At 70.5% G+C, this 40,446-nt stretch carries 40 protein-coding genes; 9 read left to right on the forward strand and 31 right to left on the reverse strand.

Features of this window, described 5'->3' with window-relative positions; all coding sequences use genetic code 11:
* Positions 1 to 419 precede the first annotated feature (419 nt).
* A complete protein-coding gene (locus A9X04_RS18700; RefSeq protein WP_067923628.1) occupies positions 420 to 842 on the forward strand; it encodes a molybdopterin-binding protein in 423 nt (140 codons plus the stop codon).
* 7 nt (positions 843 to 849) lie between these two features.
* Here A9X04_RS18700 and pyrF read toward each other — a convergent pair whose 3' ends face one another.
* The 7 genes from pyrF to pyrR form a co-directional block, all read right to left on the reverse strand.
* Positions 850 to 1,677, reverse strand: coding sequence for an orotidine-5'-phosphate decarboxylase (pyrF, locus tag A9X04_RS18705; RefSeq protein ID WP_067923631.1), 828 nt, complete (start codon positions 1,675 to 1,677; stop codon positions 850 to 852).
* A complete protein-coding gene (gene carB, locus A9X04_RS18710; protein WP_067923634.1) occupies positions 1,674 to 5,042 on the reverse strand; it encodes a carbamoyl-phosphate synthase large subunit in 3,369 nt (1,122 codons plus the stop codon). Before carB ends, pyrF begins: the two co-directional genes overlap by 4 nt.
* Positions 5,043 to 5,127: 85 nt before the next feature.
* Positions 5,128 to 6,258 (reverse strand): glutamine-hydrolyzing carbamoyl-phosphate synthase small subunit, encoded by a 1,131-nt coding sequence (gene carA, locus A9X04_RS18715; RefSeq protein ID WP_067923637.1) that lies wholly within the window; start codon positions 6,256 to 6,258, stop codon positions 5,128 to 5,130.
* The gene (locus A9X04_RS18720; RefSeq protein WP_067923722.1) at positions 6,255 to 6,755 is read right to left on the reverse strand and encodes a transporter; all 501 of its coding nucleotides are present in this window, start codon (positions 6,753 to 6,755) and stop codon (positions 6,255 to 6,257) included. The genes carA and A9X04_RS18720 overlap by 4 nt, the downstream gene beginning before the upstream one ends.
* The gene (locus A9X04_RS18725) at positions 6,752 to 8,044 is read right to left on the reverse strand and encodes a dihydroorotase (RefSeq protein ID WP_067923641.1); all 1,293 of its coding nucleotides are present in this window, start codon (positions 8,042 to 8,044) and stop codon (positions 6,752 to 6,754) included. The genes A9X04_RS18720 and A9X04_RS18725 overlap by 4 nt, the downstream gene beginning before the upstream one ends.
* The gene (locus tag A9X04_RS18730; RefSeq protein WP_067923644.1) at positions 8,041 to 9,000 is read right to left on the reverse strand and encodes an aspartate carbamoyltransferase catalytic subunit; all 960 of its coding nucleotides are present in this window, start codon (positions 8,998 to 9,000) and stop codon (positions 8,041 to 8,043) included. Before A9X04_RS18730 ends, A9X04_RS18725 begins: the two co-directional genes overlap by 4 nt.
* A complete protein-coding gene (gene pyrR / locus A9X04_RS18735) occupies positions 8,997 to 9,566 on the reverse strand; it encodes a bifunctional pyr operon transcriptional regulator/uracil phosphoribosyltransferase PyrR (protein WP_067923647.1) in 570 nt (189 codons plus the stop codon). The genes A9X04_RS18730 and pyrR overlap by 4 nt, the downstream gene beginning before the upstream one ends.
* Positions 9,567 to 9,780: 214 nt before the next feature.
* Between pyrR and A9X04_RS18740 the strand changes: the two genes are divergently transcribed.
* Entirely contained in the window at positions 9,781 to 10,413 is a 633-nt protein-coding gene (locus A9X04_RS18740; protein ID WP_156764419.1) for a class I SAM-dependent methyltransferase, read from the forward strand.
* Here A9X04_RS18740 and A9X04_RS18745 read toward each other — a convergent pair.
* Positions 10,410 to 10,835 carry a cellulose-binding domain-containing protein gene (locus A9X04_RS18745; protein ID WP_067923651.1) on the reverse strand — a complete coding sequence of 142 codons (426 nt, stop codon included), beginning with the start codon at positions 10,833 to 10,835 and terminating at the stop codon, positions 10,410 to 10,412. The genes A9X04_RS18740 and A9X04_RS18745 overlap by 4 nt on opposite strands.
* 173 nt (positions 10,836 to 11,008) lie before the next feature.
* On the opposite strand from A9X04_RS18745, the gene A9X04_RS18750 reads away from it, so the two are divergent.
* Genes A9X04_RS18750 through A9X04_RS18760 form a run of 3 tightly spaced genes read left to right on the forward strand, consistent with a single transcriptional unit; the run spans position 11,009 to position 13,152 of the window.
* Entirely contained in the window at positions 11,009 to 11,359 is a 351-nt protein-coding gene (locus tag A9X04_RS18750; RefSeq protein ID WP_067923654.1) for an STAS domain-containing protein, read from the forward strand.
* Between the two features lie 43 nt (positions 11,360 to 11,402).
* Positions 11,403 to 12,608, forward strand: a complete 1,206-nt coding sequence (locus tag A9X04_RS18755) for a serine hydrolase (RefSeq protein WP_067923725.1) — start codon at positions 11,403 to 11,405, stop codon at positions 12,606 to 12,608.
* 4 nt (positions 12,609 to 12,612) lie between these two features.
* The gene (locus A9X04_RS18760; RefSeq protein WP_067923656.1) at positions 12,613 to 13,152 is read left to right on the forward strand and encodes a GNAT family N-acetyltransferase; all 540 of its coding nucleotides are present in this window, start codon (positions 12,613 to 12,615) and stop codon (positions 13,150 to 13,152) included.
* Positions 13,153 to 13,242: 90 nt separating this feature from the next.
* Here A9X04_RS18760 and A9X04_RS18765 read toward each other — a convergent pair whose 3' ends face one another.
* The 7 genes from A9X04_RS18765 to A9X04_RS18795 form a co-directional block, all read right to left on the reverse strand.
* Positions 13,243 to 15,930 carry a fumarate reductase/succinate dehydrogenase flavoprotein subunit gene (locus A9X04_RS18765; RefSeq protein ID WP_067923659.1) on the reverse strand — a complete coding sequence of 896 codons (2,688 nt, stop codon included), beginning with the start codon at positions 15,928 to 15,930 and terminating at the stop codon, positions 13,243 to 13,245.
* Positions 15,927 to 16,679, reverse strand: a complete 753-nt coding sequence (locus tag A9X04_RS18770; protein WP_067923662.1) for an ABC transporter ATP-binding protein — start codon at positions 16,677 to 16,679, stop codon at positions 15,927 to 15,929. Before A9X04_RS18770 ends, A9X04_RS18765 begins: the two co-directional genes overlap by 4 nt.
* Positions 16,676 to 17,533, reverse strand: coding sequence for an ABC transporter permease (locus tag A9X04_RS18775; RefSeq protein ID WP_067923665.1), 858 nt, complete (start codon positions 17,531 to 17,533; stop codon positions 16,676 to 16,678). The genes A9X04_RS18770 and A9X04_RS18775 overlap by 4 nt, the downstream gene beginning before the upstream one ends.
* Positions 17,530 to 18,918 carry an ABC transporter substrate-binding protein gene (locus tag A9X04_RS18780; protein WP_067923668.1) on the reverse strand — a complete coding sequence of 463 codons (1,389 nt, stop codon included), beginning with the start codon at positions 18,916 to 18,918 and terminating at the stop codon, positions 17,530 to 17,532. Before A9X04_RS18780 ends, A9X04_RS18775 begins: the two co-directional genes overlap by 4 nt.
* A gap of 11 nt (positions 18,919 to 18,929) precedes the next feature.
* On the reverse strand, positions 18,930 to 19,160 hold the full coding sequence (locus tag A9X04_RS18785) for a ferredoxin family protein (protein WP_067923671.1): 231 nt from the start codon (positions 19,158 to 19,160) through the stop codon (positions 18,930 to 18,932).
* Positions 19,157 to 19,891 (reverse strand): GntR family transcriptional regulator, encoded by a 735-nt coding sequence (locus A9X04_RS18790; RefSeq protein WP_067923674.1) that lies wholly within the window; start codon positions 19,889 to 19,891, stop codon positions 19,157 to 19,159. The genes A9X04_RS18785 and A9X04_RS18790 overlap by 4 nt, the downstream gene beginning before the upstream one ends.
* 122 nt (positions 19,892 to 20,013) lie before the next feature.
* Positions 20,014 to 21,276 carry an MFS transporter gene (locus A9X04_RS18795; protein ID WP_082975099.1) on the reverse strand — a complete coding sequence of 421 codons (1,263 nt, stop codon included), beginning with the start codon at positions 21,274 to 21,276 and terminating at the stop codon, positions 20,014 to 20,016.
* 288 nt (positions 21,277 to 21,564) lie between these two features.
* On the opposite strand from A9X04_RS18795, the gene A9X04_RS18800 reads away from it, so the two are divergent.
* The gene (locus tag A9X04_RS18800; RefSeq protein ID WP_067923675.1) at positions 21,565 to 22,341 is read left to right on the forward strand and encodes a hypothetical protein; all 777 of its coding nucleotides are present in this window, start codon (positions 21,565 to 21,567) and stop codon (positions 22,339 to 22,341) included.
* Positions 22,342 to 22,345: 4 nt separating this feature from the next.
* A complete protein-coding gene (locus A9X04_RS18805) occupies positions 22,346 to 23,014 on the forward strand; it encodes a response regulator transcription factor (protein WP_067923728.1) in 669 nt (222 codons plus the stop codon).
* Here the strand turns inward: A9X04_RS18805 and A9X04_RS18810 are convergent.
* A complete protein-coding gene (locus A9X04_RS18810) occupies positions 22,996 to 24,378 on the reverse strand; it encodes a HAMP domain-containing sensor histidine kinase (RefSeq protein WP_156764418.1) in 1,383 nt (460 codons plus the stop codon). The genes A9X04_RS18805 and A9X04_RS18810 overlap by 19 nt on opposite strands.
* Before the next feature lie 131 nt (positions 24,379 to 24,509).
* Here A9X04_RS18810 and A9X04_RS18815 point away from each other — a divergent pair, with 131 nt between their 5' ends.
* A complete protein-coding gene (locus tag A9X04_RS18815; RefSeq protein WP_067923682.1) occupies positions 24,510 to 24,773 on the forward strand; it encodes a hypothetical protein in 264 nt (87 codons plus the stop codon).
* A gap of 2 nt (positions 24,774 to 24,775) precedes the next feature.
* On the opposite strand, the gene A9X04_RS18820 is transcribed toward A9X04_RS18815, so the two are convergent.
* The 6 genes from A9X04_RS18820 to A9X04_RS18845 form a co-directional block, all read right to left on the reverse strand.
* A complete protein-coding gene (locus tag A9X04_RS18820; protein WP_067923684.1) occupies positions 24,776 to 27,640 on the reverse strand; it encodes an aminotransferase class I/II-fold pyridoxal phosphate-dependent enzyme in 2,865 nt (954 codons plus the stop codon).
* A gap of 77 nt (positions 27,641 to 27,717) precedes the next feature.
* Positions 27,718 to 28,107 (reverse strand): antitermination protein NusB, encoded by a 390-nt coding sequence (locus A9X04_RS18825; protein WP_067923687.1) that lies wholly within the window; start codon positions 28,105 to 28,107, stop codon positions 27,718 to 27,720.
* A complete protein-coding gene (gene nusB / locus A9X04_RS18830; RefSeq protein ID WP_067923689.1) occupies positions 28,104 to 28,598 on the reverse strand; it encodes a transcription antitermination factor NusB in 495 nt (164 codons plus the stop codon). Before nusB ends, A9X04_RS18825 begins: the two co-directional genes overlap by 4 nt.
* Entirely contained in the window at positions 28,595 to 29,158 is a 564-nt protein-coding gene (gene efp / locus A9X04_RS18835) for an elongation factor P (protein ID WP_007171952.1), read from the reverse strand. Before efp ends, nusB begins: the two co-directional genes overlap by 4 nt.
* Positions 29,159 to 29,292: 134 nt before the next feature.
* Positions 29,293 to 29,514 (reverse strand): hypothetical protein, encoded by a 222-nt coding sequence (locus A9X04_RS18840; protein ID WP_231980576.1) that lies wholly within the window; start codon positions 29,512 to 29,514, stop codon positions 29,293 to 29,295.
* A 49-nt stretch (positions 29,515 to 29,563) separates the two neighbouring features.
* Entirely contained in the window at positions 29,564 to 30,682 is a 1,119-nt protein-coding gene (locus A9X04_RS18845) for a Xaa-Pro peptidase family protein (RefSeq protein WP_067923692.1), read from the reverse strand.
* A gap of 33 nt (positions 30,683 to 30,715) precedes the next feature.
* Here A9X04_RS18845 and A9X04_RS18850 point away from each other — a divergent pair, with 33 nt between their 5' ends.
* Entirely contained in the window at positions 30,716 to 31,432 is a 717-nt protein-coding gene (locus A9X04_RS18850) for a B-4DMT family transporter (protein ID WP_067923695.1), read from the forward strand.
* Positions 31,433 to 31,441: 9 nt separating this feature from the next.
* Here A9X04_RS18850 and aroQ read toward each other — a convergent pair whose 3' ends face one another.
* The 9 genes from aroQ to alaS all read right to left on the reverse strand — a co-directional run.
* Positions 31,442 to 31,870, reverse strand: a complete 429-nt coding sequence (aroQ, locus tag A9X04_RS18855; RefSeq protein ID WP_102419861.1) for a type II 3-dehydroquinate dehydratase — start codon at positions 31,868 to 31,870, stop codon at positions 31,442 to 31,444.
* Between the two features lie 14 nt (positions 31,871 to 31,884).
* Positions 31,885 to 32,961: a 3-dehydroquinate synthase gene (gene aroB, locus A9X04_RS18860; RefSeq protein ID WP_067923701.1), complete on the reverse strand. Its 1,077-nt coding sequence runs from the start codon at positions 32,959 to 32,961 to the stop codon at positions 31,885 to 31,887.
* On the reverse strand, positions 32,958 to 33,494 hold the full coding sequence (locus A9X04_RS18865) for a shikimate kinase (protein WP_067923704.1): 537 nt from the start codon (positions 33,492 to 33,494) through the stop codon (positions 32,958 to 32,960). The genes aroB and A9X04_RS18865 overlap by 4 nt, the downstream gene beginning before the upstream one ends.
* The gene (gene aroC, locus A9X04_RS18870) at positions 33,494 to 34,708 is read right to left on the reverse strand and encodes a chorismate synthase (RefSeq protein ID WP_067923707.1); all 1,215 of its coding nucleotides are present in this window, start codon (positions 34,706 to 34,708) and stop codon (positions 33,494 to 33,496) included. Before aroC ends, A9X04_RS18865 begins: the two co-directional genes overlap by 1 nt.
* 55 nt (positions 34,709 to 34,763) lie before the next feature.
* Positions 34,764 to 35,198: an A24 family peptidase gene (locus A9X04_RS18875; RefSeq protein WP_067923710.1), complete on the reverse strand. Its 435-nt coding sequence runs from the start codon at positions 35,196 to 35,198 to the stop codon at positions 34,764 to 34,766.
* 11 nt (positions 35,199 to 35,209) lie between these two features.
* Complete coding sequence (locus tag A9X04_RS18880) at positions 35,210 to 36,067, reverse strand: shikimate dehydrogenase (protein ID WP_067923713.1); 858 nt, start codon at positions 36,065 to 36,067, stop codon at positions 35,210 to 35,212.
* Complete coding sequence (mltG, locus tag A9X04_RS18885; protein WP_067923716.1) at positions 36,045 to 37,286, reverse strand: endolytic transglycosylase MltG; 1,242 nt, start codon at positions 37,284 to 37,286, stop codon at positions 36,045 to 36,047. The genes A9X04_RS18880 and mltG overlap by 23 nt, the downstream gene beginning before the upstream one ends.
* Positions 37,279 to 37,788 (reverse strand): Holliday junction resolvase RuvX, encoded by a 510-nt coding sequence (gene ruvX / locus A9X04_RS18890; RefSeq protein ID WP_067923719.1) that lies wholly within the window; start codon positions 37,786 to 37,788, stop codon positions 37,279 to 37,281. Before ruvX ends, mltG begins: the two co-directional genes overlap by 8 nt.
* Positions 37,789 to 40,446, reverse strand: a 2,658-nt coding sequence (alaS, locus tag A9X04_RS18895) for an alanine--tRNA ligase (protein WP_067923734.1), incomplete at its 5' end; no start/stop codon positions are given.

Here is a 40,446-nt window from a genome sequence, read left to right on the forward strand (position 1 = left end):
CTCTGCCGGGTACTTCAGCCAGCGGAGACGACCGTACTCAGGCCTCCTGACGAAATCTAACCCGACCCCCTGGTTAAGGGGACAAAGTCCCAGCATGAGCCCGGCGTGTGGCCCGAAAAAGCAGGCCGTCGGGCATCGTGGGCGCCGGGCGCGCCCCGCGGTGCGGGGGCGGCGGTGTGGCCACCTCGAACCCCCACGCCACCGCTCTGACCTGGGGTTTTAGCGCGACGGACCGCTGCGGGGCCGCTGCGGGGGCGGCTGGAAACGACGCCGGAGGCGCGCCGAAACGCCTCGTGCGGGGGGTCACGCATTTTTCGTCGCGTGTCGCGCGTGTCGCGCCGCGCCGACCGGCCGGGCGCGATCACGCGTGGATTGCTGGTACGACAGCCAGCTAACACTCGCGGAGTTAGGATCTAGCGGTGTCGAACCTGCGGATCCGTCAGGCCGCTGAGCTGCTCGGGGTCAGCGACGACACTGTCCGGCGATGGATCAACCAGGGATCGTTGACGGTCGGGCAGGACGCGGCCGGCCGCAAGGTCATCGCCAGCGAGGACCTGGCCCGGTTCTCCCGGACCAACGCCCCCACCCCGCCGCCCGACCCGCTGAGCATCGGCAGCTCGGCCCGCAACCGCTTCGTCGGGCTGGTCACAAAGGTCACCAGCGACAAGGTGATGACCCAGGTGGAGATGCAGTGCGGCCCGTTCACCGTCGTGTCGCTGATGAGCACCGAGGCGGCCGAGGAGCTGCAGCTGCGGCCCGGCAGTGTGGCGGTCGCGGTCGTCAAGGCCACCACGGTGATCGTGGAGACCGCCCGGCCCAGCTCGGCGGCCGCATCGGACTGACCCGCCTCTACGGCGCTCCCAGATAGGCGACGGCGTCCAGCATCCGCTCGCCGGCCGCCCGCAGTTCGGCCACCCCCGGCCCGGCACGCAGCACCTCGCGGGCCACCGCGGGCAGCAGCTGGCCGGGATCCGCCCCGCCCAGCCCGGCGAGCGCCTCGGGCCGTCCGCCCTGCACACCCAGGCCCGGCACCAGCACCGGCCCGCCCAGCGCGCTCAGATCGGGGGCCTGCAGGACGGTCGCGCCCACCACCACGCCGACATATCCGGGACCGGACGGCGTGGCGGACTTGTTCACCACCGCCGCCTGGTCGACGACCAGCTGGGCCACCGTGCGGCCGTCGAACGCGGCGCGCTGCACGGTCGCGCCCTCGGGGTTGGAAGTGGCGGCCAGCACGAACACGCCCCGATCGTGCGCGGCGGCGGCCTCGAGCAGCGGCCGCAGCGAGCCGAACCCGAGGTATGGCGAGGCGGTCACGGCGTCGGCGGCCAGCGGCGAGTCACCCGCCCAGGCGGCGGCGTACGCCGCCATCGTCGTGCCGATGTCGCCGCGCTTGGCGTCGGCCAGCACCAGCACCCCGACCGAACGCAGCGCCGCGATCGTGCGTTCCAGCACCGCGAACCCGGCGGCGCCGTAGGACTCGAAGAACGCCACCTGCGGCTTGACGACGGCGAAACCGGAGAACGCCTCGACACAGATGTCGCAGAACTTGGCCAGCCCGTCGGCGGCCGCCGGCAAATCCCAGGCGCGTAGCAGCTCGGGGTGCGGGTCGATCCCCACACACAGCGGGCCGCGCTGCGCTTTGGCCTCGGCCAGCCGCCGGCCGAAGCCCGTCACCGGGCGCCTTCGCCGGGCGCGGCGCCCTGCCCCATCAGGCTGTGCAGCTCCTGCAGGGACCGGACGCCGATGTCGCCGCGGATACCGGCCTCGATGCCCTGGATGGCGGCGGACGCGCCCTGCACGGTGGTGACGCAGGGGATGTTGACCGACACCGCGGCCGAACGGATCTCGTAGCCGTCGATACGCGGGCCGGAATTGCCGTACGGCGTGTTGATCACCATGTCGACTTCGCCGGCCTTGATCGCGTCGACGGCGGACACGGCCGGGCGGCCCGGCTGCGGCGGCTCGAAGTGCTTGCGGACCTCGTCGCAGGGAATCCCGTTGCGGCGCAACATCTCCGCGGTGCCCTCGGTGGCCAGCACACGGAAGCCCAGATCGGCCAGGCGCTTGACGGGGAACACCAGCGACCGCTTGTCCCGGTTGGCGACGGAGACGAACACGGTGCCCTCGGCCGGCAGCGAACCGTAGGCGGCGGTCTGGCTCTTGGCGAAGGCGGTGCCGAAGTCGCGGTCGATGCCCATCACCTCACCGGTCGATTTCATCTCCGGGCCGAGCAGGGAATCGATGGCGGCGCCGTCGGCCCGCCGGAAGCGGTGGAACGGCAGCACCGCCTCCTTGACCGCGATCGGGGCGTTCTGGACCGCGTGGGCGCCGTCCCCGGACGCCGCCAGCATGCCCTCGGCGCGGAGCTGGGGAATGGTGGCGCCCAACATGATCCGGGCGCACGCCTTGGCGAGCGGGATCGCGGTGGCCTTGGAGACGAAGGGAACGGTGCGGCTGGCCCTCGGGTTGGCCTCCAGGACGTAGAGCACGTCGTCCTTCAGCGCGTACTGCACGTTGAGCAGGCCGATCACCCCGATGCCGTGCGCGATGGCCTCGGTCGCGCGGCGCACCTTCTCGATGTCGCTGCGGCCCAGCGTGACGGGCGGTAGCGCGCACGCCGAGTCGCCGGAGTGGATGCCGGCCTCCTCGATGTGCTCCATGATGCCGCCGATGTAGACCTCGGTGCCGTCGCACAGGGCGTCGACGTCGATCTCCACCGCGTCCTCGAGGAAGCGATCCACCAGCACCGGGTGTTCGGGCGAGAGCTCGGTGGCGCGGGTGATGTAGCCCTCCAGTGTCTCCTCGTCGTAGACGATCTCCATCCCTCGGCCGCCCAGGACGTACGACGGCCGCACCAGCACCGGGTAGCCGATGTCCTCGGCGATCCGGCGGGCCTGCGCGAAAGTGGTTGCCATGCCGTATTTCGGCGCCGGCAATCCGGCGCCGGTCAGCACGTCACCGAAGGCGCCGCGGTCCTCGGCCAGGTCGATCGCCTCCGGCGGCGTGCCCACGATCGGGACTCCGGCGTCGGCCAGGCGCTGCGCCAACCCGAGCGGGGTCTGGCCGCCCAGCTGCACGATGACGCCGACCACCCCGGGCCCGTCACCCCCCGACTGCTGTTCGGCGTGGAACACCTCCAGGACGTCCTCGAAGGTCAGCGGCTCGAAGTACAGCCGGTCGGCGGTGTCGTAGTCGGTGGACACCGTCTCCGGGTTGCAGTTGACCATGACGGTCTCGAAACCGGCCTGGCTCAACGTGGTTGCCGCGTGCACGCAGCTGTAGTCGAATTCGATGCCCTGGCCGATGCGGTTGGGCCCGGATCCCAGGATCAGCACCTTGGGCCGCTCGGCCTGCGGGGCCACCTCCGTCTCGGCCGCCGGGTCGAGCTCATAGCTGCTGTAGTGATAGGGCGTCTTGGCATCGAACTCCGCCGCGCAGGTGTCCACCGTCTTGTACACCGGGTGGATGCCCAGCCGCTCGCGCAGCGAGCGCACCCCGTTCTCCCCCGCCAATTCGGGCCGCAGGGCGGCGATCTGGCGGTCCGACAGCCCGCTGTGCTTGGCCCGCCGCAGCAGGTCGGTGTCCAGCACCGGGGCGTCGACCAGCTCCGCGCGCAGCGTGCCCAGCTCGCCGATCTGGGCGACGAACCACGGGTCGACGCCGCTGGCCTCGGCGACCTGCTCGATCGAGGCGCCCAGCCGCAGCGCCAGCTCGATGTCGTAGAGCCGGCCCTCGGTCGGGGTCCGTAGCCGGTCGAGCACCTCGCCGACGTTGCAGTCCGGGCCGTCCGGCTTGGTCCAGAACCCGGCGCGGGTGGTCTCCAGAGACCGCATCACCTTGCCGAGCGCCTCGATGAAGTTGCGGCCCAACGACATCGCCTCGCCGACGGACTTCATCGTGGTGGTCAGGGTGGGGTCCGCCCCGGGGAACTTCTCGAACGCGAACCGCGGCGCCTTGACGACGACGTAGTCGAGGGTGGGTTCGAAGCAGGCCGGCGTTTCCTTGGTGATGTCGTTGACGATCTCGTCGAGGGTGTACCCGATGGCCAGCTTGGCGGCGATCTTGGCGATCGGGAAGCCGGTGGCCTTGGAGGCCAGCGCGCTGGACCGCGACACCCGCGGGTTCATCTCGATGACGATCAGCCGGCCGTCGCTCGGGTTGACGGCGAACTGGATGTTGCAGCCGCCGGTGTCGACCCCGACCTCGCGCAGGATCGCGATGCCCAGGTCCCGCATCCGCTGGTATTCCCGGTCGGTCAGCGTCATGGCCGGCGCGACGGTGACCGAGTCGCCGGTGTGCACGCCCATCGGGTCGACGTTCTCGATCGAGCAGACCACGACGACGTTGTCGTTGCCGTCGCGCATCAGCTCGAGCTCGAATTCCTTCCAGCCGTAGATGGATTCCTCGATCAGCACGTTGGCGCTGGGGCTTTCGGCCAGGCCGGCGCCGGCCATCCGGTCGACCTCCTCGACGGATCGCGCCATGCCCGAGCCCAGCCCGCCCATGGTGAAGCTGGGCCGCACCACCACCGGAAGACCGAGTTCCTCGACCGTCTCGCGGACCTCTTCCATGGTGAAACACACTCGGCTGCGGGCGGATTCACCGCCGACCTTGGCGACGATGTCCTTGAACATCTGCCGGTCCTCGCCGCGCTGGATGGCGTCGATGTCGGCCCCGATGAGCTCGACCCCGTGGCGCTCGAGCGCGCCGTTCTGATACAGCGCGACCGCGGTGTTGAGCGCGGTCTGCCCGCCCAGCGTGGCCAGCAGCGCGTCGATCTTGTTGCCGCGCTCGGCCTGTTGCGCGATCACCCGCTCCACGAAGGCCGGGGTGATGGGCTCGACGTAGGTGTGGTCGGCGTACTCGGGGTCGGTCATGATGGTCGCCGGGTTGGAGTTGATCAGGCTGACCTGCAGCCCCTCCGCTCGCAGCACCCGGCAGGCCTGGGTGCCCGAGTAGTCGAATTCGGCCGCCTGGCCGATGACGATCGGCCCCGAGCCGATCACCAGCACGTGGTTGAGATCGCTGCGCCGCGGCACTAGCGCCCTCCTTCTTTCTTGGCGCGAGCGACCGCGTTTGTACACCGTTTACGGCGTGTCGCCGTACAAACACGGTCGCTCGCGGTCATCTCTCACCGGCCATCAGCTCGATGAATTGATCGAACAGGTATTCCGCGTCGTGTGGGCCGGCGGCGGCCTCCGGGTGGTACTGCACCGAGAACGCCCGCCCGTCGGCGAGTTTGACGCCCTCGACCACCCCGTCGTTGGCGCATGTGTGGCTGACGACGGCGGGCCCGAACGGCGTGTCGAAGGATTGACCCGCCTCGCCTTCCAGCGCGAAACCGTGGTTCTGCGCGGTCACCGCCACCCGACCGGTGGCGTGGTCCATGACGGGGATATTGATCCCGCGGTGGCCGAAGACCATCTTGTAGGTGGACAGGCCCAGTGCCCGGCCCAGGATCTGGTTGCCGAAGCAGATGCCGAACAACGGGATTCCGGCGCCCAGCACCTCGCGGGTGAGCGCGACGACGTGGTCGGCGGTGGCGGGGTCACCGGGGCCGTTGGACAAGAACACGCCGTCGGGTGCGATGTCGGCGATCTGTTCGAAGCTCGTCGACGACGGCAGCACGTGGCTGCGGACTCCCCGGCGGGCGAAGTTGCGCGGGGTGTTGGTCTTGATGCCCAGGTCCAGCGCCACCACCGTAAACCGTTGCGCCCCGTCGGGTTCCACGATGTAGGGCTCCGCGGTGCTGACCTCGCCGGCGAGGTCGGCACCCAGCATCGACTGCTGCCCCCGCACCCGCTCCACCAACTCGTCTATGTTCAAAGGGTCGGCCAGCGCCTCGCCGGAGAACACCCCCGCCTTCATGGAGCCGCGGGTGCGCAGGTGGCGCACCACCGCCCGGGTGTCGATGCCGGCGATCCCGACGATGTGCTGGCGCACCAGCTCGTCCTCCAGGGTTCCCGTGGCGCGCCAGTTCGACGCCCGCGGGGACGGGTCGCGCACCGCGTAGCCGGCGACCCAGATCTTGTCGCCGCGACTTTCGGCGTCCTCGGTGTTCCAGCCGGTGTTGCCGATCTGTGGCGCGGTGGCCACCACGATCTGCCGGTGATAACTGGGATCGGTCAGCGTCTCCTGGTAGCCGGACATGCCGGTGGAAAACACGGCCTCGCCGAGGGTTTGGCCGACCTGGCCGAACGGCGTGCCGGTGAAGACGCGCCCGTCCTCGAGTACCAGAACTGCTTTTGTCGTCACGCTACTTCCTCTTTGAGCCAGTCGGTGTATTCGTCGCGGTGGTTGGCCCGAAAGCCGGTGTCGATCTCGACTCCCGACGGCAGCCGCCACCGAATCGCCAGAATCCCGATCCGGGCTACGGCCCGGCCGCCCATCCCGCGCTCCATGCGGATATGCGTGATCGAGTCGCGTGGAATCCAAAGCGGTTGGGCGCGTAGGCGTTCCACCATGATACCGCTCGAATAGCGGGTCAGCACCGCCTTGCTCCGGTACCCCAGATCGCCGACGGCGATCCGCTCGTTCCAGCCCGGGGCCATCATCGACCCGCAATAGTGGCCTTGGGTGGTGATCGTCGCCGCACCCACCTGGTCGGGCACGTCGGGCAGCCGGCCGATCAGTTCGGCCTGCCGCTGCGAGCGGCGCCGCCAGCTGCGCATCATCAGCTGGATCACCACCGCGATCACCACCACCAGCACGGCCGCGAAGATCAGCGACCCCACCAGCGTGCCCGAATTCATGCCGGGCACTTCCCGTCTCGAGCCGTGACCTTCCCGCGCAGCAGGGTCGCCGTGACGGTGGCGGGCAGGGCCATCGACTCGAAGGGCGTGTTGGCCGACCGGCTGGCCAGGTCGGACCCGGCGACGGTCCAGGTGGCGTCGGGGTCCACCACCGTCAGGTTGGCCGGCTCCCCCACCTCCAGCGGGCGGCCGTGATCGGGCAGTCCGACGATGCGCGCCGGGTTTTCGCTCATCACCCGGGCGACGTCCCGCCACGTCAACAGCCCGGGCGCCACCATGGTGTGCACCACGACCGACAGCGCGGTCTGCAGGCCCAGCATGCCGGGACGCGCCGCCGCGAACTCCACGCACTTCTCGTGCTCGGCGTGCGGCGCATGGTCGGTGGCCACACAGTCGATGACGCCGTCGGCCAGGGCCTGGCGCAACGCCACAGCGTCGGCGGCCTCGCGCAGCGGCGGGTTGACGCGATTGCGCCCGTCGTAGCTGGCCAGCCTGCTGTCGTCCAGCAGCAGGTGGTGCGGGGTGACCTCGGCGGTGATCGAGATCCCTTGCCCCTTGGCCCATTTCAGCAGCTCGACGGTTCCCGCGGTGGAGGCGTGGCAGATGTGGACGCGGGCGCCGGCGTCGCGCGCCAGCAACGCATCCCGGGCGACGATGGACTCCTCGGCGGCCCGGGGCCAGCCCGAGAGGCCCAGCCGGGCGGCGGTGGGTCCCTCGTGCGCGACGGCGCCGACGGTCAGCCGGGGCTCCTCGGCGTGCTGGGCGATCAGCACGCCCAGGCCCGTGGCGTATTCCAGCGCGCGGCGCATCACCAGCGGGTCGTGTACGCAGACACCGTCGTCGGAGAACATCCGAACCTGCGCGGCCCCGGCCGCCATCATGCCCATCTCGGTGAGTTCGGTGCCGGCCAATCCGACGGTGACGGCGCCGACGGGGTGCACGTCGACCAAGCCGACCTGCTGGCCGCGGTGCCAGACGTGGTCGGTGACCACCGGGCTGTCGGCGACGGGATTGGTGTTGGCCATCGCGAACACGGCGGTATATCCGCCGAGAGCCGCTGCGGCCGAGCCCGTTTCGATGTCCTCGGCGTATTCTCGGCCCGGCTCGCGCAGGTGGGTGTGCAGGTCGACGAAGCCGGGCAGCAGCACCTGGCCCGTCGCATCGATGACGTCGGCCGTATCCGGGATGGCAAGGCCCGGGCCGATGTCGGCGATCTGGCCGTCATCGACCAGCACGTCGACCCGGTCGCCCTCGCCGTACAACCGGACCCCGCGGATCAGCACGCTCACGCCGCCCCCTCTTTTCCGGCGGATTCCGCACCCACCAGCACGTGGAACAGCACGGCCATCCGCACGTGCACGCCGTTGGAAACCTGTTGCAGCACGGCCGATTGCGACGAATCCGCCACCGACGACGCGATCTCCATGCCGCGCAGCATCGGACCCGGGTGCAGCACCACGGCGTGGCCGGGCAGCATGGCCTGGCGGCGATCGGAAAGCCCGTAGCGGGAGGAGTATTCGCGCACCGACGGGAAGAAGCCGCCGTTCATCCGTTCGGCCTGCACCCGCAGCATCAGCACCGCGTCGGCGGCGGGTAGCTCGGCGTCGAAGTCGCCCGAGACGGTGACCGGCCAGGAGTCGACCCCGGCCGGCAGCAGCGTCGGCGGCGCGACCAGCACCACCTCCGCGCCCAGGGTGTTCAGCAGCATGACGTTGGAGCGGGCGACCCGGCTGTGCAGGATGTCGCCGACGATCACGACGCGCCGGCCCTCGATACCGCCGAGGCGCTGGCGGATGGTGAGCGCGTCCAGCAGCGCCTGCGTCGGGTGCTCGTGCGTGCCGTCGCCGGCGTTGATCACCGAGGGGCCGGAGTCGTTGCCGGCGCACGTCCAGTCGGCCAGCAGGTGGGCGGCACCCGAGGCCGGATGGCGGATGATCAGCGCGTCGGCGCCGGCCGCCCGCAGCGTCAGCGCGGTGTCGCGCAGCGACTCGCCCTTGCCCACCGACGACCCGGCGGCGCTGACGTTGATGACGTCGGCGCTCATCCACTTGCCGGCCACCTCGAACGACACCCGGGTGCGGGTGGAGTTCTCGTAGAACATCGTGATCACGGTGCGGCCGCGCAGGGTCGGCAGCTTCTTCACCTCGCGGCCCACCAGCGCCTCGGCGAACCGGTCCGCGTCGTCGAGGATGGCGATGGCCTCGTCGCGGGTCAGGTCGCCGGCGGCCAGCAGGTGGCGCGTCATCGCGAGATCACCACCCCGTCGCGCCCGTCCTGCTCGCTGAGCAGTACGTGCACGCTCTCGCTGCGGGAGGTGGGGACGTTCTTGCCGACGTAGTCGGCGCGCAGCGGCAGCTCGCGGTGGCCGCGGTCGACCAGCACCGCCAGCTGCACCACCCGCGGGCGGCCGACGTCGCGCAGGGCGTCCAGCGCCGAGCGGACCGAGCGACCGGAGTAGAGCACGTCGTCGATGAGGATGACCAGCGCGTCGTCGATGCCGCCCGCCGGGATCGAGGTGACCTCGAGCGGTCGCGGCGGTTTCTGCATCAGGTCGTCGCGATACAGGGTGATGTCGAGGGCTCCGCAACCGACGTCGACCCCGCTGTATTCGGCGATGTTGGTGGCCAGCCGCCTGGCGAGGATCACGCCGCGGGTCGGGATTCCCAGCAGCACCACCCTGGGCGCGGACCGGCTCGCGTCATCTAACGCGGTCTTCTCGATGATCTGATGCGCGATACGGGAAATGGTGCGACTCACGTCGGCCGCCGACATCAACTCGCGGCCGGTGCCGGTGTCACCCGCTGCACCCATGCGAAACCCTGACCTCCTTCTCCGCCTCGCCGGACGGATCGTTAAAGGATGTCGACTGCCCGGCAGCGTAGCACTTCTTCGAAAGGACGCGGCGCGCGGCACGGGCCGTGACGTGCTCGATCACCCGCTGCGCCACTTGCGCCCCACGTGTCCCGGCTTGAGCGGACGCGGCCGCGCTACCCTGGCGAAAGTGACCGGCTCAGGCTTCTCCAGACTGCAGCAAATGGACTTCGACGCGCTCTATCGCGGCGAGAGCCCCGGCGAGGGCATCCCGCCGATGACGACACCGCCGTGGGACACCAAGGCGCCCAAGGACAACGTCATCGCCTGGCTTGGCGGGGGCTGGGTCCACGGTGACGTCCTGGACATCGGCTGCGGGCTCGGTGACAACGCCATCTACCTGGCGCTGAACGGGTTCCGGGTGACCGGGCTGGACATCTCGCCCACCGCCCTGGTCACCGCCGAGCGCCGGGCCGCCGATGCCGGCGTCGACATCACGTTCGCGGTGGCCGACTCCACCCAGCTGGCGGGCTACACCGACGCGTTCGACACCGTCATCGACAGCGGCATGTTCCACTGCCTCGACGACGACGGCAAGCGCAGCTACGCCGCCGCGGCGCACCGCGCCACCAGGCCGGGCGCCACGCTGTTGATCAGCTGCTTCTCCGACGCGAACGCCCCCGACGAACGGTGGCCCCGGCCGGCGGTGTCCGAGCAGACGCTGCGCGACGTCCTCGGCGGCGCGGGGTGGGACATCGAGTCGCTGGAGCCCGCCACAATGCGCCGCGAGGTGGACGGCGCACAGGTCGAGATGGCGTTCTGGTACGTCCGCGCCCAGCGCCGCTAGCTGCAGGGATACTGGCCGTTGAGCACGCAATTCGACGGCGGCGTGAAGGAACCGGTCACCACGCCTCTCATGCCACCCGTGGCCGAACCACCGGGCGCAATGCTGCGATTCCAATTCGCGGGGGTGAGCACGTAGTGGGTGCCCGATTGGGTGACGGTGCTGTTCCACGTGTGCAGGACGGATTGTCCGGCCGGCATGTCAAAGTCAATCCGCCAATCGGTTAGCGGCACCGTGCTCAGATTGGTGACGGTGAAGTTGGCGATGAAACCGGTCTGCCACGCGTGTTCCACCGACAACGTCGCCGCGGCCGCGGCCGCGTGAGCCACGGGCGCGACGGCGAGCCCCAGGGCAACGACGGATACCGACACCGTGATGTGAAGCGCTGTGCGCCAGCGCTTCACGCAATTGCTCAGTGCGGCCATAGCAACCAACACTAAAGCCGGACACGCGACGTCGGTCCTGGCATCGCGGGTAGCTGCCGTACCTTTGCTCAACCGAAACCGTCATGAAATTTTGGCCTTTGTCGCCGACGGAACGAGCGGGTAACGGCCCGGTTAACCGGCCGTGGTGAGAAGGCGATACGGTTCGGATCGTCATGAGCGAGGAGTTTTGGGTCAACCGCCGCGATGCCGGTGAGGCGGTGATCCTGGAGGTCAGCGGCGTCGTCGACATCATCACCGCGCCCTCGCTCGCCACGCATATCGACATCGCCCTGTCCGGCACGCCTGCGGTGCTCGTCATCGACCTCACCGAGGTCGATTTCCTGTCCTCGGCCGGCATCACCGTGCTGGTCGAGGTGCAGCGCCTGACCCAGGACAGCCCGACCTCGCTGCGGGTGGCGGCCGACGGCTCGGCAACCAGCCGGCCGCTGCGCATCGTGGGCCTCGACGAGTTCATCGAGCTGTATCCCACGGTGGACGAGGCGCTGGAGGGGCGCGAGTCCTAGTGTGACGTTCGCGCTCCCCGGGCACGCCGCTAACGTGATTCGGGTGAATCTCGACGTCAACGCGGGCTCCATCCGCGAAGTGTGCGATGCCGGCATGCTTGCCGGCGCGGTGACGATGGTCTGGCGGCGCGGAGAAGTGCTGCAGGTCAACGAAATCGGTTATCGGGACGTGGACGCGGGCCTGCCGATGCAGCGGGACACGCTGTTCCGGATCGCGTCGATGACCAAGCCGGTGACCGTCGCCGCGGTGATGAGCCTGGTCGACGAGGGCAAGCTGACGCTGAAAGACCCCGTCGTGCGCTGGGCCCCGGAGCTGGCCGACGTGCGGGTGCTCGACGAGCCGCACGGCCCGCTGGACCGGACGCATCCGGTGCAGCGCGCCATCCTGATCGAGGACCTGCTCACCCACACCAGCGGCCTGGCCTACAGCTTCTCGGTGTCCGGGCCGATCGCCAAGGCCTACATGCGGCTGCCGTTCAGTCAGGGTCCCGACACCTGGCTGGCCGAGCTGGCCAAGCTGCCGCTGGTGCATCAGCCCGGTGAGCGGCTCACCTACAGCCATTCCATCGACCTGCTGGGCGTCATCGCGGCGCGCATCGAGGGCAAGCCGTTCCACCAGGTTCTCGACGAGCGGGTGCTGGGCCCGGTGGGCATGCCGGACACCGGGTTCTTCGTCTCCCCCGAGGCGCGCCGCCGCGCCGCGACCATGTACCGGCTCGACGAGCAGGGCCAACTGCACCACGACGTGATGGGGCCGCCGCACATCAAGCCGCCCTCCTTCGCCAACGCGGGCGGGGGCCTGTGGTCCACCGCCGACGACTACCTGCGGTTCGTGCGGATGCTGCTCGGCGAGGGAACGATCGACGGTGTGCGGGTGCTGTCGGCCGAGTCGGCCCGCCTGATGCGGACCGACCGGCTGACCGACGAGCAGAAGCGCCACAACTTCCTGGGGGCGCCGTACTGGGTGGGCCGCGGCTTCGGGCTGAACGTGTCGGTGGTGACCGACCCGACAAGGAGCGCGCCGCTGTTCGGTCCGGGCGGGCTCGGAACCTTCAGCTGGCCGGGCGCCTACGGGACGTGGTGGCAGGCCGACCCGACCGCCGACCTGGTTCTGCTGTATCTGGTGCAGAACCTGCCCGACATGTCCGCCGACGTGGCCGCGGCCGTCGCCGGCAACACCTCGTTGGCGAAACTCCAATCGGTGCAACCGAAATTCGTTCGGCGCACTTATCAGGCGCTCGGCCTCTAGCACCGTGGCCGATTACCCACCCGACCGCATCACCGGTCCCCGGCTGGTGCTGCGCCGGCCCGTGCTCGACGACGCCGGCGCACTGTTTCAGCGCGTGGCCCGCGACCCCGAGGTGACCAAGTATCTGATGTGGGCGCCGCATCCCGACGTGGCGGCGACGCGGCGGGTGATCACCGAGAAACTCAACGCCACCCCCGACGACCGGACCTGGGTCATCGAGTTGCGGCACAGCGGCGAGATCGTCGGGTTGACCAGCTGCCGGCGTCCGGTGCCGCACTCCGTCGAGATCGGTTACTGCCTGGGCCGGCGGTGGTGGGGCAAGGGTTTGATGGCCGAGGTGCTCGACATGCTGCTGACCGCGCTCGACAGCGACCGGGCGGTGTATCGGGTGTGGGCCACGTGCAACGTCGACAACGAACGGTCGGCGCGGCTGCTGGAGCGCGCCGGTTTCGTCCTGGAAGGACGACTCGCCCGCCACGCCGTCTACCCCAACCTGGGCCCCGAGCCGCAGGACAGCCTGCTCTACGCCAGGATCCTGCGCTGAGCTTTTGAGTGTGCTGCCAGGGCGGTCATCGTCGGCGTGTCGCCGCCGTGCACGCACACCGGACGCCGTAAGCGCACACCCGATCGCCGGCTACCCGGCTTGGTCGAGCGCGCGGCGCGCGTAGGCCCGCACGTCGGCGTCGCCGTCCTTGAGCGCGATGCCGAGCGCGTCGCGGGCGGCGGGTTGAGCGGACCAGCGGATCAGGCTGAGCACGGCGGCCTTCCGCACGTCGAGGTGCGCGTCGTTCAACGCCTCGGCCAGCGCCGGCACCGCGACGTCGGCCGGCGCGCCCGACAGCGCCCGCGCCGCACCCTCCCGCACCTGCCACGCCGGCGCCCGCAACGCCGCTGCGACGGCGGCGATATCGCCCGCGCTGCAGCCTATTTCGCCCAACGCGGCCAGCGCGGCGGCGCGCACCAGCGGGTCGGGGTCGCCGAGCAGCGCGCTGACGGCCTCGCCGCCGCCGCGCAGCGTGCCCAGGCCGGCGGCCGCGGCGATCCGGACCTCCCGGTTGTCGTCACCCGTCGCGGTGACCACACCGGCCACGTCGTCGACCGACACCAGCGCCCGCACGGCCTCGATGCGCACCCGGTGGTCGGGATCTTCCAGCGCGCGGCGGTAGTCCCCGGCGTCGCCGACGCGCCGCGCGGCCAGCACGTAGAGGGCGGCGGCACGCACCGCCGTGTCGCCGGAGTCCAGGCGTGACCCGACCTCGGCCGGGGCCGGCAACACCTCGACCAGCTCGCGGATCCCGTCGGCGGCGGTGCGGCGCACCGTGGCGTCGGCGTCATCCAGCGCGGCGACCAGGGCGGTCGCGTAGCCATCGGGAATGTGCTCGGTGAGTGTGGCCACCGCGGTGCGGCGGACCCCGGGGTCGGGGTCGGCCAGGTACGGTCGCAGCCCGGCGATCGTCGGCTCCTCGAGGGCAAGCACCTCGGCGATGCGCGGCGACGGCGGCTCGACTGTGGTTACGGGCGCGCCGATTCGGGACCGTGTGGTGGCGGGGGCCTGACCGCCGACCAGTGGCGGCTGCTCCACCGCCTGCACGGTCTGGTCCACGGGCGGCAGGCCGTCCAGCTCCGGCACCGGCACGAAGTAGGGGGCGACCGGACGCTTGAGGAACACCATCGCGCCGTCGGCGTTCTTGCGCAGGTTGAGGTGATAGCCCCATGCGCTGTCGTCGCGGCCGGGCAGGTCGGCGCGGTCGTGGTAGAGGCCCCACCGCGATTCGGTGCGGGTGAGCGAGGATCGGGCGGCCATCTCGGCGCAGTCCCGGATGAAGGACACCTCGACGGCGCGCATCAGCTCGTGCGGGTTCCGCGCGCCCATCTCGGCGATCTCGCCTTGCATGCGGTCGAAGGTGCGCACGGCGATGGACAGCTTGGCCGCCGTCTTGGGCGGCGCCACATAGTCGTTGACGAACCGGCGCAGCTTGTATTCGACCTGCGGCTGGGGTGGCCCGTCCGGATGCCGCAGTGGGCGGTAGATCAGCTCGTGCGCGGCGCGCAGCTGGTCCTCCGGGAGTCGTTGCGGCGCAGCGGTATCCGCGCAGGATGCGGCCGCGTCCGTGCCGGCGAGGTCGCCGAAGACGAACGCCCCGATCATGTAGTTGTGCGGGACGCAGGCCATGTCCCCGGCGGCGTACAGCCCGGGCACCGTGGTGCGGGCGTGCTCGTCGACCCACACGCCGGACGCGGAATGCCCGCTGCACAAGCCGATTTCGGAGATGTGCATCTCGATGTCGTGGGTGCGATAGTCGTGGCCGCGGTTGGCGTGGAACGTGCCGCGGGTCGGCCGTTCGGTGGTGTGCAGGATGTTCTCCAGCGCGGACAGGGTCTCGTCGGGCAGGTGGGACACCTTGAGGTAGATCGGTCCGCGGGCGGAGTCGATCTCGCTCTTCACCTCGGACATCATCTGACCCGACCAGTAGTCGGAGTCCACGAACCGCTCCCCGTGCGCGTTGACCTGGTAGCCGCCGAACGGGTTGGCGACATAGGCACACGCGGGTCCGTTGTAGTCCTTGATCAACGGATTGACCTGGAAACACTCGATTCCCGACAGTTCCGCGCCGGCGTGATAGGCCATCGCGTACCCGTCGCCGGCGTTCGTCGGGTTCTCGTAGGTGCCGTAGAGGTAACCGGACGCGGGCAGGCCCAGCCGCCCACAGGCGCCGGTGGCCAGGATCACCGCCTTGGCGCCGACGGCCACGAATTCGCCGGTGCGGGTGTGCAACGCGGCGGCCCCCACCGCGCGCCCGTCCTGCACCAGCACCCGCACCGGCATCAGCCGGTTCTCGATGCGGATCTTCGCCCGCATGGACCGCTGCCGCAGCACCCGGTACAGCGCCTTCTTGACGTCCTTGCCCTCCGGCATGGGCAGCACATAGGAGCCCGAGCGGTGCACCCGGCGCACCGCGTACTCGCCGTGTTCGTCCTTCTCGAACTTCACCCCGTAGCGCTCCAGCCGCTGCACCATCGCGAATCCGCGGCTGGCGGTCTGATAGATGGTGCGCTGGTTGACGATTCCGTCGTTGGCGCGGGTGATCTCGGCGACGTAGTCCTCGGGTTCGGCCTTGCCCGGGATGACGGCGTTGTTCACGCCGTCCATGCCCATCGCCAGCGCGCCGGAGTGGCGCACGTGGGCCTTCTCCAGCAGCAGCACCTGGGCGCCGTGCTCGGCGGCCGACAGCGCCGCCATGGTGCCGGCGGTGCCGCCGCCGATGACCAGCACGTCGCAGTCGAGGCGAACGGGGGCGTTGGCGTCGGGGATCTCCATCATGCCGCCACCAAATGGCCAAGGGCGGCAATGATTTCAGCGCGCAACCCGTCCCGGGGCAATTCGGCGCGCGGATCGGGCACGTCGACCGACGCGCGGACAGGCTCGCCGGCACGGCCCAGCACGACGATCCGGTCGCCCAGCGCCAGCGCCTCGTCGACGTCGTGGGTGACGAAGACGATGGTCGTCGGATGGGTGCGCCAGGTGTCGATCAGCAGCCGCTGCATGGCGGCCCGGGTCTGGGTGTCCAGCGCGCCGAACGGCTCGTCCATCATCACCGCGCGGGGCGCCCCCGCCAGGCCGCGGGCCAGCTGGACGCGCTGGCGCATCCCGCCGGACAGGCTCTTCGGCAGGTAGTGGCCGAAACCTGAGAGCCCGAGCTCGTCGATCCAGCGCTCGGCCTGGGCGCGGCGGGTGGCGCGGGGTTCCCCGCGCAGCCGCAGCGCCAGCTCGATGTTGGACCGCACCGTGCGCCACGGCAGCAGCGCGTTGTCCTGGAACACCATGCCGCGATCACCCGAGGTGGTGGTGACCTCCGCGCCGTCGGCCAGCACGCGGCCCTCATCGGGCCGCAGCAGCCCGGCCAGGGCGCGCAGCAGCGTCGACTTGCCGCAGCCCGAGGGCCCGGTCAGCACCAGGATCTCGCCCGGGCGCACCGTGAGGCTCAGCCCGTCGATCACCGGTGTTCTGGTGTAGGACAAGCGGACTGCGTCCAGCTCGAGGCTCATCCCGATTTTCGTCGCGGTGGTCATCGCAAACCTTCCTGTGCGCGGGGCAGCCAGCGAGTCACCCGCCGGCCCACCAGTTCGACGGCCGCCGAGGTGGCGAACCCGAGGACACCGATGGTGATGATGCCGACGAACACCTGGGGGTAGGCCAGCACGGTGTAGTCCTGCCAGGTGCGGTAGCCGACGCCTAGCCGGCCCGAGATCATCTCGGCGGAGATGACACAGATCCAGGCCACCCCCATGCCGACCGACAGCCCCCCGAACACGCCGGGCAGGATGCCCGGCAGCACCACCTGGGTCAGCACCTCCCGCCGACCGCCGCCCAGCGTGCGCACCGAGTCCTCCCACAACGTGGGCAGCGCCCGCACCGCGTGCCGGGTGCTCACCATGATCGGGAAGTAGGCCGCGAGGAAGGTGATGAACACGATGCCGGCCTCGTCGGTCGGGAACAGCAGGATCGCCACCGGCACCATCGCTATCGCCGGGATGGGCCGGGCCAGCTCGGCCAGCGGGCCGAACAGGTCGGCGAACAGTCGCGAGCGGCCCAGCAGCACACCGGTCGCGACACCGATGACGGCGGCCAGGCCGAAGCCGGTGACGATGCGGATCAGCGACTGCGCGAGGTCGAGCCAGTACTCGCCGGCCGCGAGGCGGCGCTGCAGCGCGTGCACGATCTGCGTGACGGTGGGCAGCGTGTCGAATCGCAGCAACAGCCGCACCTTGCCGGCGGTGAGCAACTGCCACAACCCGATTGCGGCCGCGACCGACGCCAACCGCAGCAGCCGCGACCGCCACGGCGCAATCACCCGCCGCGGCCGGGTGAGCGTGGGCCTCGAGACCACGCCAAGAACCTGGTCTGCCACCACATCGGCGGTCATACCGAACCTCCCAGTGCCTGTTGGTAATTCATCGCGACCCCGCCCGGGTGTGCCGCCAGATAGCGCTGCGCCCCGGCCCGGGTGCCGAACGGCAGATACTTCGGGCCGTCCTTGACCCAGACCGCCTTGTCGGCGAACCACCTGGTGCCCAGTTCGGCGTCGGGAACGTAGGCCGCGCGAACCCTGCCCCCGCGGGCGGTCGCGTCGGCGACGGTGCGCAGCAGGCTGGTGGGGTCGGCGACGGTCTGCGTCACATCCGCCCCGTCCAACCACACCTCGCCGGCCAGCGCCGGGTCGCCCGCCAGGACCGACGGATTCGCGGCTCGCGACCGGGCCGCCGGGTAGTCCAGCCCGCGGGCGGCGAACACCGCACGCAACGGCTCGTCCACGGCGAACTTCCCGACGTCGAGGTCGGCGAAGTCACCGATCGACTTCAGGTACGGCACATCGCTTTTCAGGGCGTCGATCAGCGACGGCTTGAGCGTCGGGTCGAACGACGTCCCGCCGGGGCCGTTGTAGAGATACACCACCTCCTGCGGCAGCCCGCTGGCCTGCGCGACGATGCGCGCGGCTTCCAGCGGCTTGCCGTTGAGGAAGTCGGTGGCGTCCAGTTGCGCCTGCAGAAACGCCGCCAGCACCTCGGGGTGCGCCGACGCGTACGAGCGCCGCACGACCACACCGTGCAGGGTGGGCAGGTTCAGCTCGGCCCCGTCGTAGAGCAGCCGCGCCTTGCCCTGGTAGACCAGCAGCCCGGGCCACGCCACGAACTGCGAAAGCCCGTTCACCTGACCGGATTCCAGCGCGGAGGCACCGACCTGCGGCTGCTGGTTGAGCACCTCCACGCCGGTGACGCCCGCCTTGCCCAGCGCGCGCACCAAGGTGCCGTGCCCCGCGGACCCCACGCTGGCCGAGACCTTGCCGCCGGCCAGGTCGGCCAGCCCGCTCGCCGGCGAATCCGGCGCCACCACAACCATGTTCAGCGCGCCCTTGGGGTTGTAGCCGGTGACCGAGACCATCTCGGTGCGCGCCAGCGGGTTGGCCTGCGTCTTGGAGCCGTTGATCAGCATCGGGTAATCGCCCATCGAGCCGATGTCGATCTTCTCGGCCAGCATCTGGGCGGTGATCGGGGCGCCGGTGTCGTAATCCTGCCAGCGCACCGCGTATTTGGTGCCGGTGCGGGCGGTGATGTCAGCCAGCCGGTGTTCGAGGTAGCCCTGCGCGCGCAGCAGTGTGCCGGCGGTGACGGTGTTGATGGTCTTGGACTGGTATCCCACCACCACGTTGACAACACCGGAGGACTGCGAGAACGATTCCAGCGAGCACCCGGAGGCGAACGCGGCGACCGCGACCGCCACCGACAGCAGCCGGAGGGCGTGCATTTTCATGGGACGTCTCTTCAGCGCAGGAGATAGGGCATGTTGACGGTGACAGCGCCGGTCGGACAGCGCGCCGCACACGGGCCGCAATACCAGCACTCGTCGACGTGCATGTACGCCTTGCCGGTCTGGGGGTCGATGGCCAGCGCGTCGAGCGGGCACACCTCCACGCACAAGGTGCAGCCCTCGATGCACAACGACTCGTCGATCGTCACCGGCACGTCGGCGCGGATGTTGTTGACCAGCGTCATGTATCGCTCCTCATCATGCTGCCGCGCATGGTGATTCGGTCACCACGCATCCGGATGTACTCCAAATCCACGGGTGTGCCGTCGGCCAGGCTGGTGAGCCGCTCCAGCATGAGCAGCGCCGCGCCGTCGGGCACCTGCAGGGTGGCCGCCGAATGGGCGTCGGCGGGAATGGCCTCGAGCGCCAGCGACGCCGAGCCCAGGCGCTGACCGCTGACCTCTTCGATGAGCGCGAAAACATCGTTGGTCTCGAGCGGATGGCGCAGCACCTGTTCTCCGATGTCCGGGGCCAGGTAGGTCAGGTCGAGGCTGAGCGGTAGGTCGCCGAGGTACCGCAGTCGCTCGACGAACACGGCGTGCTCGCCGGGTTGCAGCCGCAGCCGGCGGGCCACCGACGGTGGCGCGGTGACGGGCATCGCCGCGCGTACCTCGTTGCGCACCTCGCCGAGGTGTTTGAACGTCTCCTTCAGCCCCAGCAGGGTGTCGAGCCCGTGTGAGTACTTGCGCTGGGCGACGTGCGTGCCGACCTTGGGTCCGCGGTCGATCAGCCCCTCGTGCTTGAGCACGGCAAGCGCCCCGCGGATGGTGTTGCGCGACACCAGGAATTCGGCGGCCAGCTGCTGCTCGGGCGGCAGCCCGTCCGGGTAGGCGTCGGCGTGGATCTGCTGGCGCAACACGTCGGCCACCCGGCGGGCGCGGTCGGCCCGGGGTTCGCTACTGATCGGTTGCGCCACGCGGCCACGCTAACCAGGTCACGCCCATTTTTTGGGGCGGCGACGCGGGCCTGCTCCGGCGGCTCAGCGCATTGCGCCGGGTCCCTTTCGACGGCGACCAGCCCAAACAACGGCCGGTGCGGCTATTGCGCCACCCCGGCGGCGACGTCTTCTTTCCGATCCCCGTGAGCCGAACCGCCCCCGGGGGCAGGCTCGCTCTCCCGGGCGGTGGGCACCAGCGGGACCGCCGCCAGCGGGAACAACGCGCACAGCGCCCACGCCGGCGGGTATTCGGCGGCGACGATCAGCGCACCGAAGAGCGGCGGCCCGGCCGCGGCCATCAGCCGTTGCGCGGTGTTCTGCAGGCCCAGCGCGCGGCCGCTCCAGAACGGCCCGGCGATCTCGGTGATCGCGGTGGCCTCGAGCCCGTTGTCGAGCACCGCGAGCACCGAGATGGCGACCATCAGCACCACGTCGTAGTTCGAACCGGTGCCGTCGGTGAAAGCCAGCAGCAACAGGGCCAGCGCGGCGGCGATGGCGACGACGCGGACCGGCCGCATCCGCGAACCGACGCGGTCCGACCAGCGCCCGACCGCGATCCGGCCCGCCGCCCCCAGCAGCTGACAGACGGTGACCAGGCCGCCTGCGGCCGCCACCGACCAGCCATGCCGGTTCATCAGCCACACGAACATGAACGTCACGGTCACCGTCTGCGGCATCATCAGCAGCGCACTCACGGCGTGAATTCGCCACAGTACGAACGACCCTCGATACGGGCTGGCCAGTTCCGCGCCGGTGGCCGCCTGGCGTGATTTCCGGGGCGGATCGACGATCCCCAGCGCGCTGGCCACCGCCGCCACCGTGCACATGAGCGCCAGGAACGTCAGCCCCGAACGAGGCCCGCGCTCGGCCAGCTCCGGTATCACCAAGGCGCCCAGGGCGATACCCAACGGCTGCGCGGTCTGACGAATGCCCATCGCCAGGCCCCGCTGGTGCGTCGGGAACCATGCCGACACCAGCCGCCCGCCGGCGGTGTTGCAGCTGGCCGCCGCCATCCCACCGAGAAACAAGAAGACGCCGACGGCCGGCATCGAATGGGCCGACGCCGCGGCACAGGCCGCCGCCGCGGTGAGCGCCGAACCGGCCGTCAGCACCACCCGCTCACCGACCCGGTCCAGCACCCAGCCCCACAGCACCAGCGTCACCACCATGCCCCAGCTGGGCATGGACGACACCAGGGCGGCTTCGGCCAACGGGATGCCACGGCGCGCCTGCAGCGAGGGAATCAGGAACGCCACGCCGTTGATGAAGAGGAACGACGTCGCCGTCACGCCCAGGGAGACGACCATGACCGACCAGCGCGCACCCGCGCCGAGGCGACCGATGCTGCCGGCTTCCGCAATCATGGAATCCATGGTGGCACGCCCCGTCACGGGCGCCCGGCGCGGCGAGCAGCGTAACTCATTGAATACTAAGGTGTTTGATAACAAGTCCTCAGGATCCGCGCGCCGGGCTGCAGTGGTCAACCTGCGTAAAGCGTTCTGCGCCTTGGAGTTTGCGAGAACCGCCGAAATACCACGGCGAGACCGCGATTCACAGCGCGGACACAGCGTTCTCTTATGCGTGTACTCAGCGTTTTCTCAGCGCGACTACCCTACAAATGCATCAACAACGACACCGGAAGTTGACTGGGCATGAGTGACGTTTCGCGGCAGGCGTTGACCAAGGTGCCGGCGGTCACCCTGGGGTTCTGGATCATCAAGATCTTCGCCACCACGCTGGGCGAGACGGGCGGCGACACCGTCACGATGACCCTGAACTGGGGCTACGCGGCCGGCGTCGCACTGTTCGGCGTCGCGCTGGTGGTGCTGGTCGCCGCGCAGATCTTCGCCAAGCGCTTTCACGCGGCGCTGTACTGGGCGACGATCGTGGCCTCGACGACGTTCGGCACGACGCTGGCCGACTTCGCCGACCGTTCGCTCGGCATCGGCTACACCGGCGGTTCGCTGCTGCTGTTGGCTTGCCTGCTGGCCACCCTGGGCCTGTGGCGCTGGTCGCAGGGCACGGTGTCGGTCACCACCGTCTCTACGCCGAAAGTGGAGGCGTTCTACTGGGCGACAATCACTTTCTCGCAGACCCTGGGCACCGCGCTCGGCGACTGGCTCGCCGACACTCGCGACTTCGGTTACGAGCGCGGCGCGCTGGTGTTCGCGGCCGGCCTCGCCGCGGTCGTGGCGCTCTACTACTGGACGTCCGTCTCGCGCGTCGTGTTGTTCTGGGTCGCCTTCATCTTGACCCGCCCGTTGGGCGCGACGGTGGGCGACTTCATCGACAAACCGGTCGCCGACGGCGGCCTGGCCCTGAGCCGCCCGCTGGCCTCGGCGGTGATCGCGGCGATCATCGTGGCGTTGCTTGTCGTCCTGCCCCAGCGTCCGGGACGCCACCCCGGTGCGGGCCACCAAGAAGCGTGACGACGTGAGGGTCCTTCTCGTCGAGGACGAAGCGCGGCTGTCGGCGACCCTGGCCCGGGGCCTGGAGGCCGAGGGGTTCGTCGTCGTGAACGTCGGCACGGGTGTCGACGGCCTGCGGGAGGCCGTCGAGAACAGCTTCGACGTGGTGGTCCTCGACATCATGCTCCCCGGCCAGAGCGGATACGAGGTGCTGCGCCGGATGCGGGCGCGAAACGTGTGGACACCGGTCCTCATGCTGACCGCCAAGGACGGGGAGTACGACGAGACCGACGCGTTCGACCTGGGCGCCGACGACTATCTGACCAAACCGTTCTCGTTCCGGGTGCTCGTGGCGCGGCTGCGCGCTCTGGTGCGGCGCGGCGCGCCGGAGCGGCCGGCGGCGCTGACCGCCGGATCGCTGGTGCTGGACCCCGCGCGGCACACCGTCCACCGCGACTCCACCCCGATCGCGTTGACGCCCAGGGAATTCGGAGTGCTCGAATTCCTCATGCACAACAAGGACATGGTGGTGACCAAGGCCGAGATCCTGCGCAACGTGTGGGACGCCCACTACCACGGCCCGGACAACGTGGTCGAGGTGTACGTGGGATATCTGCGTCGCAAGATCGACATTCCCTTCGGCACCAACACCATCGAGACGGTCCGCGGCGTCGGTTACCGGCTGTTGTGCTGAGGCTCGCGCCGCGGCAGGGACACGATCATTCGGGTTCCGCCGCCCGGCCGGTCGTCGATGGTGACCGTGCCGCCGTGAGCGGCGGCGATCTCGGCGACGATCGCGAGGCCCAGCCCGGCTCCCCCGCCGCTGCGGGCCCGATCCGAATCCAGGCGCACGAAGCGTTCGAACACCCGGGCCCGGTCGCCCGGAGGGATTCCGGGGCCGTCGTCGCTGACGGTGAGGATCGCCGTCCCCCCGTTGCCGCCGACCGTCAGGACGACGCGCGAATCCGCATGGCGGACGGCGTTTTCCACCAGGTTGCGGATCATCCGCGAGATGGCCATCGGGTCACCGGTGCACCGCACCGCGCAAAGGTCGGTGTCGATCGCGCAGTTCGCCCCGCGTCGCGCGCGGGCCGCCTCGACGGCGGCGACGTCATCGAGGGCCAGCTCTTCGATGCGGCGCAGCAGGCTTTGCTCGTCGGCCCGGGCCAGCAGCAGCAGGTCTTCGATCAGCGTGTGCATGCGTTGCGCCTCGGGCAGCAGCGTGTTGACCGCCAACTCGGCGTCGAGCAGATCGGGGTGCGCCTCGGCGACCTCCAGCCCGGAGATGATGGTGGCCAGCGGGCTGCGCAGTTCATGCGACGCGTCACCGACGAAACGTTGCTGCGCGCGATGGCCCGCTTCGATGCGGGAGAGCATCTGGTTCATGGTGACCGCCAGCGCGGCGATCTCGTCGCGGCCCTCCGGCACCGGAACCCGTTCGGCCAGATCCGATGTCGAGATCTCGGCCACGCGCGCGCGGATCGCGTCCACGGATCGCAGGGACCGGCGAACGAGCCAGAACGTCGCGGCCGCCGCGCCCGCAATGACGATCGGCGCGCCGCAGGCCAGCAGCAAGGCCACGGTCCGCGCGGTGGCCTCGACCGCCTGGCTGCCGCCGCCCACGATCACCGTGTAGTCGCCGGATGCGGTGGCGACGCGTTGACCGCTGACGCGCATGTCGTCACCGGCCACCGCGTCGTCGGACAAGCCGCGACGCAGATCGAGGCCGAACTCGCCGACCGGAACGAGCGGCGTGGCGGGTGCCGAGCGCGACCGCCGCACCACCTGACCGTCCGGGGCGATCACTTGAATGGCGACCACCCGTTGGTCGGTGGTCAACAGGGAGTTGTCGAGGCCGGCCGGCGGATCGGACTGCAGCGCGTTCCGCAGGTCGCGCACCCGTTCCGCTGAGGCGTAATCGACGCCCGTCAACAGCGACCGATACAGGAACGCGTCCAATCCCGCGCCCGCGAGGGCCAGCGCGCACAGCACGACGGCCGCCGACACCGCGGCCGAGCGGGCGGGGATGCCCCAGTGCGGGAGGCGAGGCAACTGCACACCTCCGATTCTGCAGGGCCGCTGATTCTGCAGGGCCGCTGATTCTGCAGGGCCGCTGAGCCCCGGAGAACACCCAGCTCAACGGGTTTCTCAGCGGCCTCTCAGCAGCCCCCTCCTAGGCTGACGTCGTCATGTCAGGTACTGCACGCCGTGCGCGCCGCAACAACCGCGCGACCACACGAATGCTGGCCTACCTCGCCATCGTCCTGGGCTCCGGGCTGGTGGGGGCGGCACCGGCCGGCGCCGACTCGAGCCCGTTCAACACCCTCAGCTGCAGCTGCCCCGAGACCGCTCCAGCCGGCAGCACCGCCCGCAGCGACGAGATCACGCGCGGGATCCGGCGGGGCGAACTGGGCCGGCCGCAGCCACAAGCGTCGGCCCAACCGGGTCGCTAGGCTCAAGCGTCTTCGCTGACGGCTTGCGCGGCACCGTTGCCGTGGAGCGCGCCGTTGAGTCCCGAGGCGTCCGAGGGCAATTCGAAGGCCGGAAACGCCGAGCCGACCGCGGCGGTCGCCGCGCTGCGCTGCGCCTCCATCCGCGCCAGGGCCGACTCGGTGAACACCGAGAGCCCCAGGTCGGGGTTGTAGCCGTGGATCTCTTTGACGTCCAGCTGGGCCAGGAAGTAGATGATCTCCTTGGAGACCACCTGGCCGGGGACCAGCACCGGGAAGCCCGGCGGGTAGGGCACCACGAACGTGGTGGACACCAGCGTCTTGCCCTCGGCCAGCCGCCGCCCCGCCATGCCGATAAGGACATGCTCGCGGTCGGACTCCTCGTACCCGGCGTAGAAGGCCGACCGCATGTCGCCGAAGATGCACGCGTCGACGGGCCGGAAGGCGACGTCGAACTCGCTGAAGTCGGGCAGGTGCGGCAGGTCCTGCGTGATCTCCTCGACGTGCCGCTGGTGCAACGCCCGGTCGGCGACGCTGGCCGCGTTCTCGGTGCGGTCGAAATCGGTTGCCACCCTGCGCAACACGTCGAGCAGATAATGCACGCTCGACCACGTCACACCGATGGTGAAGATCAGCAGCACGCTGTTGATCGACGTCTTGTTGATCTGGATGCCGAATCGCTCCATCAGGATCTTCTCGCGGAAGTCGTAGCCGTTCATCCCCGTCTTGCCGACGAACAGGGTCACCCGCGTCGCGTCCAGCACGAACTGGTCGGAGCGCCACGCCTCGTTCCACTCGGCCAGCGCGCCCTGGCGGACCTCGCGGTAGGAACTCACCGACGACGCCCGGAACTCCTCGGGCACCAGGTCGGACTCGTCGAGGATGCGAAACCACTTGCTGATCAACCGGTCTCTCCGCACCCGATGGCGGAACACCAGCGCCATGTCGTAGGTCTGCCGGACCAGCTGAAAACCCTCGATGTCGACCTGCCGACGGGCCAAGTCCAGGGACGCCAGCAGTTGCTGGTTCGGTGAGGTCGAGGTGTGGGTCAAGAACGCCTCACCGAACGCGTCGCGCGCCAGGGCGTTGAAGTCCTGGTCGCGGACGTGGATCATCGACGCCTGGCGAAGCGCCGACAGCGACTTGTGCGTCGAGTGCGTCGCGTAGACCCGAACCCGCGCGCGGGTCGGGTCGGGCAACAGCGGGCGGTCAACCCACTCCGACCGGTCCCCCCCTTGTTGCAGGCCGTCCATGCCGGCCGCCCAATCCCGGTACTGGGCAGCGTAATCCGGCGAGGCCAGCATCTGCTCGAGGCGCTCGGCCGCCACCATCGCGGTGCGCTGCCGGGCCCACGGCACGGCCGTGGCGAACGCGTACCACGCCTCGTCCCACAGGAAGCAGATGTCCGGCTTGATCGCCAGCACCTCCTGCATGACCTGCAACGGGTGGTAGACCACGCCGTCGAAGGTGCAGTTGGTCAGCAGCAGCATGCGCACCCGGTCCAGCTGGCCGGCCGCTTCCAGGTCCAGCAGCGTCTGCTTGATCGTGCGCAGCGACACCGCCCCGTAGATCGCGAACTGCGGCAACGGATACGCGTCCAGGTAAAGCGGGTAGGCGCCGGCGAGCACCAGCCCGTAGTGGTGCGACTTGTGGCAGTTGCGGTCGATCAGCACGATGTCGCCCGGGCGGGTGAGGGACTGCACCACGATCTTGTTGGCGGTGGAGGTCCCGTTGGTGACGAAATACGTGTGGTCGGAGTTCCAGGTGTGCGCGGCCTTGTCCATCGCCTTCTTGATGTTGCCGTGCGGGTCGAGCAGCGAGTCCAGGCCGCCGGACGTGGTCGACGTCTCGGCCATGAAGATGTTGCGGCCGTAGAACTCCCCCATGTCCTGCAACGACTTCGAGTTGAAGATGCTGGCACCGCGCGCGACGGGCAGCGCGTGGAACTGGCCGACCGGCGCGGCCGCGTAGGCGCGCAGCGCATCGAAAAACGGTGTGCCGTACCGGTTCCGCAGCCCGGCGAGCACCGTGCTGTGCAGGTCGGTGACGTCGTTGAGCCGGTAGAACGTCCGGTCGTAGACGTCGGGCTCGGTGTCGTCGCCCGCCGCGATCGACTCGTCGGTCAGCAGATACAGGTCGATGTGGGGCCGCAGCTCGCGGATCCACTCGCCGCACTCCACCCAGTCGTTGGCGTGGTCGGGGATGAGGTCGCCCGCGTCCTCGTTCGGCCCCAGCAGCGTGTTCATCAGCGGCAGCCGGTCGCGGGACCGCAGCGGCAGGTCGTCGCGGATGATGGCGGCCTGGATCTCGCCGTTCAGCGCGACCGCGGCGATGGCGTCTTCGACGCTGGGCACCACCAGGATCTCGAACTGCACGTCGTCGGAGGGGTTGCGCAGGGCCCGCAGGCATTCGGCCAGGCAGTCGGGGGCCGTGTCGGGCGCGTCGTCGGCGAGCAACACGGTGTAGAACTGCTGTTGTTTGGCCTGGGCCACCAGCTCCTGGTCGGCCAGCGGCGCCGAGGTGTCGAAAAGGCCTGCGCGGTCGCCGTATTCGCCCAGCAGCCGCACGGCCATGGACACCTCTTCGGTCAGCCGCACCGTGGACAGGCTCTCCAGGTGCGCGCGGAAGACCGCGAGGTTCTGCGCCCCGGGATACAGCCAGTACCGCTCGTAGGCGGCGATGCGGTCCATCAGGCGCTTCACCCGGGCCACGTCGTGGGTCTTGTCGAGCCCGGCCAGGTCGACCTCGGCGAGGTGGCGGCACGCGTCGTCGAGCAGGTTCCAGGTGTCGACGCGGGCGTAGGACGGGTTGGCCACCGCCGCCAACGCGGAAACGCGGAGTCGTCGCGGCTGGGTGGTGTATCGAGTCATGACCTCACCTGTTCTTCTGAGCGACTTGTATTCTCACCCCGCCGCGCCGCCCACGTGATCGTTTCGCGTGAGCCCGGTCAGCCCTCCAGCTCGTCGTCGGCGTCCACGACGCGCCGATTCGCCCGGGTGCCGTCGACCCAGCGCAGGACCGGAAGGTCCCAGCGCCGGGCCGGCAACTCGGTGACGTCGGTCAGGGACCTGACCACCGACTGCGTCAGGCCCATGATCGCGGCCATCACCGGCAACAGCGGCTGCAGCGGCCTGGCGGCCGAGCGGACGGTGCTGATGCGGCGCGCCACGATCAGGCGTTCGACGCAGTGATACAGCCAGGCGCCCACGCCGAGCGCGTAGATGGACAGCGCCGACGCCACGATGGTCCATCCGAAGGCGGCGCAGACGACGGCGCCCAGCACGACCGTCGCGGCCAACAACCCCGCGACGACGACGCGCAGCTCCAGCCGGGTCACCCGTCGGGGCCCTCGTCCTCCGGCCCGGCGGCGGCGGACCGGACCGCCGCGGCGGCGGCCCGGATCTGCGGCGTCACCAGCATGACCTGGCCCAGCACGCCGTTGACGAAGCCCGGCGAGTCGTCGGTGGACAGCTCCTTGGCCAGCTGCACGGCCTCGTCGACGGCGACCGGCTCCGGGACGTCGTCGGCGTAGAGCAGCTCCCACACGGCGACCCGCAGGATCGCGCGGTCGACGGCCGGCAGCCGGTCCAGCGTCCAGCCCTGCAGGTGCGAGCTGATCAGATCGTCGATGTGGGCGGCGTGCTCGCCGACCCCGCGGGCGGCCGCGACCGTGTAGGGCTGCAGCGGCGCCACGTCGGGGTTGGCGTCGGCCAGCGCGGCCCGCATGTCGACCACCTCGGCCGCACCCAGCCCGCGGGCCTCGGCCTCGAACAGCAGGTCGACGGCGCGCTTGCGGGCGTGGTGGCGTCCCCTGACGGGCCTGCTCACGCGTTGACGCGCCCCAGGTAGCTGCCGTCGCGCGTGTCCACCTTCAGCTTGTCGCCGGTGTTGATGAACAGCGGCACCTGGATCTCGGCCCCGGTCTCCACGGTGGCGGGTTTGGTGCCAGCGCTGGACCGGTCACCCTGCAGGCCCGGCTCGGTGTGGGTGACCTCCATCTCGACCGACACCGGCAGCTCGATGTAGAGCGGCGCCCCGTTGTGGAACGCCACCTGCACCGGCAGGCCCTCCAGCAGGAACCGGGCGGCGTCGCCGACCAGCGACTCCGGCAGCGGGTGCTGCTCGTAGTCCTGGCTGTCCATGAACACGAAGTCCGAGCCGTCGCGGTAGAGGTAGGTGGTGTCGCGCCGGTCGACGGTGGCGGTCTCCACCTTCACGCCGGCGTTGTAGGTCTTGTCGACGACCTTGCCCGACAGCACGTTTTTCAGCTTGGTGCGCACGAAGGCCGGGCCCTTGCCGGGTTTGACGTGCTGGAACTCGACGATCTGCCACAGCTGGCCGTCGATCACCAGCACCAGTCCGTTCTTGAAATCGGCGGTGCTTGCCACGGTTCGGTGTCTCTCCTAGGGAATGGACAGTCGTTCTCCGACTGTCTGCAATGTGTCCGTCAGTCTAAATCGCGTCGCGGCAACGACCCGCGCGTCGGGTGGCCCGGGGGCCGGCGGGAAGCCCGCCGCACGCGCTAGGGGCCGGCCTCTTCCGGCTTGGTGGCCGACGGGGGCATCCGCTTGATCATCGTCAAGAAGGGAACGCTCAGGCCTCTACCGCCGGTGAACGGCACGGGGACGGTGAAATACACGATGTCGATCTCGAGCCGCATCTCCCGCAAGGGCTGCGCGTGGATGTCCCACCGGAAGTCCCGCAGGCGCGCCAAACCACGTTCGATTGGCTCCACCCCACTCACGCCCCCCGACTCTACCCCGGGGCGCCGATCCGCCAAATGCCCCGGTTGGCTAGCCGAGAACGGCCAGCTCCTTGGGAAACCTGGTCAGCAGTTCCGGTGCGCGATCGCCGGTCGCCGCCGCCTCGTCGGGCACGACCAGGGTGTCCTCGATGCGCACGCCGCCGCGGCCGGGGAGGTAGACGCCCGGCTCGACGGTGACCACCGAACCCGCCAGCAGGGTGCCCGTGGAGGTGGCCCCGATCCCCGGCGCCTCGTGGATCTGCAACCCCACCCCGTGCCCCAGCCCGTGACCGAACTGCTCGCCGTACCCCGCGTCGACGATCATCCGCCGCGCCGCGCCGTCGACGTCGCGCAGGCTCGCGCCCGGCCGCAGCGCCTCCCGGCCCGCCCGCTGTGCGTCGGCGACCAGCTGGTAGATCTCCAGTTGCCAATCGGCGGCCTTGCCGAGCACGAACGTGCGCGTCATGTCGGAGTGATAGCCGGCCACCAGCGCGCCGAAGTCGATCTTGACGAAGTCGCCCGCCGCCAGCGGCGCGTCGGTGGGGCGATGGTGCGGGATCGCCGAGTTCGCGCCGGCCGCCACGATGGTCTCGAACGAGATCGCATCGGCGCCGTGGTCGAGCATCAGGGACTCCAGCTCCCGGCTCACCTCGCGCTCGGTCCGCCCGGGCCGCAGGCCGCCGCGCTGCACCAACTCCGCGAGCGCGGCATCGGCCGCCTCGCAGGCCAGCCGCAGCAGCGCCACCTCACCGTCGTCCTTGACCTCACGCAGCGCCTCGACGGTTCCCGCAGCCCGCACCAGCTCCGTGTCCGCCTTGCGCTCGCCGAGCTCGCCGGTCAGGGCGTCGAACGCGTCGACGGTGACCACATTGCTCTCGAACCCCAGCCTCCCCACGCCGCCCTCGGCGGCCCGGCCGACCAGATGCCGCCCGAGGGCCCGCTCGATGGCGATCTCGAGCCCCGGCGCCTGTTCGGCGGCCTGGGTGCGATACCGGCCGTCGGTGGCCAGCACCGGGTCGCGATCGTCGGCGAACACCAGCAACGCGCCGTTGGATCCGGTGAAACCGGACAGGTAGCGCACGTTGTGCAGGTCGCTGACCAGCATGGCGTCCAGTCCGACGGCCACGATTTGCGCTTTCAGGTTGTCCCGACGCTGAGAATGTGTCACGACCCTTGACGGTACTCGCTACGCTGATTGCCCATGACTAACTGGATGCTGCGCGGATTGGTGTACGCCGCGGCGATGGTCGTCGTTCGCTTGTTCCAGGGGGCGTTGATCAACGCGTGGCAGACGCAGGCCGGGCTCTTTAGCGTGGTGCTGCTGCTTCTGTTCATAATCGGCGTGGCCGTGTGGGGGGTTTTCGACGGCCGGGCCGACGCCGTCGCCAACCCGGACCCGGACCGGCGCCGCGATCTGGCGATGACCTGGCTGCTGGCCGGCCTGGTGGCCGGCGTGCTGTCCGGCGCCGTCTCTTGGCTCATCGCGCTCGTGTACAAGGGTCTCTACACCGGCGGCCTGATCAACGAGGTGACCACGTTCGCGGCGTTCACCGCGCTGTGCGTGTTCCTGCCCGGGATCATCGGCGTCACCGTCGGCCGCTGGCGGGTGGACCGGCAGTACGAGAAGGAGCCGGAGAAGCGCCACGGCCTTGGCGTCAAGCAGGGGCGAGACGGCGACACCGACGTGTTCTCGGCGGTCCGCGGCGATGACGCGCCGACCGGGGAGATCCCGGCGGCCGCAGCGCAGCACGAGGAGCGGACCGCGGCGGTCGCGACGGCCGAGCGGGATGCCCCCACGGAAGCTGTCGAGCGTGACGCCCCCACCGAGACGATCGCCAAGACCGAGGACGATCCCAAGACCGAGGTGATCCGCAAGGTCGGCGACGAGCCCGCCAAGCCGGACCCGGACAAGGGTTAGGGCACGGCTTTAGCGCTTGGCGGTGTCCGCCAGGTAGCGCAGGGCGAGCAGGTAGCCCTGGATCCCCAGCCCGACGATGACCCCGGTCGCGACCGGGCTGAGGTACGAGTGGCGCCGAAACTCCTCGCGGGCATGCACATTGGAGATATGCACCTCGATCAGCGGCGCGCGCAGCTCGGCGCAGGCGTCGCGCAGCGCGACGGAGGTGTGGGTGAGGCCACCGGCGTTGAGGATCACGGGTTCGCCCGCGTCGGCCGCGGCATGAATCCAGTCCAGCAGCTGGGCTTCGCTGTCGCTTTGCCGCACAACGGCTTCCAGGCCGAGCGCGGCGGCCTCCCGCTCGATCAGCGCGGCCAGTTCCTCGTGCGTGGTGTCCCCGTACACGTCGGGCTCGCGGCGACCCAGCCGGCCCAGGTTCGGGCCATTGATGACTTGCACGCCGACGTTGGCCCTCACGAAGCTATCCCGTCGTACGCCGCCGCCAGCAGCGCCGGGTCCGGCCCGGCCAGCCGCCCCGGCTTGGCCAGGCCGTCGAGGACCACGAACCTCAGCACACCGGCGCGGGACTTCTTGTCCTGAGCCATGTATTCCAGCAGCTGCGGCAGCGCGTCGGCGTCGTAACCGACCGGCAGCCCGAGCGCCGACAGGACCGTGCGGTGGCGCTGCGCGGTCGCGTCGTCGAGCCGGCCGGCCAGCCGCGCCAGCTCCGCGGCGAACACCAGGCCCACCGACACCGCGGCGCCGTGGCGCCACTCGTAGCGCTCCCTGCGCTCGATCGCGTGCGCCAACGTGTGGCCGTAGTTCAGGATTTCGCGCAGTTCGGACTCCTTCTCGTCGGCGGCGACGACCCGCGCCTTGACGGCGATCGAGCGCCGGATCAGCTCCGGCAGCACGTTGCCCGCGGGGTCCACGGCGGCCCGCGGGTCGGCCTCGATGAGATCGAGGATCACCGGGTCGGCGATGAAACCCGCCTTGACCACCTCGGCCATCCCGGCGACGAGTTCGTTGTGCGGCAACGTTTCCAGGGTCGCCAAGTCGACGAACACCGCGAGCGGCTGGTGGAACGCGCCCACCAGGTTCTTGCCCGCGTCGGTGTTGATGCCCGTCTTGCCGCCGACGGCCGCGTCGACCATGCCGAGCAACGTGGTGGGGACGTGGACGATGTCGACGCCGCGCAGCCAGGTGGCCGCCGCGAAGCCGGCGACGTCGGTGGCGGCGCCGCCGCCGAGGCTGACCACGGCGTCTTTGCGGTCGATCCCGATGCGGCCGAACACCTCCCAGAGGAAGCCGACCACCGGCAGGTCCTTCCCGGCCTCGGCGTCGGGAATCTCGATGCGGTGCGCGTCGACGCCCTTGTCGGCCAGGCGGCTTCGGATCGCTTCGGCGGTGTGTGCCAGCACGGGTTGGTGCACGACGGCCACCCGGTGCCGGTCACAGAGGAGTTCGACCAGCTGGTCGCCCAAGTCGGTGCCGATGACCACCGGGTAGGGCGGGTCGACGGCCACCTGCACCGTGACCGGCGCGGTCACGGCGCGGCCTCCGCGTGGGCGTTCTCCGGTGTCTGCAGCCTCGACACGATGTAGCGCACCACCGCCCCCGGGTTGCGGCGGTTGGTGTCGACGCGGATGGTCGAGACTCGCCGGTACAGCGGGACGCGTTGCGCCATCAGGGTTTTGTACTTCTCGGCGCGGTCGGGCCCGGCCAGCAGCGGGCGCACGGCGCCGCCGCCGGTGCGCCGCACGCCCTCGTTGGCGCTGATCTCCAGGTAGATCACGGTGTGGCCGGCGAGCGCGTCGCAGACCCCGGGGCTGGTAACGGCCCCGCCGCCGAGCGACACCACGCCGTCGTGGTCGGCCAGCGCGGCACGCACCGCGTCCTCCTCGATGCGGCGGAACTCCCGCTCGCCGTCGGTGGCGAAGATGTCGGCGATGGTGCGGCCGGCCCGCTGCTCGATCGCGGCGTCGGTGTCGAGGAACTCGACGCCGAGCGCCTTTGCCAGCCGCCGGCCGATGGTGGACTTGCCCGAGCCCGGCAGCCCGACGAGTACGGCCCTGGGGGCCATCACGCGGTACCCCGCGCGGCCGGCGACTCCCGGTCGGCCACCGCGCGCTGATACGCCTCGATGTTGCGTCGGGTCTCGGTGAGCGAGTCGCCGCCGAACTTCTCCAGCGCCGCCCGGGCCAGCACCAACGCCACCATGGCCTCGACCACGACGCCGGCCGCCGGCACCGCGCAGACGTCGGACCGCTGGTGGATGGCGACGGCCTCGCCGCCGGTCGCCATGTCGACGGTGGCCAGCGCCCGCGGCACGGTGGAGATGGGTTTCATCGCGGCGCGCACCCGCAGCGGCTGGCCGTTGGTCATGCCGCCCTCGAGGCCGCCGGCGCGGTTGGTCGAGCGGACGACACCGTCGGGCCCGGGATACATCTCGTCGTGGGCGCGGCTGCCGCGGCGGCGCGCCGTCTCGAAGCCGTCGCCGATCTCCACGCCCTTGATGGCCTGGATGCCCATGACCGCGGCCGCGAGCTGGCTGTCCAGCCGGTTGTCGCCGCTGGTGAACGAGCCCAGCCCGACCGGCAGGCCGACGGCCACCACCTCGACCACGCCGCCGAGGGTGTCGCCGTCCTTCTTGGCCGCCTCGATCTCGGCGATCATCGCCTCCTCGGCGGTCTTGTCGAAGGCGCGCACCGGGCTGTCGTCGATCGCGGGCAGGTCTTCCGGGCGCGGGGGCGGGCCGTCGTAGGGCGCCGAGGGGCCGATCGCGATGACGTGGGAAAGCACGTCGACGCCGAGCGCCTGGCGCAGGAACGAGCGGGCGACCGTGCCGGCCGCGACGCGGGCGGCGGTCTCGCGGGCGCTGGCCCGCTCCAGCACCGGCCGGGCGTCGTCGAAGCCGAACTTGAGCATGCCCGCGTAATCGGCGTGGCCGGGCCGCGGCCGGGTGAGCGGTTCGTTGCGGGCCGAGTTCTGCAGGTCGGCGGCTCGCTCCGGGCCGACCGGGTCGGGCGCCATCACGGTCTCCCACTTGGGCCACTCGGTATTGCCGATCTCGATGGCGATGGGGCCGCCCAGCGTGATGCCGTGGCGCACCCCGGACAGCACGGTGACCGCGTCGCGTTCGAACTTCATCCGCGCGCCGCGGCCGTAACCGAGCCGGCGGCGGGCCAGTTGGTCGGCGATCTCGGTCGAGTTGACCTGCACGCCGGCGACCATGCCTTCCAGCAATGCCACCAACGCACGGCCATGTGACTCCCCGGCGGTGATCCAGCGCAACACCCGACCATCTTCCCATGTGCGCCCGGGCGGGCTTAAATCCGCGCGTCGCCGGGGCTCAGACGAGGATCAGCCCGATCGCGACGGCGGTGGCCACGCACATCGACGGGCCGTGCGGCACCGCCGCGGCGCCCGCCCGGCCGGCGAGCCGGCCCGCCACGGCCCACGCCATGGTCAGCAGCGGCGCGGCCAGCGCCGCCAGGAACCACACCGCGGCGCCGAAGCAGCCGGCCAGCGCGCCCAGGCCGATCGCCAGCTTGACGTCCCCGGCCCCCAGTCCCGCCGGCGCCACCAGGTGCACCGGCAGATAGACCGCGGTCAGCGCGGCCGCCCCGGCCAGCGCCGGCCAGCCGTGCCCGGCCACGGCGGCCACCAGCAGGATCACCCCGGCCCCGGGCAGCGTCAGCAGATTCGGTAACCGGCGCTCGCGGACGTCGTAACCGCTCAACACCGCAAGCCAGGCCAGAACCGCGAGCGCCGCCGTCATCCGCATGTCGCGGGACGCTAGCCGAGGGACGCGGCCATGGCCTCGCGCGGCGCCGGGAGCCCTGTGAACAACTCGACCTGGGTGAACGCCTGGTGCAGCAGCATCTGCAGCCCGCTGATGACGCGGCCGCCGGCGGCGGCCACCGCGGCGGCCAGCGGCGTCGGCCACGGGTCGTAGACGGCGTCGAGCAGCACCGGGATCGGCGCGAAGGTGTCCGCGTACCGCGCCGCGACGTCCGCGGGGATGGTGCTGACCAGCACCTCCGCGCCGGCCACCGCCGCGGATAGGCCGGCATCGTCGATGTTCACGAACCGCGTCGCGACCCCGGCGCCCGTGCCGAGGTCCACCAGCCGGGCCGCCTTGTCGCGGTTGCGCGCGACGACGGTGATGGCGGCGACGCCCAGTTGGGCCAGCCCCAGGACGGCCGCGGGCGCGGTGCCGCCCGATCCGCACACCAGCGCAGGGCCGGCCACCTCCCCTTGTGAGGCCAGCCCTTGTGACCCGAGCGCCCCGCTCACGCCGTCGATGTCGGTGTTGTCGGCCAGCCAGCCCGCCGGCGTGCGGACCAGGGTGTTGGCCGAACCCACCCGCTCGGCCCGTTCGGTGCGCTCGTCGGCGAACCGCAACGCGGCGAACTTGCCCGGCATGGTCACCGACACCCCGACCCACTCGGGGCCGAACCCGCCGACCACCGCGGGCAGCTGCTCGGCGTCGCACTCGATGCGCTCGTAGGTCCAGTCGTGCAGGCCCAGCGCCCGGTAGGCGGCCAGGTGCAATTGCGGGGACTTCGAGTGGGCGATCGGCTTGCCGAGCACCGCCGCCTTGCGGGGTCCAGCGCCCGGACCGGGCGCGCTAACGGGCCGAGTCGAGGACACCGTTGCGCTTAGCCAGCTCGATATTGGCCAGGTGCTGCTGATAATCCTTGGTGAACAGCGTCGTCCCCTGGGCGTCGATGGTGACGAAGTACAACCAGTCACCGGGCTCGGGGTGCTCGGCGGCGTGCAGGGCGTCGACACCGGGCGAACAGATCGCCGTCGCGGGCAGCCCCTGCGACACGTAGGTGTTCCACGGTGTCTTCTGGGCGCGGTCGGCGTCGGTGGTGGCCACCTCGCGGCGGTCCAACGGGTAGTTGACCGTCGAGTCGAATTCCAGCGTGTGGTGGGCGTGTAGCCGGTTGTAGATGACCTGGGCGACCTTCGCGAAGTCCTGGGATTTGGATTCCTGCTCCACCAGCGAGGCCACCACCAGGATGTCGTAGGGCGACAGGCCCATGGTCTGCGCGGTGTCCACCAGCCCGGACTTCATGTACTCGACCGCGCCGGCGCTGATCAGGCCGGACAGGATGGTCTCGGCCGACGCGGAGGGGTCGACGTTGAAGGTTCCCGGTGCGATCAGCCCCTCGATCCGGCGATGGTCCTTGCCGAGCTCGGTGAACGGCTCGACGGCCCACGGCGGCACCGCCAGCGCCGCGGGGGTGCTGTTGGTCGCCGCCGCCCGCAGCTCCTCGACCGCCACGCAGTGCTGGTCGCCGTCCAGGGTCACGCACGTGGCGCGGGAGATCAGTGTCAGGATGCCCGGGGTCACCTTGTTGGTCTTCATGTCGGTGGTGTCGTCGAGCTGGCGGCCCTCGGGGATCACCAGCCGGCCCACCCTGTTGTTCGGGTCGGCCAGCCGCGCGACCGCGTTGGCCGCCGGGATTTCGGTCCGCATCCGGTAATAGCCGGGCTGGATCGAGGAGATCTTGCTGTTGCCGTGCGCGGCGTTGACGAAGGCCCGGACGGTCTTGATCACCTGCTCGTGCTGCAGCGTCTCCCCGACCATCGTGGTCGAGTCACCGTCCTTGATCTGAATCACGATGTCGCGCTTGCCGTCTCCGGTGTAGTCGTCGCCGGCCCCGAACACCGTGTGCCAGAGCTTGGCGCCGACGAAGACTCCCACCAGGACGACGACGGCCACGACCGCGAGCACGATCTTGCCGGCGAACCGCCGGCGGCGGCGTCCCCGTTCGGCCTGGTTCCGGGCGACGCGACTCTTTTTCCGGGACGGACCGACCGCTTCGGGCTCGGCCCGTTGGCGCCGTGCGCTGTCAACCATCGGCGGGCTCCCCCGCAGCCAGGGTGGCGCGACGCTGGTCGAGCCAGCTCTGCAGGATGGCCACCGCGGCCGCCTGGTCGATCACCGCGCGCTGCTCTCTGGCCCGGACGCCGGCCGCGCGCAGCGAACGCTGCGCGCTCACCGTGGTCAGCCGCTCGTCGGCCAGTCGGACGGGCGTGGGGGCGATCCGCTGGCCCAGGGTGTCGGCCAGCTCCATGGCGTCGAGCGCCGAGGGCCCCGTGCGGTCGGCCAGCGTCCGCGGCAACCCGACGACCACCTCGACCGCCCCGAGCTCGGCGGCCAGCTCGGCCAGTCGCCGCACGTGCTTGCCGGACCGGTCGCGCCGCACGGTTTCCACCGGGGTGGCCAGGATGCCGTCGGGGTCGCTGCAGGCGACACCGATGCGCACGCTGCCGACGTCGACGCCCATCCGTCGGCCGCGTCCGGGATCCTGGTCGGGGTCGCCGGGCCGGTCGGGCAGGCGATGCTGTGCGGGGACCACTCAGCCGACCCGCGCTATCTCGGAGCGGAGCGCGTCGAGCGCCGCGTCGATGCGGGTCGGATCCTTCCCGGCGCCCTGCGCCAGGTCCGGCTTGCCGCCACCGCGGCCGTCGACGGTCGCAGCCAGCTGCTTGATCAGGTCGTTGGCGCGGATTCCGAGGTCCTGGGCGGCGGGGTTCGCGGCGACCGCGTACGGCACGCTGCCGCCCTCGCCCTCCGCGATCAGCGCCACCACCGCGGGCTCGCTGCCCAGCTTGCCGCGGATGTCGCCCACCAGGGAGCGCAGGTCGCCCGCCGTCATCCCCGCGGACATCCGTTGCGCCACCACACGGACGTTACCGATACGCTCCGCGCCGGCCGCGGCGTTGGTCGCGGCGGCACGCGCGCCGGCCAGCCGCGCGCGTTCGAGCTCCTTCTCGGCGGCCTTGAGCCGCTCCACCAGGCCGGCCACCCGGGCGGGCACCTCGTCGGACGGCACCTTCAGCGACGACGCCAGCCCGGCCATCAGGGCGCGTTCTTTCGCCAGGTGGCGGAACGAGTCCAGCCCCACGTAAGCCTCCACCCGGCGCACCCCCGAGCCGACCGACGATTCGCCAAGGATGGTGACCGGCCCGATCTGGGCCGAGTTGTGCACGTGGGTCCCACCGCAGAGCTCCAGCGAGAACGGCCCGCCGATCTCCACCACGCGGACCTCGTCCGGGTAGGCCTCGCCGAACATCGCCATCGCGCCCATGGCCTTGGCCTTGTCCAGCCGCTCGAGGAACGTGTGCACCTCGAAGTCGGCCTGCACGGCCTCGTTGGTGACCTCCTCGACCTGGGTGCGCTGCTCGTCGGACAGCGGGCCCTGCCAGTTGAAGTCGAATCGAAGGTAGCCGGGGCGGTTCAGCGACCCGGCCTGGACGGCGTTGGGGCCCAGCACTTGTCGCAGCGCGGCGTGCACCATGTGGGTGCCCGAATGCCCCTGCGTGGCCCCGCGGCGCCATTCCGGGTCGACCGCCGCGACGACGGTGTCGCCCTCGACGAATTCGCCGGATTCGACGTTGACCCGGTGCACCCACAGGGTTTTTGCGATCTTCTGCACGTCGGTGACCGCCGCACGGGCGCTCTCGCCGGCCCCCGTCCCGCTGATGGTGCCCTCGTCGGCGATCTGCCCGCCGGACTCGGCGTAGAGCGGGGTGCGGTCGAGCACGAGCTCGACCTGCCGCGCGCCCGCCCCTTCCGTTTGCGCGCCGTGGGTGACGACCGGCACCCGCTTACCGTCGACGAAGATTCCGAGAATCTTTGCCTCCGACGACAATTCGTCGAAGCCGGTGAATTCGGTGGGCCCGGCGTCGACCAGCTCCCGGTAGGCGCTCAGGTCGGCGTGCGCGTGCTTGCGGGCGGCGGCGTCCGCCTTCGCCCGGCGCCGCTGCTCGGCCATCAGTTCCCGGAAGCCGATCTCGTCGACCTGCAGGCCGGCGTCGGCGGCCATCTCCAGGGTCAACTCGATGGGGAAGCCGTAGGTGTCGTGCAGCGTGAAGGCGTCCGAGCCGGAGATCGCCTTGGTCCCGGCGGCCTTGGTGGTGCCGGCCACCTCGTCGAACAGCTTGGAGCCCGCCGCCAGCGTGCGGTTGAAGGCGGTCTCCTCGGCGACGGCGATGCGCCTGATCCGGCTGAAGTCGGCGACCAGTTCGGGGTACGACGGGCCCATCGCGTCGCGCACGGTGGTCATCAGCTCGCCGACGATGGGTCCCTCGATGTCGAGGAGCTTGGCCGACCGGATCACCCGGCGCAGCAGCCGGCGCAGCACGTAGCCGCGCCCGTCGTTGCCCGGGGTGACGCCGTCGCCGATCAGGATCGCCGCGGTGCGGCTGTGGTCGGCGATCACCCGGTAGCGCACGTCGTCGGAGTGATTGCCCACGTCGTAGGGACGGGCGGCCACCGCGGCCACAGTTTCTATGACCGGCCGCAGCAGGTCGGTCTCGTAGACGTTGTGCACGCCCTGCAGGATGAACGCCACCCGCTCGACGCCCATGCCGGTGTCAATGTTCTTGCGGGGCAACGGCCCCAGGATCTCGAAGTCGGTCTTGCCGGTGCCCTCGCCGCGTTCGTTCTGCATGAACACGAGGTTCCAGATCTCGATATAGCGGTCTTCGTTGGCCACCGGGCCGCCGCCGACCCCGCACTCTTCCCCGCGGTCGTAGTAGATCTCCGAGGACGGGCCGCACGGCCCGGGGATCCCCATGGACCAGTAGTTGTCCTCCATGCCGCGGCGCTGGATCCGCTCGGCCGGCAGGCCGGCGATCTCCTGCCACAGCCGGACGGCCTCGTCGTCGTCGAAATAGACCGTCGTCCAGATTCTTTCGGGGTCCAGCCCGTAGCCGCCCTCGGACACGCCGTTGGTCAGCAGGGTCCACGCCAGCTCGATGGCGCCGCGCTTGAAGTAGTCGCCGAACGAGAAGTTGCCCGCCATCTGGAAGAAGGTGTTGTGCCGGGTGGTGATGCCGACCTCGTCGATGTCGGGCGTGCGGATGCACTTCTGGATGCTGGTGGCCGTCGAGTACGGCGGGGTGCGGGCGCCCAGGAAGTACGGCACGAACTGGACCATGCCGGCGTTGACGAACAGCAGGTTGGGGTCGTCGAGGATCACCGATGCGCTCGGCACCTCGGTGTGGCCCGC

The sequence above is a fragment of the Mycobacterium sp. E3247 genome, assembly GCF_001667785.1.
GTDB lineage: Bacteria > Actinomycetota > Actinomycetes > Mycobacteriales > Mycobacteriaceae > Mycobacterium.

Excerpts from the sequence above, each read along its gene's own strand:
- A9X04_RS18720 (WP_067923722.1), bottom strand. The coding sequence starts at position 6,755 with ATGAATTCGGGCACGCTGGTGGGGTCGCTGATCTTCGCGGCCGTGCTG.
- A9X04_RS18730 (WP_067923644.1), bottom strand. The coding sequence starts at position 9,000 with ATGACGCGCCACCTGCTGGCCGCCGGCGACCTGACCCGCGACGAGGCC.
- pyrR (WP_067923647.1), bottom strand. The coding sequence starts at position 9,566 with ATGGGTGCAGCGGGTGACACCGGCACCGGCCGCGAGTTGATGTCGGCG.
- A9X04_RS18745 (WP_067923651.1), bottom strand. The coding sequence starts at position 10,835 with ATGGCCGCACTGAGCAATTGCGTGAAGCGCTGGCGCACAGCGCTTCAC.
- A9X04_RS18750 (WP_067923654.1), top strand. The coding sequence starts at position 11,009 with ATGAGCGAGGAGTTTTGGGTCAACCGCCGCGATGCCGGTGAGGCGGTG.
- A9X04_RS18765 (WP_067923659.1), bottom strand. The coding sequence starts at position 15,930 with ATGATGGAGATCCCCGACGCCAACGCCCCCGTTCGCCTCGACTGCGAC.
- A9X04_RS18770 (WP_067923662.1), bottom strand. The coding sequence starts at position 16,679 with ATGACCACCGCGACGAAAATCGGGATGAGCCTCGAGCTGGACGCAGTC.
- A9X04_RS18775 (WP_067923665.1), bottom strand. The coding sequence starts at position 17,533 with ATGACCGCCGATGTGGTGGCAGACCAGGTTCTTGGCGTGGTCTCGAGG.
- A9X04_RS18780 (WP_067923668.1), bottom strand. The coding sequence starts at position 18,918 with ATGAAAATGCACGCCCTCCGGCTGCTGTCGGTGGCGGTCGCGGTCGCC.
- A9X04_RS18785 (WP_067923671.1), bottom strand. The coding sequence starts at position 19,160 with ATGACGCTGGTCAACAACATCCGCGCCGACGTGCCGGTGACGATCGAC.
- A9X04_RS18795 (WP_082975099.1), bottom strand. The coding sequence starts at position 21,276 with ATGATTGCGGAAGCCGGCAGCATCGGTCGCCTCGGCGCGGGTGCGCGC.
- A9X04_RS18800 (WP_067923675.1), top strand. The coding sequence starts at position 21,565 with ATGAGTGACGTTTCGCGGCAGGCGTTGACCAAGGTGCCGGCGGTCACC.
- A9X04_RS18815 (WP_067923682.1), top strand. The coding sequence starts at position 24,510 with ATGTCAGGTACTGCACGCCGTGCGCGCCGCAACAACCGCGCGACCACA.
- A9X04_RS18820 (WP_067923684.1), bottom strand. The coding sequence starts at position 27,640 with ATGACTCGATACACCACCCAGCCGCGACGACTCCGCGTTTCCGCGTTG.
- A9X04_RS18850 (WP_067923695.1), top strand. The coding sequence starts at position 30,716 with ATGACTAACTGGATGCTGCGCGGATTGGTGTACGCCGCGGCGATGGTC.
- A9X04_RS18865 (WP_067923704.1), bottom strand. The coding sequence starts at position 33,494 with ATGGCCCCCAGGGCCGTACTCGTCGGGCTGCCGGGCTCGGGCAAGTCC.
- A9X04_RS18875 (WP_067923710.1), bottom strand. The coding sequence starts at position 35,198 with ATGCGGATGACGGCGGCGCTCGCGGTTCTGGCCTGGCTTGCGGTGTTG.
- mltG (WP_067923716.1), bottom strand. The coding sequence starts at position 37,286 with ATGGTTGACAGCGCACGGCGCCAACGGGCCGAGCCCGAAGCGGTCGGT.